Raw genomic sequence first — 55191 nt, forward strand, 5'->3', positions numbered from 1 at the left:
CTTTCAGACGTCGCGTCCGGGAGCTAGGGCAGGCAAAATGGCTCGCCCCGCCGTCGCGGCTGGAGCGAGCACCGATGAAGCGTTAGCTGTAGAAAAAGAACAGATCGGCCGTCACGTCGGCCAGGCGAAGGCCGGCCACGCCGACCTCCGCGCCGACGCCTAGGTCGATCCTGATCCCGTCCCCGCCGTCGTGGATGTGGGGCAGCAGGGTTGCGTAGTCCACGATGCCCGAGCCGTTCACGTTCGTCAGGATGCCGATCAGGTCATGGTCAGCGCCCGTGGTGAAATCCATGATCTGGGAGATGTTCCACCCACTGCTGAAGTAGAAGCTGTCGGCGCCGGCGCCGCCGTAGAGCGTGTCGCGGCCGCCGCCGCCTTTCAACACGTCGTCTCCGCCCTGGCCGTAGAGGATAGTGCCGCCAACGTCATCGTCGCCTATCAGGGTGTCGGCGAAGTTTGAACCGGCGACGGCTTCGACGGACGTATAGGTGTCACCCTGCGCGTCGCCTCCCGAGCCGAGGCCCAAGGCGAGGTCGACGACGACGCCGGCATGGGAGTTTTCGTAGCGCACCATGTCGAGCCCGAAGCCGCCGTCCATCAGGCTGTTCGTCAGGTCGCCGTAGAACACGTCGTTGCCGTCGTTGCCGTAAAGGTGGTCGGTGCCGCCGTTGCCGACCAGACTGTCGTCGCCGCCGTTGCCGTAGATGACGTTGTCGCCCGCATTGCCGAATAGGCGGTCGTTGAAGTTCGAGCCCACAAGGCCTTCGATCGATATGAAACCGCTTGAGGAGAGGCCGATGTCGACCCCTTCCGCCACGTGATCATAGCGCGCGAGATCATAGCCCGGCCCGCCATCGACGCCGCCCTGGATCGCCCGGCCGACAAACAGGTGATCGTTGCCCTCGCCGCCATAGAGCAGGTCGTTGCCATCGGCCCCGCCGTACAGAGTGTCGTCACCGCCCAGGCCATAGATGATATTGCCCCAGGTGTCGCTTCCGGTCAGGAAGTCCGCGAAGTTGGACCCAACCAGACCTTCGATAGAGTTGAAGGTGTCGCCTTGCGCGTCGCCGCCGATGCCGGTGTTCGTCGTCAGATTGACGTTTACGCCGGACAAGGAGCCATCATACCGCGCCAGATCGAACTCCGTTCCGCCGTCCAGGACATCAGCGCCGGCGCCTCCGTAAAGGTGATCCCCGCCGGCGCCTCCGAAGAGCTGGTCGTTTCCGTCCAGACCCTCCAGCGTGTCGGCTCCCCCGAGACCATTGATGAGGTCATCGCCAGAACCGCCGACCAGATGGTCGGGGCCTTCAGTGCCATCGATAATCATGGTTTCACCCCAATGTTATCTGAGGTTGTGTGACGTTTACGGATCAAGATCAATAAGTGATCGAAAAAGGGGCAGTGTCTCACGTGAAGATCGATCGAGTTCGTCGCCAGCCCGGAAACGCAAAACGCCCGGGACTTTCGCCCCGGGCGTTTCGCCGACCTCTCCTTCGAGCAGGAGAGAATGGAGAGCCTAACGGCCGCGGACGCCGGTGACGGTCAGGGCGGCCTGGTTGCTGTTCAGCTGGCTGACTGCGCCGGCGACGGCGTCGCGATGGCAGGACGAGGCGGCCACGACGCGCTTAAGTTCGGCGAAGCTGTGGGTGTCGGCGCCGCAGGCTTGCAAGGCGGCGGTGTTGATGCGGCGCATCAACACTTGGGCGTCGCGGGGATTGTTGAGGTCAAGCTTGGACTTGGACACCGGGATGCTGATGGTTTCGACGCCGACGGGGGCGGCGACCGCGAACGGCGCGGCGGCCAGGGCCAGGACGGCGACGGTGGAGGCGAGCAGGATCTTCATGGGTCGACTTCCCTAGACTTTGGCGGCGTCTTGGGGCGCCGCTCGGCCCGATCGCGGGTCGAATCCGCGGACGGACCGGCTCGAAATCGCGCTTCGTCATCCTGCATCTGCTCAAAGAGCGTCCACGAAAAGCGAAAAAGGTCGACAAAACGGTCAAAAATCAAGCGAACGAAGCTTTTCGATCGCGAAAAGTCGAATTCATTTGAGGGCTTAGCGACGCTTGAGCGGCCCAAATGTGAAATGTCAGATTCTTTTATAGATCGGGCTTCAGGCGCCGGCCGGGCGGCCATCGCCGCCCTGAAACGCGAGGAGGCCGCCCCGACCTACAGGTCCAGGTCGTCGGCCGCGAACTCGGCGTTTTCCTGGATGAAGCGGAAGCGCAGCTCGGGCTTGCGGCCCATCAGGGTCTCGACCAGGGCCTCGACCGCCTCCTCGGAGCGGGGCAGGGTGATCTTAGCCAGGGTCCGCACCGCCGGGTCCATGGTGGTCTCCTTCAACTGGGAGGCCATCATCTCGCCCAGGCCCTTGAACCGGCCGATCTCGGGCTTCTTGCCCTTGAACGTCGTGGCCAGCAGTTCGTCCTTGTGGGCGTCGTCCCGGGCGTAGGCGCTCTTGCCGCCATGGCTGATGCGGTACAGCGGCGGCAGGGCCAGGAACAGGTGACCCTGGCGGATCAGGTCCGGCATGGTCCGGTAGAAGAAGGTGATCAGCAGGCTGGCGATGTGGGCGCCGTCGACGTCGGCGTCGGTCATGATGATGATCCGCTCGTAGCGCAGATCCTCTTCCTTGTACCGATTGCCGCCTTGGGCCCCCAGCGCCAGCATCAGGTCGCTGAGCTCCTTGTTGGCCGTGAACTTCTCGCCGCTGGCCGAGGCCACGTTGAGGATCTTGCCGCGCAGGGGCAGGATCGCCTGGTTCTTGCGGTTGCGGGCCTGCTTGGCCGAGCCGCCCGCCGAGTCGCCCTCGACGATGAACAGCTCGGCGCCGTCGACGGCGCCGGCCGCGCAGTCGGCCAGCTTGCCCGGCAGACGCAGCTTGCGGGTCGCCGAGGCGCGCTGGACTTCCTTGTCCTTGCGGCGCTTGAGGCGCTCCTCGGCCCGCTCGATCACGAATTCCAGCAGGGCCTGGGCGGCCTTGGGGCTGCCGGTCAGCCAGTGGTCGAACGGGTCGCGAAGCGCATTCTCAACGAAGCGTTGCGCTTCGCTCGAAGAGAGCTTTTCCTTGGTCTGGCCCTGGAATTCCGGGTTCTTGATGAACACCGAGATCAGGGCGCCGGCCTGGGCGATCACGTCGTCGGCGGTGATGATCGTCGCCCGCTTTTCGCCCTTCAGCTCGGCGTAAGCCTTAAGACCCCGGGTCAGGGCGGCGCGCAGGCCGCTCTCGTGGGTGCCGCCCTCGGGCGTTGGCACGGTGTTGCAGTAGGACTGCATGAAGCCGTCGTGCTCGCCGAAGCCGCGCGGCGTCCAGGCGATGGCCCACTCGACCGCGCCCGCCTCACCCTGGCGCTCGATGCGGCCGGAGAAGCTGTCCGGCGTGACCAGTTCCAGCCCCTTGGTGCGCTCGGCCAGGAAGTCGGCCAGGCCGTTGGGGAAGTGGAACGTGGCCTCGGGCGGGGTCTGGTCGTGGATCCGCGAGGGATCGCAGGACCATTTGATCTGCACGCCGCGGAATAGATAGGCCTTGGAGCGAGCCATGCGGTACAGGCGCGCCGGCTTGAAGCCGCAGCCCTCGCCGAAGATCTGGTCGTCGGGCTTGAACCGCACCTGGGTGCCGCGCTTTTTGCTGGGCTGGATCTTCTCGACCGGGCCCAGCGGCTTGCCGCGCGCGAAGCTCTGGCGGTGCTCGAAGCCGTCGCGCCAGACGGTGACCTCGACCAGTTCCGACAGGGCGTTGACGACGCTGGCGCCCACCCCGTGCAGGCCGCCCGAGGTCTCGTAGGCCTTGCCGCTGAACTTACCGCCCGCGTGCAGGACGGTCATGATCACTTCCAGGGCCGACTTGCCCGGATGCTTGGGGTGCTCGTCCACGGGCATGCCGCGCCCGTCGTCGCGGACCGACAGGTAGCCGTCGGCGTCGAGCTTGACCTCGATGGTCTTGGCGAAGCCGGCCACGGCCTCGTCCATCGAGTTGTCCAGCACCTCGGCGAACAGGTGGTGCAGGGCCCGCTCGTCGGTGCCGCCGATATACATGCCCGGACGCATGCGGACAGGCTCGAGGCCTTCGAGCACCTCGATCGAACTGGCGTCATAGCTTCCGGACGAGGCGGGCGCGGCCGGCGCGTTCGGCTTGGCCGGCGGCGGTGGCGGCGCGGCCGCGCGCGGCGCCGGCTCGGGGTGTGGCTCGCGGGCCGGGAACGGCGAGGCGGGAACCGGGGCGAGGGCGTCGTCGCCGAACAGCGAGAAGTTGGGATCGTCTTTGGAGGACATTAGGTGAACATGCGTCGATTCGGCGGGAGCGCCTCGTATGGGCTCTGCGTCGTCCCCTGAAAAGGGGCTGCGTGGCCGCGCCACGAAAACTGGCCGACGAGCGGGGGTGGCCGTTTGCCCCCGGGGGCGAGAGCGTGGCAATCTAGGATTGTTGATCAACAAGGAGCCGCCCCATGACCCCTCGCAGCCTGTTTTCCGCGCTCGCCGCGCTGGTGCTGCTGGGCTGCTCCAGCCCGGGCGGTGGTCAGCCGGCGCCGAATCCGCCGGTGTCCCACGCCCGGACGCCGGTGGCCGAAGGCGGCATGTGCGGCGGCTTCGCCGGCTTCCAGTGCGCCTCGGGCCTGGTCTGCCAGATGCCGGCCGGCCAATGCCACGTCGCCGACGGCGCGGGAACTTGCCGCAAGCCGCCCCAGGCCTGCACGATGATCTACGCCCCGGTCTGCGGCTGCGACGGCAAGACCTATCCCAGCGCCTGCAACGCCGCGACCCAGGGCGCCAGCGTCGCCAGCCAGGGCGAGTGCAAGGCCTAGGGAATCCGGCTGAGCCCCGGCTTGTAGGACCAGGCCTCGACCTCGACGCTCTGGATCAGGGCGGCCGCCCGAGCCTGGTCCGGACCGTCGCCGTGGGCGGCCGCGATCAACCCGGCCAGGTCCGTCGGCCGGCCGGCGAGGTCGGCCCAGGACCGGCGCGGGACCAGGACCATGTAGGCGCCGAGGTCGCCGCCGCCGGCCAGGCGGTACCACGTCCACGCCAGGTCGCCCTTGCCGGTCCTGGCGGAGGCCAGCAGGGCGGCCTCGAAGGCCGCGACGTCACCGGGCGCGACCCGCAGGGTGTAGACGTCGACCACAGGACTGGGCTGGCGGGCCTCCAGGTTGCGGACCGTGCTGAGCTCCGGCCACAGGACATGGGCCGAATAGGCGCGGGCCTTGGCGTAGGGCAGAACGCGGGTCGCCATGTCGGCGCCGTCGCCGGGCAGATCCGGGCGGGCGTCCATAGCGGCGAACGGGACGCCGAAGGTCCCGTCGACGAACAGGCCGGTGCGCGGGCCGCTGGTCACATACCAGCCGAACCAGGGCAGGGCGTCGGCATGGGCGGCGTGCCATTGCAGATGGGCCGCGTAGCCGGTCTCGAAGGCGGCCTCCTTTCCGCGATCAATGTCGTAGGTGAACAGGAACGCCGCCTGTTCGGTCTGGGCGCGGGCGGAGCCGCTCGCGAGGCCGGCGGTCAGGGCGATCGCCAGCGTCGTGTGCTTCCAGGTCATCGGCGCCTCCTTTGATTGCGCGACCGGTCTAGCGTCGAACGGCGTTCGGCAATATTTCGAACGGAGGCGGCTTTCATTCTGGATCTCGAAACGATGCGACATGTCGATCTACGGCGGGCGGCGGTGTTCCATGCCGTGGCGGCGGCCGGTGGCATCGCCGCCGCCAGTCCGCGCCTGGGCAAGTCGCCGCCGGCCATTCACCACGACATCAAAGCCTTCGAGCGCGAGATCGGCCGGCCGCTGTTCGAGCGGGTCGGGCGCGGCCTGCGCCTGACGGCCGCCGGCCAAGCGCTGTTCGAAACCGTCGGCCGGGCGCTGGACGAGGTGGAGCGCACCCGCGAGCGGCTGAGCCGCGCCGACCCCGCCCTGCGCCCCCTGCGCCTGGCCGTGGTCTCGGCCTTCGGACGCTATCGGCTCGCGCCGCGGCTCTATGCCGGCCTGCCGGCGGATCGCCCGATCGAACTGGTGTTCGGCGCGCACGAGACGGTGCTGTCGGCGGTGGCCACGGGGACCGTCGAGCTGGGCGTCACCTATCGGCCGGTGGTCGCCGCGCCGGTGCAGTCCATGCCGGTCGCCCGGGAGGAACTGGTGCTGGCCGCGCCGATCCGCATGGAGATCCCGCAGGACCTCGCCGGCCTCTCGCGCACCGCCTTCGCCACCTATGACGAATACGAGTTCGTGTTCGGCCATTGGTTCGAGACGGTGTTCGGCGCCCAGCCGGACGCCCTGCGGCGGCTGGACCACGCGGGCGAGATCGAGGAGGCCATGGAGAGCTGCGCCGCCGGCCGCGGGGCGATCATCGCGCCGCTGGACCTGGTCTCGTCGGCCGGCTGGCGCGACCGCGTGCGAATCGTGCGACCCGCCGGGCGGCCCCTCTGCTTCAACGCCCTGCACCTGCTGGGGCTTGGCGCGGCGCTGGCGTCGCCCGATGCTGACACGATCCGGTTCGTGCTCGCCGAGACTGGCGAGGGGGAGGAACCATGACGCATTCGCAGGACATCGAACGGCGCACGCTGATCGCGGGCGGACTGGCCCTGGCGGCCGTCGCCAGCCCGGCGCTGGCCCGGGCCAAGGAGGAGAACACGATGTACGGACTGATCGGCCAGATGAAGGCCGCGCCCGGCAAGCGGGACGAACTGGTGGCCATCCTGTCGGGGAGCACCGGCGGCATGCCCGGCTGCCTCAGCTATATCGTCGCCAAGGACGCCGCCGACGCCGACGCCCTGTGGATCACCGAGGTCTGGACCGACAAGGCCAGCCACGCCGCCTCGTTGCAACTGCCGGCCGTCCAGGCCGCCATCGCCAAGGCCCGCCCGATCATCGCCGGGTTCGGCCATCGGTTCGAGACCGTTCCGATCGGCGGTGTCGGTCTCGCGAACGGCTAGGCTTAGTTCTTGTCGCCGCTGGGCTGGTAAGTGTTCTCGTAAGTATTCTGCTTGCTGTGCAGGACGTTCAGGAAGGCCTGGTCGATCTGGCCGAAGGCCGGAGTCGCCTTGCTGTCGAGCGGCACCATCAGAACCGACTCTCCTGACGCCGACTTGTAGGTGAGCGTCGTATAGGCGGCCTTGTCGGTGTCGCCGTCCTCCTTGATGACGAACATCACCCCCGAGCCATAGGGCACGGTGTAGGCCACCTTGGGCGCGACCGGCGCCTTGAAATTGACCGGCAGCATGAAGGGGGCGCCGTGCAGCATCGGGCCGGCGCTGGTGACGACCGCGCCGTTCTTCAGGGCGACCTTCGACAGGTCGAAGGTGAAGGGCTTGGCGTTCTCGCCGTCGTTGACCACTCCGCGCAGCATGTAGATGCGCCACATGCCGTTGGCGTCACCGCCGCTCTTGTTCTCCAGGTTCCAACTCTGGGCGTTGCCCAACTGTTGATAGGAGACTTTGACAAGGTTCTTGTCGCACGCGCCAAGGCTCAGGCACGCTATAGCGATCACGGCCATGGCCGCGCGGCGAAGTAGAAAGGTCATTCAGGAGGCCCTCGGTTGAGTTCGATCACGAGACGCAACTGACGGATTTGATAACCTTCGGTAGAAATGTTGACAACACTCTTATCGCGAGCACCGAGGCGACGGGCGTGAAAAAGGCCCGCGGATCGCTCCGCGGGCCTCGTCCCTGGTCCTAGGCCGTGAGGCTTAGCACTTGTAGTACATGTCGAATTCGACCGGGTGCGGGTGCAGGGTCAGGCGCATGACCTCTTCCATCTTCAGCTCGATGTAGCTGTCGATGAAGTCGTCGTCCATGACGCCGCCAGCCTTCAGGAAGGCGCGGTCCTTGTCCAGGTTTTCCAGGGCTTCGCGCAGCGAGCCGCAGACTTCCGGGATCTTCTTCTGCTCGCGGGGCGGCAGGTCGTACAGGTTCTTGTCGGCGGCCGCGCCCGGATCGATCTTGTTGTTGATGCCGTCGAGGCCGGCCATCAGCAGGGCCACGAAGGTCAGGTACGGGTTGCCCATCGGGTCAGGGAAGCGCGCCTCGATGCGCTTGGCCTTCGGCGAGTCGACGTGCGGGATGCGGATCGAGGCCGAGCGGTTGCGCGAGCTGTAGGCCAGCTTCACCGGGGCTTCGTAGCCCGGCACCAGGCGCTTGTACGAGTTCGTCGTCGAGTTCGAGAACGCGTTGATCGCCTTGGCGTGCTTGATGATGCCGCCGATGTACCACAGGCACATGTCCGACAGGCCGGCGTACTTGTCGCCGGCGAACAGCGGCTTGCCGTCCTGCCAGATCGACTGGTGCACGTGCATGCCCGAGCCGTTGTCGCCGAACATCGGCTTGGCCATGAAGGTGGCCGACTTGCCGTAGGCGTGGGCCACGTTGTGGATCACGTACTTGTAGAGCTGCATGCGGTCGGCCATCACGACCATGGTGTCGAACTTCAGGCCGAGTTCATGCTGGGCCGGCGCCACTTCGTGGTGGTGCTTTTCCGGCTTCATGCCCAGCTCGCCCATGACGGCCAGCATTTCGCCGCGCAGGTCCTGGGCCGAGTCGATCGGGTTGACCGGGAAGTAGCCGCCCTTCGGACCCGGGCGGTGGCCCATGTTGCCTTCCGGATATTCCTTGGCCGAGTTGCCCGGCAGTTCGACGGAGTCGAACGAGTAGCCGGTGTTGTTCGACGAGGTGTTCCAGCGCACGTCGTCGAAGATGAAGAACTCGGCTTCCGGGCCGAAGAACACGGTGTCGCCGATGCCCGACGACTTGACGTAGGCCAGGGCGTTCTTGGCGATCGAGCGCGGGTCGCGGTTGTAGGGGGTGCCCGTGTCGGGGTTCACCACGTCGCAGAACAGCGCCAGGGTGGTCTGCTGGTAGAACGGGTCGATGATGGCGCTCGACAGGTCCGGACGCAGCTTCATGTCCGACTCGTTGATGGCCTTCCAGCCGGCGATCGACGAGCCGTCGAACATGGTGCCGTCGTTGAGGAAGTCGTCGTCGACCAGGTCGATGTCGAAGGTCACGTGCTGCAGCTTGCCGCGAACGTCCGTGAAGCGGACGTCGACGTACTTGACGTCCTTTTCCTTGATCAGGTCCAGGATCTGCTTGGCGGTGCTCATAGTTATCCCCTTTGAGCGTTAAGCGGTTTTCGGCCGGGCCTTAGACGGCGGACGGGCCGGTTTCTCCGGTGCGGATGCGGACGACTTCCGTGATTTCGGACACGAAAATCTTGCCGTCGCCGATGCGGCCCGTGCGGGCGGCGTTGGTGATGGCTTCGAGCGCGGGCTCCAACTGGCTGTCTTCGACCACGACTTCGACTTTGATCTTGGGGAGGAAGTCGACGACGTACTCGGCGCCGCGATAGAGCTCGGTATGGCCCTTCTGGCGCCCATACCCCTTGGCTTCCAGCACGGTCATGCCCTGCACGCCCATCTCCTGAAGCGCCTCTTTGACCTCATCCAGCTTGAAGGGCTTGATGACGGCTTCGATCTTTTTCATCAGACTTCTTTCACGCCCAAACGGCGCGGGCGCCGCTGACTGAGCGGCACGGAGCACGCCGGCCCTTGGGCTCACAAGCGGGCTGACGCGCTTTATCGTGCGAGTCCTGTCGAGTTCCGCTCATTGATCAATATTTGTGCAGGCAAAGCCTGAGGAATGATCAGTGCGCGTTTGGGCGGCCAAACCGCCTTGCGGGTGGTGATTGGCGGCCTAGGATCGTCGAAAGGTTGGATCCGAAGGCGAAGAACCGGGCGAAAGGCGCGGGGTTCGTGGCTGGAGAGGCCCGGGATCACCTTGCGGAAATGGCTGAAAATGTGTCGGCGATCCGAAAACTGCTGAGTTTTGTGGCGAAGGCCGAGGCGATCGGCGCGAGCGAGGCGGGGGTGGTTCTTGCGCGTTCGCTCACTCGAGCGGTCGGCGGCGCCCGCAGCCCGCGGGAAGCGTCGCAGGAAGAACCGGTCTCTCGCGCCGGTCGGGAAGATATTTCGAAGGGCGAGGAAACCGATGAGCCGCGTTCACATGATCCGCCATGGCCGTCCCGCCTCGACCTGGGGCGAGGCCGATCCCGATCCAGGCCTGGACGCCGTCGGGGCGGAGCAGGCCAGGGCGGTGGCGCGGACCCTGCTGGCCCTGCCGGAGCCGGAGCGACCGTCGCGGGTGATCAGCTCGCCGCTGCGGCGCTGCCGCGAGACCGCCCAGCCGCTGGCCGACGCCCTGGGCGTGGCGGTGGAGATCGATTCGAGGGTCGGCGAGATCCCGACGCCGGCCGCTCTGAACGCCCAGGACCGTCCCGGCTGGCTACGCCAGGCCTTCCAGGGCCGGTGGAGCGATATCCGGGGCGATCTCGACTATGCGGCCTGGACCCGCGAAGTGGCGCAAGGCGTGGCCTCGCACCCCGGCGCGGCGGTGTTCAGCCACTTCGTGGCGCTGAACGCGGCGGTGTCGGCGGCGACCGGCGAAGAGGCGGTGGCGGCCTTCCGGCCCGACCACGTGTCGGTGACGACGTTCGATGTGGTCGACGGCGCGTTGATCCTGGTCGACAAGGGCGGGGAGGCCTCCACCCAGGTCCTGTAGGAAGAGGAACCGCCGTGCCGCGCCAGATCATGACCGTCGCCGAGATGACCGCCGCGGACCGGGCCGCCGCCGAAGCCGGGACTCCGACGATCGTGCTGATGGAGCGGGCCGGCCGGGCGGCGGCCGAGGTCATCCGCGAGCGCTACGCCCGCTGCCCGACGGTGGTCTGGTGCGGCCCCGGCGACAACGGCGGCGACGGCTATGTGATCGCCCGGCATCTGCGCCGGCGCGGCTGGCCGGTGCGGGTCGAGGCCCTGGCCCCGCCGGCCAGCCCGGCGGCGCAGTGGGCCGCCGGGCGCTGGAAAGGCGAGACCGGGCCGCTGGTCTCGGAGCCCGGCTCGGCGGCGCTCTATGTCGACTGCCTGTTCGGCGCGGGCCTGTCGCGTCCGCTGGACGGCGAGGCCGACCGCCTGGCGCGGATCATGCCCGGCGCCGCGCGGATCGTCGCCGTCGACGTGCCCAGCGGCCTGGTCGGCGACACCGGCCGTCCGCTCGGCGAGCGCAGCCTGAAGGCGCAACTCACCGTCACCTTCCATCGCCGCAAGCCCGCCCACGTGCTGGCGGCGGGGCGAGCCGCCTGCGGCGAGGTCGTGGCGGCCGACATCGGCCTGGAGGAGACGGGGCAGGGGCGCCTGTTCGAGAACGATCCTGGCCTTTGGGCCGAGCGCTTCCCCTGGCCGGCGGCCGACGCCCACAAGTACGCTCGTGGGCGGATGATGGCCGTCAGCGGCGAGGCCTGGAACACCGGGGCGGCGCGGCTGGCGGCGCGCGGGGCCTTGCGGATCGGCGCGGGGGTGGTGACCGTGCTGTCTCCGCCAGGCGCCCTGGCCGTCAACGCCTCCCACCTGGAGGCGATGATGCTGGCGCCGTTCGAAAGCGAGTTCGACCTGCAGACCCGGGCCGAAAAGGCCGACGCGGTGGTGATCGGGCCGGCGGCGGGGGTAGGGGAGGCGACCATGCGCCACGTCTTCGCCCTGGCCCGCAACGGCGCGGCCCTGGTGGTCGACGCCGACGCCCTGACCAGCTTCGCCGACGATCCGGCGGCGCTGTTTTCGGCGCTGGACCGCGACGACGTGCTGACCCCGCATCCGGGCGAGTTCGAGCGGGTCTTCCCCGGCCTGCTGGCCGCGTCGCCCGAACGGATCACGGCGGCGCGTGAGGCCGCGCGGCGGGCCGGGGCTGTGGTGCTGCTGAAGGGCTCCGACACCGTCGTCGCCGCGCCTGATGGCCGGGCGGCGGTGGGGCTGAACGGCGCGCCCTGGCTGGCGACGGCGGGGGCGGGCGACGTGCTGGCCGGCTTCATCGCAGGCCTGATCGCCCAAGGCATGGAGAGCTTCGAAGCCGCCTGCGCCGCCGCCTGGATCCACGCCGAGGCCGGCGCGGTTCATGGCCCGGGCCTGATCGCCGAGGACCTGCCGGGCCTGGCGCCATCGGTGCTGCGAAAGCTGTGGGAGGCGCGAGAGCGCTAGCTGTCCTGGCGGATCAGGACGACCTGGCGGCGCACGCCCTCGTCGAACAGGGAATCGCTGATCGCCTGCGCCGTTTGGAGGGTTCGTTCCTTCACGGTGTCGATGAAAAGGACCCTGGCGCCGTGCCTCACGGTCCAGCCCTTGTCGCTTTCGACAACCTCGATGGTTTCCATGGCGCGCGCTCGCTGGACGAAGTCAGACGCAAACCCGGCCAGGGCCAAAATCGTTCCGCGCCAAAATGTCTTGGAAGGTGAAACACCGGCCCGGGCGTCAGTCGGGGGGGCATGGCCCGGGCCGGTGTAGATCCAGGGCGTTCTGAACAGCCGCGGACATCATCATAACCGGCGGGCCGGGAAGTTGTTCCGGGCGTGGCGAGAAATATTCGAACTTTCGAGCATGTCCGCGACAGGCCGGACTCCGGCGCAAATCGCCTGGCGACTTGCCAAGCCGCCCGGGCATGTCTAACCCGCTCCGGCGCATCGTGCGGATGTGGCGAAACTGGTAGACGCACCAGATTTAGGTTCTGGCGCCGAGAGGCGTGGAGGTTCGAGTCCTCTCATCCGCACCACTTCGCCGGGCCCCTGGTCCGACGAAGCGCGCCGCCTGGCGGGACTTTCGTCTCGCGAGGACGCCAATGCCCTTGGATGGTCGCCAAACGCGTGACATAAGGGCGCTCTTTCGCCGCCCCGGTGACGTGGGCGGCTTTGATGTTTTGACCCCTGGGGCGGACGACGGGCGCGGGCGCCCAAGAGCCGAGAAGCTAAGAATGTCGATGCAGATCGTTGAAAAGTCGGGCGAAGGCCTCAGCCGCGTTTATGGCGTGACGGTGCCCGCGAGTGAACTCGCCACGCGTCTCGAAGCCCGGATCGCCGAGGTCGCGCCCCAGATGAACGTCAAGGGTTTCCGCCCTGGCAAGGTGCCGACCGCCCACGTCCGCCGCCTCTACGGCAAGGCCCTGATGGGCGAAGTCATCGAGGCGACGCTGAACGAAGGCGCCCAGAAGGTCCTGGACGACAACAAGCTGCGCCCCGCGGGCCAGCCGGACCTGAAGCCCTCGTCCGACATGGACAAGGTCCTGGCCGGCGGCGAGGACCTGGCCTTCGAACTGGCTGTTGAAGTGATGCCGGACTTCGAGCCGATCGACCCCGCGTCGATCGAGCTGACCAAGCCGGTGTACAAGGTCTCGGACGCCGAGGTCGACGAGGCCCTGGCCGACCTGGCCAAGCAGGCCCGCACCTATGAGCCGCGCAAGGGCAAGTCCCTGAAGGCCAAGGACGGCGACCAGCTGCTGATCGACTTCGTCGGCACCATCGACGGCGTGGCCTTCGACGGCGGCACGGCCACCGACGCCGAGCTGACCCTGGGCTCGGGCCAGTTCATCCCCGGCTTCGAAGACCAGCTGGTCGGCGCCAAGCCGGGCGACGAAGTCACCGTGAAGGTCGACTTCCCGGCCGACTACCAAGCCGCCAACCTGGCCGGCAAGGCCGCCGAATTCGCCACCACCGTCAAGGAAGTGCGCGCCCCGGTCGACGCCGAACCCGATGACGAACTGGCCAAGCGCCTGGGCCTGGCCGACCTGGCCGCCCTGAAGGACCTGCTGAAGTCGAACCTGGAAGGCCGCTACAGCAATTCGTCGCGCTTCAAGCTGAAGCGCGCCCTGCTGGACGTGCTGGACACCAAGCACGACTTCGCCCTGCCGCCGCGCATGGTCGACGCCGAGTTCGCCGGCATCTGGCAACAGGTCCAGGCCGACAAGACCCAGGGCGGCCTGCCGCCCGAGGACGAGGGCAAGACCGAGGACCAGCTGAAGGACGAGTACAAGAAGATCGCCGAGCGCCGCGTGCGCCTGGGCCTGGTGCTCGCCGAGATCGGCCGCAAGAACGACGTGGCCGTCACCGAGCAGGAACTGGCCGACGCCATGATGCGCGAAGCCCGCCAATACGGCGCGCAAGCCCAGCAGGTGTTCGACATGTACCGCCAGCGCGCCGACCTGCAGGCCGCCCTGCGCGCCCCGATCTACGAGGACAAGGTCGTCGACCTGATCTTCGGCAAGGCCAAGATCGAGGAAAAGGAAGTCTCCAAGGAAGAGCTCCTGGAAGAAGACGACCTGCCGGAAGGCTACGGCGGCTAAGCCTCCGTCCATCGACGAAAAACGGGGCGCGATCCGCGAGGGTCGCGCCCTTTTTCGTGCGTGATGCGGGGGGGCGGCTCCTTGCAACCTGTTAAGCGCCACGCGATATGCGTTGGCGACGGCGCGCGGGGGCTGATTCGCGTTCGCGCCGCCCAGACACAATGAAAAGGGCGATCCCTATGTATGATCCGATGGCGACGGCGATGAACCTCGTGCCGATGGTGGTCGAACAGACCAGCCGCGGCGAGCGGGCGTTCGACATCTTCTCCCGTCTGTTGAAAGAGCGGATCATCTTCCTGACCGGTCCCGTCGAAGACGGAATGGCCAGCCTGATCTGCGCCCAGCTGCTCTTCCTGGAGTCCGAGAACCCCAAGAAGGAAATCGCCATGTACATCAACTCGCCGGGCGGCGTGGTGACGGCCGGCCTGGCGATCTACGACACCATGCAGTACATCAAGAGCCCGGTCTCGACGGTGTGCATGGGCATGGCCGCCTCGATGGGCAGCCTGCTGCTGACCGCCGGCGCCGCCGGCCAGCGCATCGCCCTGCCGAACGCCCGCATCATGGTCCACCAGCCGTCGGGCGGCTTCCGCGGCCAGGCCTCGGACATCGAGCGCCACGCCGAGGACATCATCAAGACCAAGCGCCGCCTGAACGAGATCTACGTCAAGCACACCGGCCGCACCTATGAGGAAGTCGAAAAAACCCTCGACCGCGACCACTTCATGAGCGCCGAGGAAGCCAAGGCCTGGGGTCTGATCGACCACATCAACGAAAGCCGCGACGCCTCGGAAGACAAAGCCTAAGGCTTCGAGCCTTTTGCGAAAAGGGAAAGCCGCCGGCCGCAAGGTCGGCGGCTTTTTCATGGTCGGACCTCGCCGCCGAGGCTGGGGCGGCCTCAAACCTTTCGGGCCGCTGCTATCGCGGAAGGCGACCCTTGAAAGCTTGGCCTTTCTGCCGCATCTGTCGGACAGGGGGCGCTTATGGCTTTGAAAGTTTCGTTGCTGGTTTCGGCGTGCGTGCTCGTCGCGACCTCGGCCTTTGCGCAATCACAGGAGATCCGGCGTGGTCCCGCCCCGGCCTGGGCGGTCGCATCCTCGCCGATGCCCGTGCCGGAGACCGCCACCGGGGCGGTGTTCTTCCGTCGCCAGGATGCGGAAATCCATCTGAGCGACAAGGGCCAGGCGCAGTACCTCGGCTATCGCATCAGGATTCTCCAGCCCAGCGCGCTGCAGCTTGGCAATATCTCGATCGCCTGGGACCCGGCGGCGGGTGCTCCGATCGTCCATGGCATCAAGGTCTTTCGCGACGAGCAAGTCATCGACGTTCTGAAGGACGCCACCTTCGAAATCCTGCGCCGCGAGGATCAACTGGAGGCGGCCAAGCTGGACGGGATGCTGACGGCGGTTCTTCGCGTTCCCGACCTTCGCGTCGGCGACGAGCTGGAGGTCGAACTGACGACGTTCCAGCGCAATCCCGCCCTCGGGAGCAATCAGTCCGGCTTGCTCCTGCTCGGCCCCAGTCCGTCGCCAGGCCGCTATCGCCTAGGATTGAGCTGGGACGAGGGCCACAAGCCCGACTTGAAGATGACGGCCGACATGACGGCGGCTATGCAGAACTCCGAGCGGGCCGTCGAATTCCGCTTCGACAATCCGCCGCTCCAGTCCGCACCGACCGATGCGCCGATCCGCTACCAGTGGCAGCGCGTGGTCGAATACAGCGATTTTCACGACTGGTCGGCGCTTTCGCGGCATTTCGCGCCGCTGTACGCGACGGCGTCCGTCCTTGCTCCGGACTCTTCGCTCAAGCGCGAGGCCGCTCGCCTCCGCGCCGCGCAGGCGAGCCCCCTGGATCGCGCCGGCGCCGCGCTGAAATTGGTCCAGCAGAACGTGCGGTACATCTATGTGGGCCTCAATGGCGGCAATCTGGTCCCCGTCTCCGCGGACGAAACCTGGAAGCGCCGCTATGGGGATTGCAAGGGCAAGACCGTACTCCTGCTGGCCCTGTTGCGTGAGCTGGGCATCGACGCTGAGGCCGTGCTCGTCAATTCCAGCGGCGTCGACGACGGCTTCGATCAGCGCCTGCCCATTCCGCAGTTGTTCGATCATGTGCTCGTGCGCGCCCATATCGACGGCAAGGTCTACTGGCTGGACGGCACACTGCCGCCGGTCGCTTCGCCCAGCCCGCAGCCTGTCCTTCCGGTCAAATGGGTCCTGCCCCTGACCGCGCAGGGCGCTGACCTCGAGCGACTGGAATGGCGCCCGGCCGCGACGCCCGAGCAGATCAGCCTGTTCGAGATCGATGCGCGCGCGGGTTTCGACAAGCCGTCGCGGATCGTATCCACCGAAATTGTCCGCGGTCTCCCGGCCCTGGAACAGCAGGTGCAATTTTCTTCGGTCAGTGAAGGCCAGTTGCTCGAGCTCTTCCGCCAGAACGCGACCGGCGGTGTCTGGCAGACGATCGATGACGTCAAGTGGCGCTATGATCAGAAGGCGGGCGCGAGCATCCTGACGATCAGCGGTACGGGGACCATGGATTGGGACGACGACGGGCCCGGTGAAAGGTCCCTGGCGCTTCCTGGAGGCGGGTTCAACCCGCCTGAGCGGCGGGCGAGGGCGGATCACAAGGACGTGCCCTACTACACCAAGCCGGAATACACCTGCCACGTCACGACGGTGCGACTGCCGAGCTCGACCCAGCCCAACCAATGGTCTTCCGGTAAAAGTTACGATACACGCATTTTCGGGCGCAACTATCATCGGGCTTGGGAGCTTCGCGACGGCGCAATTCGCATGATCCGCGGATCACGGGTGGAGCAGCCGGAGATCGATTCGGCCACCGCCCAGCGCGACAACGGACGGATCGCAGCGTTCGATAACAGCATGGGCTGGATCTTCTATCGCCCTTCGACGCGCAAGAGCGCCGTGGGAGATGGAGAAACCGTCCCCGCAACCTATGACTTCGACTGGACGGCCAGCGACGTGCCCTGCGTGTCCGCTCCGAAGAACTGAGCTTGTTCCCATCGCTCCCGGCGTGGTTCTGCAACAAAAACAACGCCCCAAACGCACTTATCCTCCCTCTCTCACGCCGGCGCATAATCACTGCACCACAAGGCGATGGGGAGGGCGCTAAGGCCTGCGACCTTCGCGGCCTTGGGGTGCGGTCGAGCGGGAAGCGCTCGTCGGCGGCGGTTTGCTCCCAAGGCGGACCGCGACCTGTATCCCTCTGGAGCCGGCCGGGCCTGGAACACAAAAACGGCGTGGGGTGCAAGGGCTGGCGAGGGTCAAGGCGGGCGGTGACGCCCGCCGCAAGGGACGGGGCTTCGTGGGCCTCGCCCTCCCGTCGGGGGCCAAGACCGGCGAGGTCCGAACAGGGCCGATCGCCGGACGCTCCCGGATAACGACCGCGCGGAGCGTCGGTCCTGGTCGAAACGGTATTTTTCTACAAAGCTTCCGGGCCCGGCCCGGCGCTCCGCCTCCCTCCCCAACTTCAGCGGCCCGCCGCGTGAGGCGGCGAAACCGCGTCCACCGTTGGGGACAGGCGCATGCGCCTGTCCCCGTCCGCGCCAAGGAGAGGCCAATGCGAAGATCAGCCCGGCTTGCCCCTGAAAATGCGGTAGCCCCTCTCGTGGGCGATCGCCAGCATCTCGCGGTCGCCGGAGGTGTCGCCATAGGCGGCGGCCAGGGACAGATCGTCGCCGAACACCTCGCGCAGCCGCACGACTTTTTCCGCGCCCCGGCAGTTGGGGCCAAGCAGAGGCCCCAGCACCTTGTTGTCGGGATCCAGGGCCAGGCGCGAGCCGATCAGCAGGTCGGCGCCCAGGCCGCGGGCGAACGGCGCGACCACCACGTCGGGCGAGGCGGTGACGATCACCAGTCTGGCGCCCTTGGCCCGCCAGCGGCGCCAGACCGCGAGGGCGTCGGGACGGAACAGCCTGGGGGCTTCGGATTCGGCGAAGGCGCGGGCCTCGCGCTCCAGCTGCTCCAGGGGCAGGCCGCGCAGGAACTCGCGAATGGCGGCGGCCTTGATCTTGCCGCGGTTGCGATCGAACAGATATCCGACGGCGGCGGGGAAAAGGCGCACCATGCCCATCAGATGGCGGGCGGGGCTGACCCGCCACTTCAGGAAGGCGGTGAAGCTGTCGCGAACCGTGAGGGTGCCGTCGAAGTCGAAGGCGACCAGGGGCGGCCCCTCGTGCAGGTCCCCGGTCATCCCCGTGGAGGCCGACAAGCCCTTGGCCATCAATGAACGTTTCGCCATTCGTCTCCGCGCTCGCGCGCCCCGCAACCTTGCCGGCCTTGCAACACGATTCCGCCTTGGCCGCCTAAGGCCATCGCCAGGTGAAGCGAACGAGCGTCCGGGTTGTTCAAGGCGGGGCTTTTTGACGCGCCCCCCGACGGAGCAAACGACGGGCGGCTTGCGTTGACGCTCGTGGACGCCATTTTAGAGAGGAATTCCATGAAACCGTACGCACCATCCACGAACTTGGGGGCTGTAAATCGGCTCCAAGGCTTGTGCCGTGCGCCCGGATCGGGGAATGTCAAGGATTAGACAACTCCCGGCGGATATCCTGCTGCTTCGGTGGCGAGATAGGCGCTAAGGAGTCGGTGGTTTCGGCTTTCGGCCTGGACCGCCCTAGCGTGAGAAGCGACCATGACGAAAGCCGCGAGCGGCGACACCAAGAGCACTCTCTACTGTTCTTTCTGCGGAAAGAGCCAGCATGAGGTGCGTAAGCTCATCGCGGGGCCGACGGTGTTCATCTGCGATGAATGCGTCGAGCTTTGCATGGACATCATCCGCGAAGAGCACAAGATCGCCTTCGTGAAGTCCAAGGACGGCGTGCCCACGCCGCGCGAGATCTGCGAAGTCCTGGACGATTACGTGATCGGGCAAAATCACGCCAAGAAGGTGCTCGCGGTCGCGGTGCACAATCACTACAAGCGCCTGAATCACGCCTCGAAGAACAACGACGTCGAGCTGGCCAAGTCGAACATCCTGCTGGTCGGTCCGACCGGCACCGGCAAGACGCTGCTGGCCCAGACCCTGGCCCGAATCATCGACGTGCCGTTCACGATGGCCGACGCCACCACCCTGACCGAAGCCGGTTATGTGGGCGAGGACGTCGAGAATATCGTGCTCAAGCTGCTGCAAGCCGCCGACTACAACGTCGAGCGCGCCCAGCGCGGCATCGTCTATATCGACGAGATCGACAAGATCAGCCGCAAGTCCGACAACCCGTCGATCACCCGCGACGTGTCGGGCGAAGGCGTGCAGCAGGCCCTGCTGAAGATCATGGAAGGCACTGTCGCCTCCGTGCCGCCGCAAGGCGGGCGCAAGCATCCGCAGCAGGAGTTCCTGCAGGTCGACACGACCAACATCCTGTTCATCTGCGGCGGAGCCTTCGCGGGCCTGGAGCGCATCATCTCGGCGCGCGGCCAGGGCAAGTCGATCGGCTTCGGCGCCAAGGTGGCGGACCCGGAGGAGCGTCGCACGGGCGAGATCCTGCGCGGCGTCGAGCCCGACGACCTGCAGCGCTTCGGCCTGATCCCGGAATTCATCGGCCGCCTGCCGGTGATCGCCACCCTGGAGGACCTCGACGAGGCCGCCCTGGTGAAGATCCTGACCGAGCCGAAGAACGCCTTCGTCAAGCAATACCAGCGCCTGTTCGAGATGGAGAATATCGGCCTGACCTTCACCGACGACGCCCTGCACGGCGTCGCCAAGAAGGCCATCGCCCGCAAGACCGGCGCGCGCGGTCTGCGCTCGATCATGGAAGGCATCCTGCTGGAGACCATGTTCGAACTGCCCAACTACGAGGGCGTCGAGGAAGTGGTGGTCAACGCCGAGGTCGTCGAAGGCCGGGCCCAGCCGCTGCTGATCTACGCCGAGAAGAAGGGCGGGGCGGCTTCGGCCTGACCCTCGTCAAAACGGCTCTGAACGAGGCGCGTCCGGCTCCGCCGGGCGCGCCTTTTTCATCACACGGGACCGCCTTGCGTTGTGACGCTTCCCTTGGATCAACCGGCGCGAAAGGTCCGCGGCGGCAAAACCTGGGCGTCGCGAGCCCTGCGCCAGCATGGATCGTGCGTTGTGGAGCCGGGCAGGGGGCATGGCCGTTGCACCTTGACCGCTTCACCGCGACCCGTCGCCGCTATCAGGCGAGCACGCTTGAACCGTGTTGCAAAAGGTCCACATAAATAACGACCATCCGCTCAGTCCCGAGCGGACGGGTCGTACGACTCAGGCGCATCGTCTGGGTGACGGCGGCCCGCGTGGCCGAGCGCGAGTGCAACGCGCCGGCCAGGAGTAGAGAGCATCATGTCTGAGATTCGTACGCTTCCTGTGCTGCCCCTGCGGGACATCGTGGTGTTCCCGCATATGGTGGTCCCGTTGTTCGTCGGGCGTGACAAGTCCGTTCGCGCCCTCGAAGAGGTGATGCGCGGCGGCAAGGAGATCCTTCTGGTCACCCAGAAGAACTCGGCCGACGACGATCCGGCCCCGACCGACATCTACGATGTCGGCGTGCTGGCCACCGTCTTGCAACTGCTGAAACTGCCCGACGGCACCGTCAAGGTGCTGGTCGAGGGCAAGGGCCGCGCGGCCGTCGTGCGCTTCACCGACCAGGAGGCCTATTACGAGGCCCAGGTCGGCGAGGTGAACGAGGACCAGGGCGTGGGCCCCGAGGCCGAGGCGCTGTCGCGCGCCGTGGTCGAGCAGTTCGAGAACTACGTCAAACTGAACAAGAAGGTGCCGCCCGAGGCCCTGGCCTCGATCCCGCAGATCGCCGAACCCGGCAAGCTGGCCGACAGCATCTCGGCCCACCTGTCGGTCAAGATCGGCGACAAGCAGCACCTGCTGGAAATCTTCGACGTCGTGAAGCGCCTGGAAAAGGTCTTCGCCCTGATGGAGGGCGAGATCTCGGTGCTGCAGGTCGAGAAGAAAATCCGCTCGCGCGTGAAGCGCCAGATGGAGAAGACCCAGCGCGAATACTATCTGAACGAGCAGATGAAGGCGATCCAGCGCGAGCTGGGCGACCCCGACGATCAGCGCGACGAACTGATCGAGCTCGAGAAGCGCATCAAGAAGACCAAGCTTTCCAAGGAAGCCCGGGCCAAGGCCGAGGGTGAACTGAAGAAGCTGCGCAACATGAGCCCGATGTCGGCCGAAAGCACCGTGGTCCGCAACTATCTGGACTGGATGTTGTCGATCCCGTGGGGCAAGGCCAAGACCAAGAAGATCGACCTGGTCGAGGCCGAGGCGGTGCTCGAAGAGGACCACTACGGCCTGGAGAAGGTCAAGGAGCGCATCCTCGAGTACCTGGCCGTCCAGGCGCGCACCAACTCGCTGAAGGGCCCGATCCTGTGCCTGGTCGGCCCTCCCGGGGTGGGCAAGACCTCGCTGGGCCGTTCGCTGGCCAAGGCGACCGGTCGCGAGTTCGCCCGCATCTCGCTGGGCGGCGTGCGCGACGAGGCCGAGATCCGCGGTCACCGTCGGACCTATATCGGCTCGATGCCCGGCAAGATCATCCAGACCATGAAGAAGGCCAAGACCACCAACGCCTTCGTCCTGCTGGACGAGATCGACAAGATGGGCAGCGACTATCGCGGCGACCCGTCCTCGGCCCTGCTGGAGGTGCTGGACCCGGCGCAGAACTCGACGTTCGGCGACCACTATCTGGAAGTCGATTACGACCTGTCGCAGGTGATGTTCGTCACCACCGCCAACAGCCTCAACATGCCCCAGCCGCTGCTGGACCGCATGGAGATCATCCGCATCCCCGGCTACACCGAGGATGAGAAGGTCGAGATCGCCAAGCGCCACATCCTGCCCAAGCAGATGAAGGACCACGGCCTGAAGGCGGCCGAGTTCGTGGTGCCCGAAAAGGCCATCCGCGACCTGATCCGCTACTACACCCGGGAAGCCGGCGTGCGGTCGCTGGAGCGGGAGCTGGGGGCCCTGGCGCGCAAAACCGTTCGTGACCTGGCCCGTGAAAAGGTCGCCACGATCACGATCGACGATGAGCGCCTGGCCAAGTATGCGGGCGTCAAGAAGTACCGCTACGGCGAGACGGACGAGATCGACCAAGTCGGCATCGTCACCGGTCTGGCCTGGACGGAGTTCGGCGGCGACATCCTGACCATCGAAGCCGTGAAGATGCCGGGCAAGGGCCGCATGACGGTCACCGGCAACCTCAAGGACGTGATGAAGGAGTCGATCTCGGCGGCCAACAGCTACGTCCGCTCGCGGGCGGTGCAGTTCGGCATCAAGCCGCCGCTCTTCGAGAAGACCGACGTCCACGTGCACGTTCCGGACGGCGCCACGCCCAAGGACGGTCCGTCGGCCGGCAGCGCCATGGCCCTGGCCATCGTTTCGGTGCTGACGGGCGTCCCGATCCGCAAGGACATCGCCATGACCGGCGAGATCACCCTGCGCGGCCGGGTCACGGCGATCGGCGGCCTCAAGGAAAAGCTGCTGGCGGCTCTGCGCTCGGGCGTGAAGACGGTCCTGATCCCTCAGGAGAACGAGAAGGATCTGGCCGACGTCCCGCAAAGCGTGAAGGACGGCCTGGAGATCATCCCGGTGTCCACCTTCGACGAAGTGCTGAAACACGCCCTGGTCGGCCCGCTCACGCCGGTCGAATGGCGCGAGGAAGACGAGCCGATTGCTGCGACTGCGAAGGTCGAGGATGGCGACAGCGACGCTGTCCTGACCCACTAATAGCAACTTATCGTCGATAACTTGGGCGGCGCGGAGTATTTCCGCGCCGCCTTCGTTTGACGGGCCGTCTGAACCCCGCATACTCCCGGTCGAGCGAAGCGGCGTGAGCTGTAGCCAGCGCCGCCGCTTTCATGCTGGGAGAAGAACATGACCACAAAGGCCGAACTCGTCACGGCGATCGCCGAAAAGGCGGGCATCAACAAGAACCAGGCTAAGGACGCTCTCGAGGCTTTCATCGACGCCGTCACCACCTCGCTGAAATCGGGCGAGGACGTGCGCCTGGTCGGCTTCGGCACGTTCAAGGCGGTCGCCCGGGCCGCCGGCACCGCGCGCAACCCGCGCACCGGCGAGACCGTCAATCGTCCGGCCTCCAAGACCGCCCGGTTCCAGGTCGGCGAAGGTCTGAAGACCACGCTGAACGGCTGATCCAGTAAACAGATTTCGAGGGCGGGCCGCCACGCAGGCGTCCCGCCTTTTCTATGCAGGACATTTCCGAGCGGACGGGGTATCTCCCACATCCCCGTCCGTCTTGGCTTCGTCCGCCTCGCACAGACGGGCTTGAAGGTCCTGGGGGCGGTTAGCTCAGCGGTAGAGCGTCTCGTTTACACCGAGAGGGTCGGGGGTTCGATCCCCTCACCGCCCACCAACATCAGCGCGACAAACCAGGGTTCGACAGGCGAGGACTTTCGCCATCGCCGCCCGCACGGATCGGGTATGGCCGCCGAACCCGCCGACATCACCGTCACCCGCCTTGTCTGGACCGACCGCCTTCTCGACCAGGTGGAGACGCCCAAGGGGGCCCTGCGCATCACCCTGGGCTTGGGCTCGGGCCTGGCCCGGCGAGCCTGCGATCCGCCGGGCGTCGTCTGGGCGATCGGGGATCGTGGTCCCAACATCAAGGTCGGGGCGGCGGTCGAGGATCACGGCCTGGCGTCGCTGTCAGGCCTGGCCGAGCTCGAAGGAGCCAAGATCATGCCGCACCCGGCGATCGGGCCGACGCTGGCCCAGCTTCGGGTCGAGGCCGACAAGGTGGTTTGTCTCCAGGTGCTGCCGCTGCGCGACGCGACGGGCGCGGCCTTCGACGGTCTACCGGGACCCGGCGGCGATCTGGCGGCGATGGAGCCCGCCTTCGACCTGTCGGGCGCCCCGCTGGCGCCCAGCCTTTCCGGCGGCGACACCGAGGGGGTCGTGGCCCTGGCCGACGGCACCTTCCGGGTGGCCGACGAATACGGCCCCTCGATCCTGGTCGTGGGCGCCGACGGCGTGGTCGTGGCGCGCTGGGTCTCGAAAGGCGAGGGCGCGGCCCTGTTCGGCGCGGCCTATCGCGTGGAGGACGTGCTGCCGGCCCTGTCGGCCCGCCGGCGTCTGAACCGCGGCTTCGAAGCCATTGCCCTGTCGCCGGACGAGACGCGGCTGCACGTGATCCTGCAGAGCCCGCTGGCGCCCGAGGACGAGGTCGCGGCCGAAGGGCGTGGCCGCGCCCGCCTGTGGACCTTGGACGCCCAGACTGGCGTCTCGCTTGCCGAACATTTCTATCCGTTTGACGCGCCGGAGACGTTCCGCCGCGACGCCGCGGTCGGGCCGGTGGGGCCGGAGGACCTGAAGATCTCGGAGGCCGTGTCGCTGGGCGGCGACCAACTGCTGGTCCTGGAGCGGATCTCCCGCACCTCGAAGCTCTATCGCGTGACGCTGGACGCGCCGGTCCTGACCAAGACCCTGGTGCTGTCGACCGATGACTGGCCGCAGATCGACGCCGACCTGGAAGGCCTGGTCCTGCTGTCGGACAGCGACCTGCTGCTCAGCACCGACAACGACTTTGGGGTCGAGGGCCGGGAGACGGCGTTCTTCAGGGTCAGCTTCCCCGCCCCGCTCGCCGACGGCGAGCAGGTCACGGGCGGAGGGGGAGCCCCATGGTGAAGATCCTGGACCGCCGGGCGCTGAACCGGGCGCTGCTGGCGCGCCAGCACCTGTCGCGGCGCGCCGACCTGTCCGTGCCGGAGGCGCTGGAGCGGCTGATCGCCCTGCAGGCCCAGGCCGCCCAGGCGCCGTATTTCGCGCTCTGGACCCGGTTGCAGGCCTTCGCGCCGCAAGACCTGTCCGAACTGTTGGAAGGCTTCAGCTTGGCGCGCGGCACGCTGATGCGCGGCACACTGCACATCGCCGCCGCCGAGGACTTCGCGGCGATCCGGCCGCTGATCCAGCGTGGCCTGGACCGGTTCCTGACCGAAGGTGGCGTTTGCGGCCGCGCCTTGGCCGGGCTGGACCAGGCCGAGATCATCGCGGCGGCGCGCGAGTTGCTTCGGCGTGGGCCGCTGACCACCGCCGGGCTTCGCGACGCCTTGGCTGCGCGCTGGCCGGGGCGCGATCCGCAGGCCTTGGTCATGGCGGCCCGCATTCACCTGCCGATGCTGCAACTACCGCCGCGCGGGCTATGGGGGCGGAGCGGCCAGCCGACGCTGGCGGCGATGGAGGATCGGCTGGCCGCGCCCGAGCGCGGCTTGGCCTTGGCCGACCTGGTGCGGCGCTACCTGGCGGCGTTCGGGCCCGCCAGCGTCGCCGACGCCCAGACCTGGCTGGGCCTCAGTCGCCTGGCGCCCACGTTCGAGTCGCTCCGCCCGCTCCTGGCGGTTTTCCAAGGTGAGGACGGGGTGGATCTGTTCGACCTCCCCCACGCCGAGCGCCCGCCGGGCGACGCCGAGACGCCCCTGCGGTTCCTCGGCGAGTTCGACAACGTGCTGCTGGCCCACGAGGATCGGACGCGGATCATGTCGGCGGATCACAAGCGCCGGCTCTACACGCCCAACGGCATCCTGCGGGCGACGGTGCTGATCGACGGTTTCACGGCCGGGCGGTGGCGCATCGAGGACGGCAAGACGGCGTCGGTGCTCCACGTCGACCTGTTCGCCAAACCGACCAAGGCTGTCGCCACCGCCCTGGCGGACGAGGGCGAGCGCCTGCTGGTCTTCGCCGCCAAGCACGCCGGCGGCGAAGTCCGGATCGAGGTCGCCGAGACCTAGGCCGCCAGCGCCTCTAGCGCGGCGGCCGCGTCGCGGGCGGCCTCGTCGGCGCGGATCGCCGCGCCCAGGGTCTCGGCGGCGGCCTTGAACGCCGGCTCGTCGAGCAGGCGACGCACGGCGGCGGCGATCTGGTCGGGGCCGGCGTCGGCCGGCAGGGTCAGGCCGGCGCCGCGATGGGCGACGCGGGCGGCGTTGTCGTGCTGGTCGCGACCCATCGGCAGGCACAGCAGCGGAACCCCGGCCATCAGCGGCCTCAAGGTCGAACCATGGCCGGCATGGGTGACGAACAGGGCCGCGCCCTTCAGCAGATCGCCGTGCGAGGCGCTGCGAACGACGGCGACATTGTCCGGCGCCGCGAACTCGGCCGGATCGATGGTCGGGCCGGTGGTGACCACGCCGCGCACCGGCAATCGGCCCAGGGCGGCGAGGATCGCGCGCAGCACCGGCTCCTGCGCCTGGTAGAGGCTGGAGAACGACACCACCACCAGCGGCGCGTCGCCGGACGGCGTCGGGAACGGCTCGACCCAGGCCGGATCGGCCAGGTAGGGCCCCACATGGACGAAGGGGGCGGGCAGGGGCTCGGGGGCGAAGTCGAAGGCCTTGCTGGTCGCCAGGAGGACGGCCTTGGCGACGTCGAGTTGTCCGAACAGGTCGCTCAGGGGCGGCAGACCCAGAGCGGCCCGGGCGGCGTTCAGGTCGGGCAGGCCGGCCTGGAAGAAGCTTCGGCCCATCTGGCCAACCATGGCGTGCATGGCCCGTTCCTCGTCGCTGGTCGCCGGCAGCATGCCGGCCCCGAACGGCGGCGCGCCAGGCATCGTCGGCAGCGACCAGATGTTGGCGGCCAGCAGGGCCAGAGGCAGGCCGCGGGCCTCCGCCGCGGCCATCGAGCCCAGCAGCAGTTCCTGCGACACCACCACGTCCGGCCCGAAAGCGTCGATCGCCACCAGGGTGTCGTTGGCGTAGGCGAGGGCGGGGCCGGCCATCACCCGCTCAAGCAGGCGGTGGATCACGGCCAGCGGATTGTCGGCCTCGTAGTCCTTCAGCCGGTCGTCGTCGCGAGTCTTGCTGGTCTGGAAGGGCGCGGTGGTCCAGGCGCGGAACGGCACGCCCAGGGCGGCGGCGTCGGGCGCGTTGCACGGGTCGCTCAGCGTCAGCACGGCGTGGCCGCGGGCCGCCAGGTCGCGGGCGACCGACAGCATGGGCTGCACGTGGCCGCCGCCTTCCCAGGTGGTGAACAGATAACGCGCCATCAGGGACCCTCGACCGCCTTCGCATCGCCTGCCTACGCGGTCCGAACGAGCCTTGCCATAAGCGCTCAAAGTGATATCACTTTGAAATCAACCCTGGAGGACTCCATGTCCGACGCGCCGAACATCAATCGCTCGACCGAACGCGCCTATGGCGGAATCGGCGGCGGGCTGCCGCTGATCTTGCTTCCGGTAATGCTCGCCGCCGCCGTCTGGGCCTTCTCGACGGGCGGCGTCGCCGGTCCGGTCGGCGGCGCGGTCCTGATCGTGCTCTTCCTGCTGACCAGCTGCGGCTTCTATGCGCTGCAGCCCAACGAAGCCTATGTCGTCACCCTGTTCGGGACCTATGTCGGCACCGACCGGCGGACCGGCCTGCGCTGGGTGCTGCCCTGGTACGGCCGCAAGAAGATCAGCCTGCGGGTGCGCAACGTCACCAGCGAAACCCTCAAGGTCAACGACAAGCGCGGCAACCCGGTCGAGATCGCCGCCAACATCGTCTGGCGGGTGTCGGACACCGCCCAGGCCCTGTTCGACGTCGACGACTATGCTGCCTTCGTGCACATCCAGATTGAGACGGCGCTGCGCGAGACGGCCTCGCACTACGCCTACGACCACGACGACAGCGGCGAACCGACCCTGCGGTCGGACGCGGACCATGTAAGCGAGCGCCTGCGGACGGACCTGCGGGGGCGCACCGCCGTGGCCGGCGTGTCGATCGACGAGACGCACCTGATGCACCTGGCCTACGCGCCCGAGATCGCCGGTTCGATGCTCAAGCGCCAGCAGGCCGAGGCCGTGCTGGCCGCCCGCCGCACGATCGTCGCCGGCGCGGTCGGCATGGTCGAGAACGCGCTGCAGCAGCTCAGCGAGCGGGACGTCGTCGTCCTGGACGATGAGCGCAAGGCGGCGATGGTGTCCAACCTGCTGGTGGTGCTGTGCGCCGACCGCGAGGCCCAGCCCGTGGTCAACACCGGCACGCTGTACGGCTGATCCGTTGGCCGCGTCTCCATCCGATGCGTCGAAAGGCGGGCGCCGCGCGTTCCTGATGCGCGTACGCCCCGAGGTGCTGGCCGCCGTCGAAACCCTGGCGGCGGCCGAACTGCGCAGCGTCAACGCCCAGGTCGAAATGCTCCTGCGGGAAGCGCTCTCGCGGCGCGGTGCGTTGCGGGCGCTGGACACCGCTCCAGCTTCGGAGGAACCTCCGTCCCCGTGAGTGTCTTAAGGCTCTGCGACCGTGTCGGCGGGAGCGGCTGACAAGCGAGGTTCCGGCGTGATGGATTTGAGGTTTGATCGGCTCTCGGCGTTCAACGAGGCAGAAGAACCCCTGTTCAAGGCGGTCCGGCCCGGCGGAAAGCCGGTCAGGCTGGTCGACACCACGATGCTCTATGCGCCCCGTAGCGGCGGGGTTCGGCGCTATCTGAACTCCAAGCGGGCCTGGATCGCGGCGAATCGGCCCCAGGTTCGGCACACCCTCGTGGTGCCCGGCCCCCGGGATGCTCACGACGGGCACGGACGGGTTTCGATCTATGCGGCGCCTCTGCCGTTCGGCGACGGCTATCGCTGGCCGGTGGTCAAGAACGCCTGGATGGAGCGACTGATTCGTCAGCGGCCGGACATCATCGAGGCCGGCGATCCGTACACGCCCGGATTGGCGGCCCTGAAGGCGGGCGACGCCCTGGGCGTGCCTGTGGTGGGTTTCTGTCACACCGACCTGGGCGCGCTGGCGGCGCTGCACATCGGCGAATGGGCCGAAAAGCCGGTGCAGAAGCGCTGGGCGGCGATCTACCGCCAGTTCGATCAGGCCGTGGCCCCCAGTCAGTTCATCGCCGGCCGGCTGATCGAGGCGGGCGTCAAGAACGCCATCGGCCTGCCGCTGGGCGTCGACACCGACATCTTCAATCCTGGTCGCGGCGATCGCGAAGCCCTGCGCCGCCGTCTGGGCCTGACCAGCCGCCATCGGATCCTGGTGTTCGCCGGCCGTCCGGCCAAGGAGAAGAAGCTGGACGTGCTGGTCGAGGCGGTCGAGCGCCTGGGCGACCCCTATGTGCTGCTGTTCGTGGGGGCGGGCGCCGGCGCGCCGCCCAGCGACCGGGTGATCTGCATGGACTACCAGCGTGATCCCCAGAGCCTGGCGGCGGTGCTGGCCGGCTGCGACGCCTTCGTCCACGCCAACGACAACGAGCCGTTCGGCCTGATCGTGCTGGAGGCCATGGCCTGCGGCCTGCCGGTGATCGGCGTGGCGGCCGGCGGCGTGGCCGAATCCGTGGACGAGACGGTCGGGGCCCTGGCCACGGCGTCGGAGGCCCGCGCCTTCGCCGAGGCGGTCGAGTCGGTGTTCGCGCGCGACGTTCCGGCCCTGGGCCGCGCCGCCCGCCAGCGCGCCGAGCACCGGCACGGCTGGGACCCGGTCTTCCGCAAGCTGTCGGCGATCTATGGTCGACTCACCGGCTGCACCGCGTTCGAAGACGCGCCCGAACCCGCGGCCGAGCTGGTCGGATGGGCCTAGGCTGACCTAAGCGGCCGCTTTCGTCAGCGCGCCGCGCACCTGAGCCAGGATCTCGTAGGATCGTTTCCGCGCCGCATGGTCGTGGATTTGCGAAGCGGCCATCAGTTCGTCGGCGCCGGTGAGGTCCAGCACCTTCTGGATCTTGGCGCGGACCGTGTCGGGCGCGCCGATCGCCGAATAGCGGAAGGTGTGGTCCAGTCCCGCGATCTCGGCGTCCGAGGCCACATCGCGGATGTCGTCCACCGGCGGCGGCAACAGGCCCGGATTGCCGCGCCGCAGGGCCACGAACTGCTGTTGGCTTGAGGTGAACAGGCGGCGGGCCTCGTCGTCGCCGTCGGCCGCGCAGACCCCGATGCAGACCAGGACATAGGGCTGGGCCAGCGCTTCGGACGGCTTGAAGGTGCGCCGATAGACGGCGATCGCCTCCATCAGCTGGTCGGGCGCGAAATGGGCGGCGAAGGCGAATGGCAGGCCCAGGGCGGCGGCCAACTGGGCGCTGTAGGTGCTGGAGCCGAGCAGCCACAACGGCACGTCCTGGCCCTCGCCCGGCACGGCGCGCACCGACTGGCCGGGCTGGGCCGGCTGGAACCAGCCCTGCAGCTCGACGACGTCCTGAGCGAAGCTGTCCACCGCGCCCATGTAACGGCGCAGGGCCCGCATGGTGGCCTGGTCAGTGCCCGGCGCGCGACCCAGACCCAGGTCGATTCGGCCGGGATGGAGGGCCGCCAGGGTGCCGAACGCCTCGGCCACCATCAGCGGCGCGTGGTTGGGCAGCATGACCCCGCCCGAGCCGACGCGGATGGTCGAGGTGCCGGCCGCCACGTGGCCGATGACCACGGCGGTCGCGGCGCTGGCGATTCCCGGCATGTTGTGGTGCTCGGCCAGCCAATAGCGGTGATAGCCCAGCCGTTCGGCATGGCGGGCCAGGTCCAGGCTGTTTTGAAGCGCCTGGCCGACGGTGGTTCCTTGCGGGACGGGGGCCAGGTCGAGGACGGAAAAGGGCAGGGGATGGGCGTGCGACATGCACGCTAGATCGGAACGCGGAAGGCGAACCTCAAGACGATCGGTTCGTTCTAGCCGGGCCGCCGGGATCTGTGCAGGGATCGCCGTGGATCATTTCGCCTGAAGGGCGACCAGGAACGGAGACCGTCATGGCGTTGAAATGCACCCATCTCGACCAGATCCAGGATGTGACGCCCGGAACGGCCGGCTGCGAGGAGTGCCTGAAGACGGGCGATTCCTGGCTGCACCTGCGGCTGTGCCGGACCTGCGGGCATGTCGGCTGCTGCGACCAGTCAAAAAACAAGCATGCGACCAAACATTTCAAGGCCACCGCCCACCCGATCATCGAGGGCTACGACCCGCCCGAGGGCTGGGGCTGGTGCTATGTCGACGAGGAGTTCTTCGAATTCGACGCGCCGACTCCGCACCCGGGACCGATTCCGCGATTCTATTGAGGCGCGGCGAGTCCATGGCCTGACCGCGAGGACTGCAAGGAGAAGGGGAAGTGGCGCGAATGACGGGACTTGAACCCGCGACCTCCGGCGTGACAGGCCGGCGCTCTAACCAACTGAGCTACATCCGCGTCGGGCGCGAACCAATGTCCGGCGCGGTCGTTCCATAGACTGCCTGGCGGTGGGAAGCAGCCAACTTCAGGGAAGGTGGCGCGAATGACGGGACTTGAACCCGCGACCTCCGGCGTGACAGGCCGGCGCTCTAACCAACTGAGCTACATCCGCATCAGGCTCCGCCGAAGCGAAGTGCGACCCGCCGTGCGGCGAGGGGCGTCTGATATGTCGGGCCGATGGGCGTGTCAACGGCCATGTCGCGGAAGCTGTGAGTGAATGCCAGTTGCGACCGTTTCTCAATGTGTCCGAGGCGTTTGAAGCGCTGGCGACACTGAGCTACAACCCGCTCGATTCAAGCCAAGGGCTGTCATGAACGCCTTCCTTCTCCAGTATCTGCCGATCGTGATCTTCCTAGGGATCGCGGCGGTCATCGGCATCGCCTTCATCCTCGCCGCCGCCGTGCTCGCCCCCAAGGCGCCGGACCCGGAAAAGCTGTCCGCCTACGAATGCGGCTTCAACGCTTTCGACGACGCGCGCATGAAGTTCGACGTCCGGTTCTACCTGGTCTCGATCCTGTTCATCATCTTCGACCTGGAAGTGGCCTTCCTGTTCCCGTGGGCCGTTTCGCTGATGAAGCTGCCGCACGACGTGGCCGCCTTCGCCTTCTGGTCGATGCTGGTCTTCCTGGGCGTTCTGACTGTCGGCTTCATCTACGAATGGAAGAAGGGCGCCCTCGAATGGGAGTGATCGTTCCCCCCAACAGCGCGGCCCCCAGCTCCCCGCTCGTTCCCGCGGGCTCGGCCGCGCGGTCGACGGTGCAGGGCTATGACCCCAAGCTGCACGACCCCTATTTCGACGGCCTGTCGGGCCAGCTGGCCGACAAGGGCTTCGTCACGGCCGCCGCCGACGACCTGATCACCTGGGCCCGCACCGGCAGCCTGATGTGGATGACCTTCGGCCTGGCCTGCTGCGCCGTCGAGATGATGCACTCGGCCATGCCGCGCTACGACCTGGAGCGCTACGGCTTCGCGCCGCGCGCCAGCCCGCGCCAGTCGGACGTGATGATCGTCGCCGGCACCCTGACCAACAAGATGGCCCCGGCTCTGCGCAAGGTCTACGACCAGATGCCCGAGCCGCGCTACGTCATCTCGATGGGCAGCTGCGCCAACGGCGGCGGCTACTACTATTACAGCTACAGCGTCGTGCGCGGCTGCGACCGGATCGTGCCGATCGACATCTATGTTCCCGGCTGCCCGCCCACCGCCGAGGCCCTGGTCTACGGCGTGCTGCAGCTGCAGAAGAAGATCCGTCGCACGGGGACGATCGAGCGATGACCGACGTTGTCACCACCGAAGCGGTCCTGTCGCCGCTGGAAGCCCTGGGCCAGGCGATCGTCGCCAACTCGGCCGGCGCGATCACCGCGTTCCACGTGGCGTTCGGCGAACTGAACCTGCTGGGCCCGTCCAACCGCGTGGTCCAGGCCCTGACCTATCTGCGCGACCATCCCGACTACCGCTTCCACCAGCTGGTGGACCTGACGGGCGTCGACTATCCGGAGCGCGAGCGCCGGTTCGACGTGGTCTATCACCTGCTGTCGCTGGTGAAGAACCATCGCGTGCGGTTCAAGGTCCAGACCGACGAGGACACCGCCGTTCCCAGCGCCACGCCGGTGTTCCCGGTCGCCGACTGGTTCGAGCGCGAAGCCTTCGACATGTACGGCATCTTCTTCGACGGCCACCCCGACCTGCGGCGGATCCTGACCGACTACGGCTTCCACGGCCATCCGCTGCGGAAGGACTTCCCGATGACGGGCTATGTCGAGGTCCGCTACGACGACGAGCTGAAGCGCGTGGTCTACGAGCCCGTGAAGATCACCGAGTTCCGCGCCTTCGACTTCCTGTCCCCGTGGGAGGGCGCCAAGTACGCCCTGCCGGGCGACGAGAAGGCCGAGAAGCGGGCAGGGGACGCGTAAGAGTCATGACTGGTTCCAATTCCCCCGCCGCCGCGACCGACTTCTTCCACGAGACACCGCCGTCGCTGCCTGCCGTGCCGGAAACCCCGGTGCGCAAGTTCAACATCAACTTCGGCCCGCAGCACCCGGCCGCGCACGGCGTGCTGCGCCTGGTGCTGGAACTCGACGGCGAGATCGTCGAGCGCGTCGATCCGCACATCGGCCTGCTGCATCGCGGCACCGAGAAGCTGATGGAGGCGCGCACCTACCTCCAGAACATCCCGTACTTCGACCGCCTCGACTACGTGGCGCCGATGAACCAGGAACACGCGTTCTGCCTGGCCATCGAGAAGCTGCTGGGCGTGGACGTGCCCAGGCGCGGCAGCCTGATCCGCGTGCTGTTCTGCGAGATCGGCCGGGTGCTGAACCACCTGCTGAACGTGACGACCCAGGCCATGGACGTCGGCGCCTTGACGCCGCCGCTCTGGGGCTTCGAGGAGCGCGAGAAGCTGATGGTGTTCTACGAGCGCGCCAGCGGCGCTCGCCTGCACGCCAACTATTTCCGTCCGGGCGGCGTCCACCAGGACCTGACCCCCTCCCTGATCGACGACATCGAGACGTGGGCGAAAGCCTTCCCGAAGATCTGCGACGACATCGAGGGCCTGATCACCGACAACCGCATCTTCAAGCAGCGCAACGTCGACATCGGCGTGGTCAGCAAGGAAGACGCCCTGGCCTGGGGCTTCTCGGGCGTGATGGTGCGCGGTTCGGGCATCGCCTGGGACCTGCGCCGCAACCAGCCCTACGAGTGCTACAACGAGTTCGAGTTCGACATCCCGCTGGGCAAGAACGGCGACTGCTACGATCGCTACCTGTGCCGCATGCAGGAGATGCGCGAGTCGACCAAGATCATCCTTCAGGCCATCGAAAAGCTGCGCGCCACGCCCGGCCCGGTGCTGACCGAGGACAACAAGGTCAGCCCGCCGCGCCGGGCTGAGATGAAGCGGTCGATGGAAGCCCTGATCCATCACTTCAAGCTCTACACCGAAGGCTTCCGCACGCCGGAAGGCGAGGTCTATGCGGCCGTCGAGGCGCCCAAAGGTGAGTTCGGCGTCTACGTGGTCAGCAACGGCACCAACAAGCCCTACCGTTGCAAGATCAAGGCGCCCGGCTTCTCGCACCTGGCGGCCATGGACTGGATGAACCGCGGCCACCAGCTGGCCGACGTCTCGGCCATCCTGGGCTCGCTCGACATCGTGTTCGGCGAGGTGGATCGGTGAGTCTCGAAACCATCGCCCTCGAAAAAGTGGCCCAGGCCCAGCTCGACGCCTACAACGTCCAGGACCTGGACGCCCACTGCGCGCATTTCACCGACGACGTCGTAGTCGCCGGCCTGAACGGCGAGGTGGCGCGCACGGGCATCGAGGCCTATCGCGCCTGGTACGCGGCCGCGTTCGCGCAGTTCCCGAACAACAAGGCCAAGCTTCTCAACCGCATCGTGGTGGGCGCGAACGTGATCGATCACGAGCACGTCGACCGCGGCAACGGCGACGCGCCCTTCCAGGTCGCCGCCATCTACACCTTCAGGGGCGACAAGATCGCCCGCGTGGATTTCGCACGATGAGCGTTCGTCGCCTCGCCAAGGAACAGCCGGCCAGCTTTGCGTTCTCGACCGAGAGCCAGGCCAAGGCGGACTGGTGGAAAGCCAAGTACCCCGCCGAGCGCGAGCAGTCGGCGGTGATCCCGATGCTGTGGCTGGCCCAGAAACAGGAAGGTTGGGTTTCCGAGCCCGCGATCCAGGAGATCGCCCGCCAGCTTTCGATGCCGGTCATCCGCGTGCTGGAGGTCGCCACCTTCTACGTGATGTTCCAGCTGCAGCCGGTCGGCAAGGTCGCCTTCGTCCAGCTGTGCGGCACCACGCCGTGCCAGCTGCGCGGCGCGCTGGACCTGAAGGCCGTGCTGAAGGCCAAGATCGGTGAGGCCCACGCGGTCTCGGCCGACGGCAAGTTCAGCTGGGAAGAGGTTGAGTGCCTGGGCGCCTGCTGCAACGCGCCGATGGCCGCCATCAACGACTATTATTACGAGGACCTGACGCCGGAGAGCCTGGCCCAGATCCTCGACGACTTCGCCGCCGGCAAGTCGCCGCAGCCGGGCAGCTACGAAGGCCGCGGCGCGTCGGAACCGAAGGGCGCGATCCACACCCTGACCGATCCGAAGCTGTACGACGGCTCGCTGGCCAAGAAGATCAAGATCCCGAACCTGCCCGAAAAGCCGAAGAAGGCCCCGAAGACGGAGCCGGCGGCCTGATGAACCAGCTTTCGCCCCAGCCGAACCTTGTGAAGACGAGAGCCTTCCAGCTCGCGCTCGTCTTCAACTGGGCGTGCATGGGCGCTGGGGTGTGGACGTACCTGACGTTCAATCAGGAACTTCCCTTCGTGCTGATCATCCTGCTGGGCGGCATGCCCATCCTTTTCGTGATCCTGCGCTACACCGGACGGATCAAGGCCGAGAGAGCGGCCGCCGCCAGGTCCAACCCGAAGATCGTCGAATGAATCCCGCCGACGCCATCCAGAAGAAGCGCCTGACCACGATGTTCGCCATCGACGTGGTCTGCTTCGTGCTGGCCGGCGCGGCGGTCATCGGCTACGTCGCGGCCGGCATCGGCTGGCTGGCGCCGGTGTTCATCGGCGCCATCGCCGTCGGCCTGGGCGCGCAGATCTGGTTCATCCTGGGCTGGATGAAGGCCGCCAAGCGGGACGGGGAGGGCAAGGCGTCGTGACCGACGATCCCCAACTCCTGGCCAAGCGCGTGGCCTATGTGAAGGCCATCCGGGGTCTTTACCGCAACGAGCGCATCGCCGGCCTGGTCGGCTCCCTGGTCGGGGCGATGCTCCTGATCTGGGGCCGGATGGGCCAGGGCGCGCCCGCCTGGGCCGTTCCGGTCGCTTTCCTGGTGATCGGCGCCGCCTGGTCGCTTTTCGCCTATGTCATCATTCGTCGGACGCGCTATGTGCGCGCCCATCCATTCGATCCGCAAAGCTGAGTCATGGTCGGTATCCTCGAAGACAAGGACCGCATCTTCACGAACCTCTACGGTCTCCACGATTGGGGCCTCGAGGGCGCGAAGAAGCGCGGCTGCTGGAATGGCACCAAGGACATCCTGGACGCCGGGCGCGACTGGATCATCGACAACATGAAGAACTCCGGCCTGCGCGGCCGGGGCGGGGCGGGCTTCGGCACGGGCCTGAAATGGTCCTTCATGCCCAAGGAAGTGAAGGACGGACGTCCGCACTACCTGGTCGTCAACGCCGACGAGTCCGAGCCGGGCACCTGCAAGGACCGGGAGATCATGCGGCATGATCCGCATCTCCTGATCGAAGGCTGCCTGATCGCCTCGCGCGCCATGCTGGCCCACGCCTGCTACATCTACATCCGCGGCGAATACGTCCGCGAGCGCGAAGTGCTGGAAGCCGCCATCAAGCAGGCCTACGAGGCCAAGCTGATCGGCAAGGACAACGTCCACGGCTGGGACTTCGACCTCTACGTCCACCATGGCGCCGGCGCTTATATCTGCGGCGAAGAGACCGCCCTGCTGGAAAGCCTGGAAGGCAAGAAGGGCCAGCCGCGCCTGAAGCCGCCGTTCCCGGCCGGGGCGGGCCTCTACGGCATGCCGACCACCGTCAACAACGTCGAGAGCATCGCCGTCGCCGGCACGATCCTGCGTCGCGGCGCGTCTTGGTTCGCCGGCTTTGGCCGCCCCAACAACGCCGGCACCAAGCTGTTCTGCGTCTCGGGCCACGTGAACCTGCCCTGCAACGTCGAAGAGGCCATGAGCATCCCCTTCCGTCAGCTGATGGAAGACCACTGCGGCGGCATCCGCGGCGGTTGGGGCAACCTGAAGGCCGTGATCCCGGGCGGCTCGTCCGTGCCGATGATCCCGGCCGAGCAGTGCGAAGACCTGCCGATGGACTTCGACGCCCTGCGCAACCTGCGCTCGGGCCTGGGCACCGCCGCCGTGATCGTCATGGACAAGTCCACCGACCTGGTCCGCGCCATCGCCCGGCTGAGCTACTTCTACAAGCACGAGAGCTGCGGCCAGTGCACGCCGTGCCGCGAAGGCACCGGCTGGATGTGGCGCGTCATGGAGCGCATGGCCACCGGCGAGGCCGATCCGAAAGAGATCGACACTCTGCTGGACGTCACGACCCAGGTCGAGGGTCACACCATCTGCGCCCTGGGCGACGCGGCCGCCTGGCCGATCCAGGGCCTGTTCCGCCACTTCCGCCACGAGGTGGAGGAGCGGATCGCATCCTATCGTAGCGGTCGCCTGCACGTGCAGGGCGCCAAGCTGATCGCGGCGGAGTAAACGATTATGGCAATCGCCAAGGTCAACGGCGTCGAGGTCGAGTTCGAGCCCGGCATGACGGTTCTGCAGGTGGCGGAACTGGCAGGGGAGGAGATCCCGCGCTTCTGCTATCACGAGCGCCTGAGCATCGCCGGCAACTGCCGCATGTGCCTGGTCGAGGTGAAGCCCGGCCCGCCCAAGCCGCAGGCGTCATGCGCCCTGCCGGCCGCCGAGGGCCAGGAGATCTTCACCAAGACCCCAATGGTCAAGAAGGCCCGCGAAGGGGTGATGGAGTTCCTGCTCATCAACCACCCGCTGGATTGCCCGATCTGCGACCAGGGCGGCGAGTGCGACCTGCAGGACCAGGCCATGGGCTATGGCCGCGACGACAGCCGCTACGAAGAGAACAAGCGCGCGGTCGAAGAAAAGGCCATGGGCCCGCTGATCAAGACCGTGATGACGCGCTGCATCCAGTGCACGCGCTGCGTCCGCTTCATCACCGAAGTCGCCGGCTCGCCGGAGATTGGCCTGATCTCGCGCGGCGAAGACGTTGAAATCACCACCTATCTGGGTGCGGCGGTTACGTCGGAACTCAGCGCCAACGTCATCGACCTGTGCCCGGTCGGCGCCCTGACTTCCAAGCCCTACGCCTTCGAGGCGCGGCCCTGGGAGTTGAAGAAGACCGAGAGCGTCGACGTCATGGACGCCCTGGGCTCGGCCATCCGCGTCGACGCCCGCGGCAATGCGGTGCTGCGCGTGCTGCCGCGCGTCAACGAGGACGTCAACGAGGAGTGGATCTCCGACAAGACGCGCTACGCCGTCGACGGCCTGCAGCGCCAGCGTCTGGACCGTCCGTACGTCCGCGTCGGCGGCAAGCTGCAGCCGGCGTCGTGGGCCCAGGCCTTCGCCGCGGTCGCCGCCAAGATCAAGGCCGCTGCGCCGGAGCGCATCGGCGTGATCGCCGGCGATCTGCAGGACGCCGAAAGCCTGAAGGCGACCAAGGATCTGTTCACCGCCCTGGGCGTGAAGAACCTCGACGCGCGCCAGGACGGTTCGGCCCTGGGCTACGGCCCGCGCGAAAGCTGGCTGTTCAACTCGACGATCGCCGGCATTGAAAACGCCGACGTAGTGCTGTTCGTCGGTGCCAATCCGCGCCTAGAGGCCCCGGTTCTCAATGCCCGCTTCCGCAAGCAGTGGATCGCCGGCAAGACCCGCTTCGGCGTTATCGGCCAGCAGGCCGATCTGACCTTCGACTACGACTATCTCGGCGCGGGGACCAAGACCCTGTCGGGCCTGGCCAAGGCCAAGAACGATTTCGTCACCGCCCTGAAGAACGCCCAGCGTCCGGCGATCATCATCGGCCAGGGGGCGCTCAGACGCGCCGACGGCGGCGCCGTGCTGAAGGCCGCCGCGGCCGTCGCCAAGACCTTCGGCGTGGTGCGTGACGGCTGGAACGGCTGGAACGTGCTGCACACCGCCGCCGCCCGCGTGGCCGGCCTGGACCTGGGCTTCGTCCCGGGCGAAGGCGGCCTGTCGACGGCCGAAATGCTGAAGCCCGGCGCGCTGGACGTGCTGTTCCTGCTGGGCGCCGACGAGTGCGAGACCGCCGCCTCGGACGCCTTCAAGGTCTATCTGGGCACCCACGGCGACGCTGGCGCCCACAAGGCCGACGTCATCCTGCCGGGCGCCGCCTACACCGAGAAGAACGGCCTCTATGTGAACACCGAAGGCCGCGTCCAGATGGGCGAGCGCGCGGTGTTCCCGAAGGGCGAGGCCAAGGAAGACTGGTCGATCCTGCGGGCCCTGTCCGAGCACCTGGGCGCCAAGCTGCCCTATGACAGCCTGGACCAGCTGCGCGCCAAACTGTTCGCCGAGCACCCGACCTTCGGCCAGATCGACTACGCTCCCGGTTCGGTGGCCACGTCGTTCGACCTGTCGGGCCTGGGCGGCGCGGGCGAGCTCTCGGACGCGCCGTTCGAGAGCCCGGTCAAGGCCTTCCACCTGACCAATCCCATCGCGCGCGCCAGCGTGACCATGGCCGAATGCGCGGCCACGGCTTCCGGCGCCGCCAAGATCGCGGCGGAGTAGGCCGGTGAGCGAATTCTTCTCCAACCCCGCCGTCACCTGGACCCTGCTGACCACCGGCGGGATCCTGCTGGTCGTGATCTGGGTGCTGCTGAGCCTGGCCTTCCTGCTGCTGGCCGACCGCAAGATCTGGGCCGGCGTGCAGATGCGCAAGGGTCCCAACGTGGTGGGTCCGTTCGGCCTGCTGCAGTCCTTCGCCGACTTCTTCAAGTTCGTGCTGAAGGAGATCATCATCCCGGCCGGCGCCGACAAGGTGATCTTCCTGCTGGCCCCGCTGCTGAGCCTGGTCCTGGCCTTCGTCGGCTGGGCCGTGGTGCCGTTCGCGCCGGGCTGGGTGGTCTCCAACCTCAACGTCGGCATCCTGTACCTGCTGGCGATGAGCTCGCTGGGCGTCTACGGCATCATCATGGGCGGCTGGGCTTCGAACTCGAAGTACCCGTTCCTGGGCGCGCTGCGTTCGGCCGCGCAGATGGTGTCGTACGAAGTATCGATCGGCCTGATCATCATCACGGTGATCCTGCTGGCCGGCACGATGAACCTGACCTCGATCGTCTCGCAGCAAGCCGGCTGGATCTGGAACTGGAACGTGTTCGGGGGCGCTGGCCTGAAGAACATCATCCTGATGCCGGTGATGGTGATCGCCATGGGCATGTTCTTCATCTCGGCGCTGGCCGAGACCAACCGCCCGCCGTTCGACCTGCCCGAAGCCGAATCCGAACTCGTGGCCGGCTACCAGGTCGAGTACAGCTCGACCCCGTACCTGCTGTTCATGGTCGCCGAATATTCGAACATCGTCCTGATGTGCGCGATGATCAGCGTCCTGTTCTTCGGCGGCTGGAACCCGGGCTTCCCGACGGGCTTCCTGAGCGCCTGGCCGACCTTCTGGGCCAATCTGTTCCTGGCGGTCGTGTTCTTCGCCAAGATCGTCTTCTGGTTCTTCATGATCGCCATGGCCAAGGCCATCGTGCCCCGCTACCGCTACGACCAGCTGATGCGCCTGGGCTGGAAGGTCTTCCTGCCGATGTCGCTGGTGCTGGTGATGCTGGTTTCGGCCTGGCGCGTTTTCGGGCTGCAGGTGTGATCGCCGGGAGGACATACCTGGCGCTCGCCGGTCTCGCCCTGGCCCTGACCGGCTGCGCGACCGACGGCGCGGCGCCGGCCAAGGCGTCCTATTCGCTGGGGCGCGGCACGGCCAGCTACGATCAGCTGCGCCGGGACAGCGAGAAATGCGTCGCCGACGGCGGCAAGATCGAAGCCAAGCAGGATGGGGGCGACCCCACCCAGCTTTCGAACTACACCTGCGTCATTCCAAGGGGCGGAAAATGACACGGACGGCGCGCTGGACCGGATTGATCGCGACGATCGCCCTGTCCGGCTGCGCCGCATGGGAACATCCGGGCGGCCTCCCGCCGCCGCGGACGGGATCCCTGGACGAACAGGTCGACGCGCGCCAACAGGCGGACGCCAAGACCAAGGAATGCGTGATCCGGCAGTCCATCCGCCGGCAACAGATCGAAGCGGGCAGGGACGTGCGTCCCTTCCCAAAAGAGAAGTGTTAGGAGAGCTCTGGTGTTCCAGCGCATCACACAGGCGATCAAGGGCGTGGCCCTGCTCGACTTCGCGGGCGCCTTCGGCCTGGGCATGAAGTACATGCTCGCGCCCAAGAAGACCGTGATCTATCCGAACGAGCGCGGCCCCCAGTCGCCCCGTTTCCGCGGCGAGCACGCCCTGCGGCGCTATCCGTCGGGCGAGGAGCGCTGCATCGCCTGCAAGCTGTGCGAGGCCATCTGCCCGGCCCAGGCTATCACCATCGAGGCCGAGCCGCGCGACGACGGCAGCCGCCGCACGACCCGCTACGACATCGACATGGTCAAGTGCATCTACTGCGGCCTGTGCCAGGAGGCCTGCCCGGTGGACGCCATCGTCGAGGGCCCGAACCTGGAGTTCGCCGTCGAGACGCGCGAAGAGCTTTACTACGACAAGGAAAAGCTGCTCGACAACGGCGACCGTTGGGAGCGGCTGATCGCGAAGAATCTGGAGTTGGACGCGCCCTACCGCTAAAGGACGGGGCGCGATTCCGAGGGTTAGGCGACCGGTCCTCCGACCCGTCGTTGTTTTGTGGTTTTTGAGGGAGCACCTGGGCCGATGGCCTTGCCGGCGATAGCTTTCTATTTGCTCGCGGTAGCGACCGTGGTGGCGGGTCTTCTCGTCGTCTCGGCCAAGAACCCCGTGCACTCGGTGCTCTTCCTGATCACCGCCTTCTTCTCGGCCGCCGGCCTCTTCGTCCTGATGGGCGCGGAGTTCCTGGCGATGCTGCTGATCGTCGTCTATGTGGGCGCGGTCGCGGTGCTGTTCCTGTTCGTCGTGATGATGCTCGACGTCGACTTCGCCGAGCTGCGGCAGGGTTTTGCTCAATACCTGCCGATCGGCGGGCTGGTCGGCGGGATCCTGACGCTGGAGATGATCTTCGTCGCCGCGACGGTGGCCACGAACGGCGCGGCCGGCAAGAACGCCGCCCCGATGGCCTCGCCCGCCGGCGTGCCGAACACCGAGGCGATCGGGCGGGTGCTCTACACCGACTACATCTTCTTCTTCCAACTGGCGGGCCTGGTGCTGCTGGTCGCCATGATCGGCGCCATCGTCCTGACCCTGCGCCATAAGCCGGGCGTCAAGCGCCAGGACATCGGCAAGCAGATCGCCCGCACGCCAAAGACCGGAATGGAAATCGTGCAGATCAAGCCGGGCGAGGGGATCAGCGAATGATCGGCCTGTCTCACTATCTCGTCGTCGCCGCCATCCTGTTCACGATCGGCGTCTTCGGCATCTTCGTGAACCGCAAGAACATCATCGTCATCCTGATGTCGATCGAGCTGATCCTGCTGGCGGTGAACATCAACCTGGTGGCCTTCTCAGTCTATCTGCACGACGTGACGGGGCAGATCTTCGCCATGTTCGTGCTGACGGTCGCCGCGGCCGAAGCGGCCGTGGGCCTGGCGATCCTGGTGACGTTCTTCCGTAACCGCGGCGACATCGCCGTCGACGACGCCAGCGTGATGAAGGGCTGATCGCAGTGCAGACTCTCGTCACCATCCTCGTCCTTGCGCCGCTGCTCGCCGCGATCATCGCCGGCCTGTTCGGCCGCCGCATCGGCAACGTCGCCTCGCAGGCCGTCACCACAGGCGCGCTGATCCTCAGCTGCGCCCTGGGCTGGTACACCTTCAGCCAGTGGACGTGGGGCCACATGGAGGCCTTCACGGTCAACCTGCTGCCCTTCATCCACGTCGGGAACTTCGTCTCCAACTGGTCGGTCCGCATCGACGCCCTGTCGAGCGTGATGCTGATCGTGGTGACGACGGTCTCGGCCCTCGTGCACATCTATTCCTGGGGCTACATGGCCGAGGACGACAGCAAGCCGCGGTTCTTCGCGTACCTGTCGCTGTTCACGTTCGCCATGCTGGCCCTGGTCACCGCCGCCGACTTCATGCAGCTGTTCTTCGGCTGGGAAGGGGTGGGCCTGGCCTCGTACCTGCTGATCGGCTTCTGGTTCAAGAAGTCGACCGCCAGCGCCGCGGCGATCAAGGCCTTCGTCGTCAACCGGGTCGGGGACTTCGGTTTCGCGCTCGGCATCATGACGGTGTTCTGGGCCTACGGCACGATCAACTTCCACGACCTGTTCCAGATGATCGCCGCCAGCGCGCCGCGCACCTGGCAGTTCGCCGGCCACACCTTCCCGCTGGTCGACATCGCCTGCTTCCTGCTGTTCATCGGCGCCATGGGCAAGTCGGCGCAGTTCTTCCTGCACACCTGGCTGCCGGACGCCATGGAGGGGCCGACCCCGGTCTCGGCCCTGATCCACGCGGCGACCATGGTCACCGCCGGCGTCTACATGCTGTGCCTGCTGTCGCCGATGTTCGAATACGCGCCCGTCGCCAAGAACATCGTCACGGTGATCGGCGCGATCACGGCCCTGTTCGCGGCCACGGTCGGCCTGACCCAGAACGACATCAAGCGGGTCATCGCCTATTCGACCTGTTCGCAGCTGGGCTACATGTTCTTCGCGGCCGGCGTCGGCGCCTACCAGGCAGCGATGTTCCACCTGTTCACCCACGCCTTCTTCAAGGCGCTGCTGTTCCTGGGCGCCGGTTCGGTGATCCACGGCATGCACCATGAGCAGGACATGCGGAAATACGGCGCCCTGGCCAAGCTGCTGCCCGTGACCTTCATCGCCATGACCATCGGTACGATCGCCATCACGGGCCTGGGCTTCCCGCCGCTGCACCTGGGCTTCGCCGGCTTCTACTCGAAGGACACCATCATCGAGGCCGCCTACGCCGCGGGCACGCACAACGGCGTGGCCATGTTCGCGTGGGTGATCGGCGTGCTGGTGGCCGGCCTGACCTCGTTCTACTCTTGGCGCCTGGCGTTCTTCACCTTCAACGGCACGGCTCGCTGGGGTCATGACGAGACCCACGCCCATGCGCCGCACGCGGCGGACGACCACGCCACCACGGCTCAGAACGAGAGCCACGACGAGCCCCTGGCAGACGCGCCGCACCAGCATGATGACCATGCCCACGGCCACGACGACCATGGCCACGACCACAAGCCGCACGAGAGCCCGTGGGTGATGCTGTTCCCGCTGATCGTGCTGTCGATCGGCGCGGTCTTCGCCGGCTTCGTGTTCACCGACTTCTTCGTCGGCCATCACCAGCAGGAATTCTGGCGCGGCGCGATCTACAACGCCCCGACCAACCACGTGCTGCACGAGGCCCACGAGGTCCCCGAGCTGGTGAAGTGGAGCCCGCTGGTCGCCTCGATCCTGGGCCTGGCGATCGCCGTCTGGGTCTATCTGATCAAGGGCAATGAGCGCCTGGGCGCCGCCCTGGCGGCCCGCAACGGCCCGCTCTACGTGTTCTTCTACAACAAGTGGTTCTTCGACGAGCTGTACCAGGCGACCTTCGTGCGCGCGGCCAAGTTCCTCGGCGACCTGTTCTGGAAGGGCGGCGACCAGAAGCTGATCGACGGCCTCGGCCCCGACGGCGTCAGCGCCGTCAGCTACGAAGTCGGCCGCCGGACCGGCAAGCTGCAGTCCGGCTATCTTTACCACTACGCCTTCGTCATGCTGCTCGGCGTCGCCGGCCTGCTGACGTTCGCCCTTTACGCATTCCGTTGAGGACGGATCGATGACCGGCCTGCTTAGCCTCACCACCTTCGCCCCACTCGTCGGCGTGGTCCTGCTGCTGGGCGCACGCGCCTTGCACGGCGACAACGCCAAGACGGACACCCTGGCCAAGTGGATCGCCCTGGCGACCACCCTGGTCACCTTCGCCCTGTCGGTCGTGCTGGTCGCCCAGTTCGACGCCAAGAACCCGGGCTTCCAGTTCGTGGAAGACCTGAACTGGTTCGCGGGCCTGCACTACCGGATGGGCGTGGACGGGATCTCGATCCTGTTCGTCCTGCTGACCACCTTCCTGCTGCCGATCTGCATCATTGCCGGCTGGAAGTCGGTCGACAAACGCGTCGTCGAATACCTGATCTGCTTCCTGGTCCTCGAGACCCTGGTGGTCGGCGTGTTCTGCGCCTTGGACCTGATCCTGTTCTACCTCTTCTTCGAGGGCGGCCTGGTTCCGATGTTCCTGATCATCGGCATCTGGGGCGGCAAGCGCCGGGTCTATGCGGCCTACAAGTTCTTCCTCTACACCCTGCTCGGCTCGGTGCTGATGCTGGCGGCCATCCTGTCGATGATCGCCATCGCCCACACCTCGTCGATCCCGGCGCTGATGGTCTTCAAGTTCGCCCCGTGGCTGCAGACCTGGCTGTGGCTGGCCTTCTTCGCCAGCTTCGCGGTCAAGATGCCGATGTGGCCGGTCCACACCTGGCTGCCCGACGCCCACGTCGAGGCGCCGACGGCCGGTTCGGTGATCCTGGCGGGCATCCTGCTGAAGATGGGCGGCTACGGCTTCCTGCGCTTCAGCCTGCCGATGTTCCCCAACGCTTCGGAGCTGTTCCAGCCGCTGGTGTTCGCGATGTCGGCCATCGCCATCGTCTACACCTCGCTGGTCGCCTTCCGTCAGACCGACATCAAGAAGCTGATCGCCTATTCGTCGGTGGCCCACATGGGCTTCGTGACCATGGGCATCTTCTCCGGCAACGCCCAGGGCGAGCAGGGCGCGATCTTCCAGATGCTGAGCCACGGCCTGATCTCGGGCGCGCTCTTCCTCTGCGTCGGCGTGGTCTATGACCGCATGCACACCCGCGAGATCGCTTTCTACGGCGGCCTCACCAACCGCATGCCCTGGTATGCGGCGGTGTTCATGCTGTTCACCATGGGCAATGTCGGCCTGCCGGGCACTTCGGGCTTCGTCGGCGAGATCCTGACCATGACCGGGACCTACAAGGCCTCGACCTGGACGGCGCTGGTGGCCACCACGGGCGTGATCCTGTCGGCGGTCTATGCGCTGAACCTGTACCGCCGCGTGATGTTCGGCGAGATCGTCAATCCCGAACTCAAGACCATCACCGACCTGGACGCCCGCGAAATCCTGATCTTCGCCCCGCTGATCATCGGCACCCTGGTGCTCGGCGTTTATCCCAATCTCATCTTCAACCTGACCGCGTCGTCCGTCGACGGGCTCGTCGGCGCCTGGCGCGCCGCCGTGGGCGGGTGAGGGACCCCATGACGTTCGCCGCCAACTTCTCCCTCGTTCTTCCCGAAGTGATCCTCGGGGCCTCGGCCCTGGTGCTGCTGGTCTGGGGCGCGTTCCACGGCAAGGTCACCCCGCTGTTCACGGGCGCGGCCGTCCTGGCCCTGCTGGGCGCGGCCGTGGCCGCCGTGGTCGGGCCGCACGGCCACGCCTTCAACGGCGTCTACGCCGCCGACGCCGCCGCCACCTACGCCAAGGTCGCGATCTATGGCTTCAGCGCCCTGGCCATCGTGCTGGGCGACCGCTGGCTGGCCGTCCGCGGCGACCAGAAGTTCGAATACGCCGTGCTGGTGATCCTGTCGGCGCTGGGCATGGGCGTCACCGCCTCGGCCGGCGACCTGATCAGCCTCTATGTCGGCGTCGAGCTGCAGTCCCTGGCGCTGTACGTGCTGGCCGCCTTCCGCCGCGACGACGCCAAGTCGTCGGAAGCGGGCTTGAAGTACTTCGTGCTGGGCGCGCTGTCGTCGGGCCTGCTGCTGTACGGCGCCTCGCTGATCTACGGCTTCGCCGGCTCGACCCGCTTCGAGGACATCGCCGCCGTGGCCCACGGGACGCACGGCATGGGCCTGCTGTTCGGCCTGGTGTTCCTGCTGTGCGGCCTGGCGTTCAAGGTCTCGGCCGCGCCGTTCCACATGTGGACGCCCGACGTCTACGAAGGTGCCCCGACCCCGGTCGTCGGCTTCTTCGCCGCCGCGCCCAAGCTGGCCGCGATGATGATGTTCGCCCGCGTGCTGGGCGACGCCTTCCCGGACTCGGTGGCCCAGTGGCGCCAGATCCTGGTGATCACCGCCCTGGCCTCGGTCTTCGTCGGCGCCTTCGCCGGCCTGGCCCAGAACAACCTCAAGCGCCTGTGGGCCTACAGCTCGATCGCCAATGTCGGCTACGCCCTGCTGGGCGTGGCGACCGGCGGCGAGACCGGCCTGCATTCGATGCTGCTGTTCATGACCCTGTACATGGTCGACGTCACCGGCTTCTTTGCTTGTCTTCAAGCCTTGTCGCGCGACGGCAAGCCCATGGAGTCCATCGAGGACATGGCGGGCTTGGTGAAGCACCGTCCGGGCGTCGCCGTGGCCATGACCGCGTTCTCGCTGTCGGCCCTGGGCATGCCGCCGTTCTCGGGCTTCTGGGCCAAGTTCTACGTCTTCGGCGCGGCCATGGGCTCGGGCGACGTGCTGCTGCAATGGGCGGCGGTGCTGGGCCTGGTCGGCAGCGTGGTCGCGGCGTTCTACTATCTGCGCCTGATCAAGACGATGTGGTTCGACGCCGCCGAAGGCGCGGTCGACAAGCCTCAACCGATCGCCCGCGCGGTCGGCTTCGTGGCCGCGGCCTTCTCGTTCCCGGTCGTGCTAGTCGCCCTGATCTGGCTCGATCCCGCAGCCAGGGCCGCCGCGGCGGCCTTTGGCCACGCGTGACGTGACGGGCCCGACCTCGACCTTCGAAGTCCCGCCCGTCGTCGTCCTGGACGAGATCGACTCGACCAACGCCGAGGCCCGTCGTCGCGCGGAAGCGGGCGAGGCGGGCCCGGTCTGGATCGTCGGCCTGCGCCAGACCGCCGGGCGGGGCCGGCGTGGTCGCGCCTGGGAGACCGGGGCCGGCAACCTGGCCGCCACCCTGCTGTTCACGACCGAAAAGCCGCCGGGCGAGGCCGCCCAGGTGACGTTCGTCGCCGCCCTCGCCGTGGCGGACCTGCTGGGCGCCTATGTGTCGCCCGGTCTCGTCAGTCTGAAATGGCCGAACGATCCGCTGCTGGGCGGACTGAAGGTCAGCGGCGTGCTGGTGGAGTCCGGGACCCGGCCGGCCGGCGGCCTGTGGATCGCCGTCGGCGTCGGGGTGAACCTGGCCCGCAAGCCGATCGACAGCGAACGCCCGGCCACGGCCCTGACCACCTATCTGGTCACGCCGCCGACGCCCGTGGAGGCGATCGAGGTGCTGGCGGGCGCCTTCGCCCGCTGGGAAGACGTCTGGCTGCGGCTGGGCTTCCCCGCGATCGCCGACGCCTGGACGGCCCGCGCCCACGGCCTGGGTCAAACCTGCGTCGCTCGCCTCGGCGCCGAGACCCTCGAGGGGATCGCCGAAGGCCTGGACGGCGACGGCGCGCTGCGTCTTCGTCTGGCCGACGGCCATTTGCGGCGGGTGACCGCCGGCGACGTCTTCTTCGGAGAGGCCTCCTGATGCTGCTGGCCATCGAACAGGGCAACACCAACACCATGTTCGCCATCCACGATGGCGAAACGTGGATCGCCCAGTGGCGCGCGGCCACCGAGAGCACGCGCACGGCCGACGAATACGTGGTCTGGCTGTCGCAGCTGCTGTCGATGCAGGGCCTGGGCTTCCGGGCCATCGACTCGGTGATCATCTCCAGCGTCGTGCCGCAGTCGATCTTCAACCTGCGCAACCTGTCGCGCCGCTATTTCGGCGTCGAGCCGCTGGTGATCGGCGAGAACGCCAAGCTGGGCGTCGAGGTGCGGATCGACAAGCCGTCCGAGGCCGGGGCCGACCGCCTGGTCAACGCCGTGGGCGCGCACATGGTCTATCCGGGTCCGCTGATCGTCATCGACAGCGGCACGGCCACCACCTTCGACATCGTCGGCGCGGACGGGGCGTTCGAGGGCGGCATCATCGCGCCCGGCATCAACCTGTCCATGCAGGCCCTGCACGAGGCCGCCGCCAAGCTGCCGCGCATCGCCATCCAGCGTCCGGCCGGCAACCGCGTCGTCGGGACCGACACCGTCAGCGCCATGCAGTCGGGCGTGTTCTGGGGCTATATCTCGCTGATCGAGGGCCTGGTGGCCCGCATCAAGGCCGAACGGGCCGAACCCATGACCGTGGTCGCCACCGGCGGCGTCGCCTCGCTGTTCGAAGGCGCCACCGACAGCATCGACCACTTCGATTCAGATCTGACCATCCGTGGTCTCCTCGAAATTCATCGCCGTAACACCATCTAGAGACGTAATGACCAAATATACCGACAAGCCTTCCCCCAAGGACGAACTCGTCTTCCTGCCGCTGGGCGGGTCGAACGAGATCGGCATGAACTTCAATCTGTACGGCTACGGCCCGGCGGACGACCGCAAGTGGATCGTCGTCGACCTGGGCGTGACCTTCGGCGACCAGACGACGCCCGGCGTCGAGATCATCCTGCCCGACCCCGAATTCATCGAGGCCTATGCCGACGACATCATCGGCATCGTCCTGACCCACGCCCACGAAGACCACCTGGGCGCCGTGCACTGGCTGTGGCCGCGCCTGAAGGCGCCGGTCTACGCCACGCCCTTCACCGCCTTCCTGCTGCGCGAGAAGCTGCGCGACGCGCGTCTGTTGGACGAGGTGCCGATCACCGAGATCCCGCTGAGCGGCAGCTTCGATCTGGGTCCGTTCCACCTTGAGATGGTCACGCTGACCCACTCGATCCCGGAGCCGAACGGCCTGGCGATCAAGACGCCGCTGGGCACGATCCTGCACACCGGCGACTGGAAGATCGACCCCGATCCCCAGCTGGGCGGCCCCACGGACATCGAGGCCATCAAGCGCCTCGGCGACGAGGGCGTGCTGGCCATGGTCTGCGACAGCACCAACGTCTTCGTCGATGGTGAGGCCGGTTCCGAAGCCGACGTCCGCGTGGCGATGAACCGGCTGATCAAGGGCCTGACCGGCAAGATCGCCGTGGCCTGCTTCGCCTCGAACGTGGCCCGGATGGACACGGTGATCCGCGCCGCCCAGGCCGCCGGCCGCAAGGTATGCCTGGCCGGACGCTCGATGCACCGGATGGCCGCCGCCGCCCGTCACGTGGGCCTGCTGGAGGGCCTGGAGCCCTTCATCACCGACGACCAGGCCAAGTACCTGCCCGAGAATGAGGTTCTGTTCCTGTGCACCGGCAGCCAGGGCGAGGCCCGCGCGGCCCTGGCCCGGATCGCCGAAGGCACCCACCCGCACGTCAAGCTCTCGCAGGGCGACCACGTGATCTTTTCCTCGCGGGTCATTCCGGGCAACGAGATTCCGATCCGCAACCTGCAGAACAAGCTGGCCGACCGCGGCGTGCGCCTGCACACCGAGCGCGACACCCCCGGCATCCATGTCAGCGGCCACCCGTGCCGCGACGAGCTCAAGCAGATGTACCAGTGGGCCCGGCCGACCATCGCCGTGCCGACCCATGGCGAGCGCCGCCACCTGATCGAGCACGCCGCCTTCGCCAAGGACCTGCAGGTGCCGCACGCGGTCAGCCCGCGCAACGGCGACATGGTGCTGCTGGCCCCCGGCCATCCGCAGATCATCGACGAGGTCCCGTCGGGCCGCCTCTATGTCGACGGCGGGGTGGTGACGCCCGAGAACGGCGAGGCCCTGCGCGAGCGGCGCCACGCGGCGTTCAACGGCATGCTGGCCGTTTCGGTTGTGCTGGACGGCCGCAACAAGATCGTCTCGGGTCCGCAGGTCCGCGGCCTGGGTCTGGCGGGCGACGCCGAATATCCGCTGGACGACGCCCTGGACGACCTGGCGGAGGAGGCCGAGACCGCCTTCAAGCGCCTGAGCGGCGACCAGTGCGAGATCGACGAGGCGATCGAGAGCGCCCTGTCCAAGGCCGTGAAGAAGGCCGCCTTCCGCATCTGGGAACGCAAGCCCGTGGTCGAGACCACGGTCCTGCGGATCTGACCGCACGATGGACGAGACCAGCCCGCCCGCCGAGGCGACGCGGCCGATCGCTCCCGAGCCCGAGCCCGAGCCCCGCTGGCGCCAGACCCTGCGTCTGATGACCGGTGAGGCCTGGGCGCTGGGCGCGCTCACCGCGGTCCTCTGGATCGTGTCCGGTGTCCAGCTGCTGGGCAAGACGCAGGGCTGGGACGAGACCATGCTCGCCCTGGGCAGCCTCTACCCGCCGTACTTCCGGCAAGGGTTCTGGTGGACACCGCTGACGCACATCTTCCTGCATGGCGGGCTGCTGCACATCGTGATGAACACCAGCGCCCTGGTCAGCCTGGGGCCGGCGATCGCCGTGCGCCTGGGGCGGGACCTGAAGGGCGCTCTGCTGTTCTGGACCTTCTTCCTGATCTGCGGCCTGGCGGGCGGGCTGCTGTTTCTTGTCCTGCACTGGAACGGCGAGATCTCGGCTGTCGGGGCCTCGGGCGCGATCTGCGGCCTGTGGGGCGCGGTGGCCCGGTTGACGCCGGACGGGGGCCTGACACCGATCCTCTCCAGCCAGGTTGGCAAGCAGACCTGGTCGTTCATCGTCATGAACCTGGTGCTGGTCGCCATCGGTTTCGGCCTTGGCATGGCGTCGGGGGAGGGGGGGCTGATGATCGCCTGGGAATGCCATGTCGGCGGCTTCATCGCCGGGCTGTTCCTGGTCGAGATGTTTCCCGCACGATATTGGTGGCTCCGCCAGCCGGCCCGAACGGATTGATCGCGAGGGCGAAGCGTCCCGCCGCCGAAACGCCTCGCCGCGGATCCATGAAGTCGTCTATATCCTCGGAAAACACCGAGAGGCGCGCGCTCGCGCCTCCATTCCCGCAGGACACGGAACGGATGATCGGCAAGCTCAACCACGTCGGCGTCGCGACCCCCTCCATCGACGAGTCGCTGAAGATGTACCGCGACCTGCTGGGCGCGACCTCGCACACCGACAAGTGGGCCATGCCCGAGCAGGGCGTCTGGGTCTGTTTCGTCAACCTGCCCAACAGCCAGATCGAGCTGATCGAACCCTATGGCGAGGCCTCGCCGATCCATGGCTTCCTGGCCAAGAACCCCAAGGGCGGCCAGCACCACATCTGCTTCGAGGTCGAGAACATCTATCAAGCTCGCGACAGCCTGGTCGCCAAGGGCGCCACCGTGCTGGGCGAGCCTCGGATCGGCGCCCATGGTACGCTGATCATCTTCGTTCACCCGAAAGACATGGGCGGCATGCTGGTCGAGCTCATGGAAACCCCCAAGGACGCTCACTGATGGGTCCCGTCACCTGCATCGCCGTCTATCTGACCATCTGGTGGACCACGCTGTTCGCCGTGCTGCCGCTGGGCAACCGCACCTTCAAGGAGATGGGGATCGAGCCGCCGCCCGGCGCGGATCCGGGGGCGCCGGTCAATCCGAACCTGAAGCGCAAGTTCTTCACCACCACCTGGGTCTCGGCCCTGGTGATGGCCGGACTGCTGCTGACCATCCATTTCCATCTGATCGACCTGCCGGCGCTGCCGGCCACCTATTAATCCCAGGAATGGCGCCCAAGCCTTGGGCGCAGAGCGATGGATTTGCCGACGTTCGCCCATTTCGTGGGCGAAGTTCTCGAAGTGGTCAGGCCAAACGCAATCGGGCGCCCCGAACAACTGTTCGGGGGTTAGTCTCAGACTCACGAGGCCGGCTTTTCCGACCTTGCTCTGTGGCGTCTTCCCCGACGATGACTTGAAGGGCCGCGCGAACACCGCGCGGCCCTCTTTTCGTTTCTGGACGCCCGGGAGCCATCTTTTCGCCGCGCGCGTTGCCAAGCTGAGGCCCAAGCGGCTATCTCAACGCCTTGAATCCCCCGGAGACGTCTCGTCCATGCGCCTGTCGCGCTATTTCCTGCCCGTTCTGAAAGAAGCTCCCTCGGACGCCCAGATCGTCTCGCACCAGCTGATGCTGCGTGCGGGCATGATCCGCCAGGAGGCGGCGGGCATCTACGCTTGGCTGCCGCTGGGCCTGAAGGTGCTCAACAAGGTCGAGCAGATCGTCCGCGAGGAGATGGACCGGGCCGGGGCCATCGAGCTGTTGATGCCCACCCTGCAACTGGCCGACCTGTGGCGCGAGTCGGGTCGCTACGACGCCTATGGCCCGGAGATGCTGCGCATCGTCGACCGCCACGAGCGCGAGCTGCTGTACGGACCTACCAACGAGGAAATGATCACCGAGATCTTCCGGGCCTATGTGAAGAGCTACAAGGACGTTCCCAAGAACCTCTATCACGTGCAGTGGAAGTTCCGCGACGAGCGCCGCCCGCGCTTTGGCGTGATGCGCGGCCGCGAGTTCCTGATGAAGGACGCCTACAGCTTCGACCTCGACGCCGAGGGCGCGCGCAAGGCCTATAACCGCATGTTCGTGGCCTATCTGAACCTGTTCTCGCGCATGGGTCTGAAGGCCGTGCCGATGCGCGCCGACACCGGCCCGATCGGCGGCGACCTTTCCCACGAATTCATCGTCCTGGCCGACACCGGCGAAAGCGCCGTCTTCTGCCATAAGGACTTGGTCGAGATGGCCGCGCCCGGCCCGGACGTCGACTGGTACGGCGACCTGCAGCCGCTGGTGAACCAGCGCACGGCGCTGTACGCCGCCACCGAGGAAATGCACGACGAGGCGGCCTTCGACGCCATCCCCGAGGGCGACCGCCTGTCGGCGCGCGGCATCGAGGTGGGCCATATCTTCTCGTTCGGCGCCAAGTATTCCGAGCCGATGAAGGCCCTGGTCACCGGGCCGGACGGCAAGGACGTGCCGGTGCAGATGGGCAGCTACGGCGTCGGCGTCTCGCGCCTGCTGGGCGCAATCATCGAGGCCAGCCACGACGAGGGCGGCATCATCTGGCCGGAGTCGGTCGCCCCGTTCGGCGTGGGGATCATCAACATGCGCCAGGGCGACGCCGGCTGCGACGAAGCCTGCGAGACCGCCTACCAGGCGCTGAAGGCCGCCGGCCGCGACCCGCTCTATGACGACACCGACGCCCGCGGCGGCGCCAAGTTCGCGACCATGGACCTGATCGGCGTGCCCTGGCAGCTGATCGTCGGTCCCAAGGGGATCGCCGAGGGCGTGGTCGAACTGAAGAACCGCAAGACCGGCGAGCGCCACAGCGCCTCGCTCGACGCGATCCTGGCCCAACTCAGCGCCAAGGCCGCCTGATGGCCCTCGGCGCGGGTCCGTTCGGAACCTGGGAGCGCACCGTCGCCTGGCGGTACCTGCGCAACAAGCGCAAGAACGGCGGCGCGGCGGTGATTACCATCATCTCGTTCTCGGCGGTGATGCTGGCGGTCTTCGTGTTGATCACGGTGATGAGCGTGATGAACGGCTTCCGCGCCGAGCTGCTGGGCCGGCTGCTGGGCTTCAACGGCCACGTCTACGCCCAGGGCCCGCTGCTGAACGGACCCGACCGCGACGGCGTCATCACCCGCATCAAGGCTGTGCGTGGCGTGACCCAGGCCGCGCCGATGGTCGAGGCCCAGGCGATGGTCATCGGCCCCAGCCAGGTGTCCGGCGCCATCGTGCGCGGGGTCACGCCGGCCGACCTGCGCGGCATGAAGATGATTGCGTCCAACATCAAGCGCGGATCCCTGGCCGGCTTCGGCGAGGGGGAGGACGGCGGCGACATCGTGCTGATCGGCGACCGCATGGCCCGCAACCTCGGCCTGTCGGTCGGCGACGCCATCACCCTGATCTCGCCCTCGGGCCCCGCCACGGCCTTCGGGACCTCGACCAGCGAGAAGGACTACACGGTCGGCGGGATCTTCAGCGTCGGCATGAGCCAGTTCGACGAGAGCTTCGTCTATATGGCGCTGCCCCAGGCCCAGCTGTTCTTCAACCGCGACACCTCGATCGACTATGTCGAGATCAAGATCGCCGATCCGGACAAGGCCAAGGCGGTCAAGCCGATCATCCAGCAGGCCAGTGGCCCGGGGGCCTTCGTCCAGGACTGGATGGACAAGAACGCCAGCTACTTCAACGCCCTGCAGGTCGAGCGCAAGGTGATGCGGCTGATCCTGTTCTCGGTCGTCGCTCTCGCCACGCTCAACATCATTTCGGCCCTGGTCATGCTGGTGAAGAACAAGAGCCGTGACATCGCCATTCTGCGGACCATGGGCGCCAGCCAGGGGGCGATCCTACGGATTTTCGTCATGGCCGGCGCCGTGATCGGCTTGGCCGGCACTTTGCTGGGCCTGCTGCTGGGCGTGCTGTTCTGCGCCAACATCACCGCCATC

The 55191-nt window shown here is 67.2% G+C and carries 56 protein-coding genes and 4 tRNA genes (1 of these 60 running past the window's edge); 47 read left to right on the forward strand and 13 right to left on the reverse strand.

Annotated elements, in window-relative coordinates:
- Nucleotides 1–82 precede the first annotated feature (82 nt).
- From ASD47_RS00230 to parE, 3 genes are all read right to left on the reverse strand, one after another.
- Nucleotides 83–1327: a calcium-binding protein gene (locus ASD47_RS00230; RefSeq protein WP_056749975.1), complete on the reverse strand. Its 1245-nt coding sequence runs from the start codon at nt 1325–1327 to the stop codon at nt 83–85.
- Between the two features lie 189 nt (nt 1328–1516).
- Nucleotides 1517–1843, reverse strand: coding sequence for a UrcA family protein (locus ASD47_RS00235; protein WP_056749977.1), 327 nt, complete (start codon nt 1841–1843; stop codon nt 1517–1519).
- Nucleotides 1844–2166: 323 nt separating this feature from the next.
- Nucleotides 2167–4269, reverse strand: a complete 2103-nt coding sequence (gene parE, locus ASD47_RS00240) for a DNA topoisomerase IV subunit B (RefSeq protein WP_056749978.1) — start codon at nt 4267–4269, stop codon at nt 2167–2169.
- A 173-nt stretch (nt 4270–4442) separates the two neighbouring features.
- Here parE and ASD47_RS00245 point away from each other — a divergent pair, with 173 nt between their 5' ends.
- Nucleotides 4443–4799 carry a Kazal-type serine protease inhibitor family protein gene (locus tag ASD47_RS00245; protein ID WP_056749979.1) on the forward strand — a complete coding sequence of 119 codons (357 nt, stop codon included), beginning with the start codon at nt 4443–4445 and terminating at the stop codon, nt 4797–4799.
- Here ASD47_RS00245 and ASD47_RS00250 read toward each other — a convergent pair.
- Nucleotides 4796–5530, reverse strand: a complete 735-nt coding sequence (locus ASD47_RS00250; RefSeq protein ID WP_056749980.1) for a hypothetical protein — start codon at nt 5528–5530, stop codon at nt 4796–4798. The genes ASD47_RS00245 and ASD47_RS00250 overlap by 4 nt on opposite strands.
- Before the next feature lie 93 nt (nt 5531–5623).
- Between ASD47_RS00250 and ASD47_RS00255 the strand changes: the two genes are divergently transcribed.
- Nucleotides 5624–6514: a LysR family transcriptional regulator gene (locus tag ASD47_RS00255; protein WP_082564389.1), complete on the forward strand. Its 891-nt coding sequence runs from the start codon at nt 5624–5626 to the stop codon at nt 6512–6514.
- Nucleotides 6511–6915, forward strand: coding sequence for a putative quinol monooxygenase (locus ASD47_RS00260; RefSeq protein ID WP_056749985.1), 405 nt, complete (start codon nt 6511–6513; stop codon nt 6913–6915). The genes ASD47_RS00255 and ASD47_RS00260 overlap by 4 nt, the downstream gene beginning before the upstream one ends.
- Before the next feature lie 2 nt (nt 6916–6917).
- Here ASD47_RS00260 and ASD47_RS00265 read toward each other — a convergent pair whose 3' ends face one another.
- The 3 genes from ASD47_RS00265 to ASD47_RS00275 all read right to left on the reverse strand — a co-directional run bounded on the left by ASD47_RS00265 (nt 6918) and on the right by ASD47_RS00275 (nt 9456).
- Complete coding sequence (locus ASD47_RS00265) at nt 6918–7502, reverse strand: hypothetical protein (protein WP_056749988.1); 585 nt, start codon at nt 7500–7502, stop codon at nt 6918–6920.
- Nucleotides 7503–7667: 165 nt separating this feature from the next.
- The gene (gene glnA, locus ASD47_RS00270; RefSeq protein ID WP_056749990.1) at nt 7668–9077 is read right to left on the reverse strand and encodes a type I glutamate--ammonia ligase; all 1410 of its coding nucleotides are present in this window, start codon (nt 9075–9077) and stop codon (nt 7668–7670) included.
- A 40-nt stretch (nt 9078–9117) separates the two neighbouring features.
- Complete coding sequence (locus tag ASD47_RS00275) at nt 9118–9456, reverse strand: P-II family nitrogen regulator (protein WP_028037660.1); 339 nt, start codon at nt 9454–9456, stop codon at nt 9118–9120.
- Between the two features lie 504 nt (nt 9457–9960).
- Between ASD47_RS00275 and ASD47_RS00280 the strand changes: the two genes are divergently transcribed.
- Nucleotides 9961–10530 carry a histidine phosphatase family protein gene (locus ASD47_RS00280; RefSeq protein WP_056749993.1) on the forward strand — a complete coding sequence of 190 codons (570 nt, stop codon included), beginning with the start codon at nt 9961–9963 and terminating at the stop codon, nt 10528–10530.
- A gap of 14 nt (nt 10531–10544) precedes the next feature.
- Nucleotides 10545–11999: a bifunctional ADP-dependent NAD(P)H-hydrate dehydratase/NAD(P)H-hydrate epimerase gene (locus ASD47_RS00285; RefSeq protein ID WP_056749996.1), complete on the forward strand. Its 1455-nt coding sequence runs from the start codon at nt 10545–10547 to the stop codon at nt 11997–11999.
- Here ASD47_RS00285 and ASD47_RS26435 read toward each other — a convergent pair.
- Entirely contained in the window at nt 11996–12172 is a 177-nt protein-coding gene (locus tag ASD47_RS26435; RefSeq protein WP_156402048.1) for a hypothetical protein, read from the reverse strand. The genes ASD47_RS00285 and ASD47_RS26435 overlap by 4 nt on opposite strands.
- A gap of 310 nt (nt 12173–12482) precedes the next feature.
- Here ASD47_RS26435 and ASD47_RS00290 point away from each other — a divergent pair.
- From ASD47_RS00290 to ASD47_RS00305, 4 genes are all read left to right on the forward strand, one after another.
- Nucleotides 12483–12567: transfer RNA gene (locus ASD47_RS00290), tRNA-Leu, on the forward strand.
- A 204-nt stretch (nt 12568–12771) separates the two neighbouring features.
- Nucleotides 12772–14130 carry a trigger factor gene (gene tig, locus ASD47_RS00295; RefSeq protein WP_269141724.1) on the forward strand — a complete coding sequence of 453 codons (1359 nt, stop codon included), beginning with the start codon at nt 12772–12774 and terminating at the stop codon, nt 14128–14130.
- A 179-nt stretch (nt 14131–14309) separates the two neighbouring features.
- Nucleotides 14310–14936, forward strand: a complete 627-nt coding sequence (locus tag ASD47_RS00300; protein ID WP_056749999.1) for an ATP-dependent Clp protease proteolytic subunit — start codon at nt 14310–14312, stop codon at nt 14934–14936.
- A 177-nt stretch (nt 14937–15113) separates the two neighbouring features.
- Complete coding sequence (locus tag ASD47_RS00305; RefSeq protein ID WP_200945211.1) at nt 15114–17141, forward strand: DUF3857 domain-containing transglutaminase family protein; 2028 nt, start codon at nt 15114–15116, stop codon at nt 17139–17141.
- A gap of 577 nt (nt 17142–17718) precedes the next feature.
- Here the strand turns inward: ASD47_RS00305 and ASD47_RS00310 are convergent.
- The gene (locus ASD47_RS00310) at nt 17719–18390 is read right to left on the reverse strand and encodes an HAD-IB family hydrolase (RefSeq protein ID WP_056750001.1); all 672 of its coding nucleotides are present in this window, start codon (nt 18388–18390) and stop codon (nt 17719–17721) included.
- Between the two features lie 393 nt (nt 18391–18783).
- Here ASD47_RS00310 and clpX point away from each other — a divergent pair, with 393 nt between their 5' ends.
- The 6 genes from clpX (at nt 18784) to ASD47_RS00340 (ending at nt 25862) form a co-directional block, all read left to right on the forward strand.
- A complete protein-coding gene (clpX, locus tag ASD47_RS00315; RefSeq protein WP_056750002.1) occupies nt 18784–20046 on the forward strand; it encodes an ATP-dependent protease ATP-binding subunit ClpX in 1263 nt (420 codons plus the stop codon).
- A 399-nt stretch (nt 20047–20445) separates the two neighbouring features.
- Nucleotides 20446–22845 carry an endopeptidase La gene (gene lon / locus ASD47_RS00320; RefSeq protein WP_056750003.1) on the forward strand — a complete coding sequence of 800 codons (2400 nt, stop codon included), beginning with the start codon at nt 20446–20448 and terminating at the stop codon, nt 22843–22845.
- A 147-nt stretch (nt 22846–22992) separates the two neighbouring features.
- A complete protein-coding gene (locus tag ASD47_RS00325) occupies nt 22993–23271 on the forward strand; it encodes an HU family DNA-binding protein (protein WP_007676465.1) in 279 nt (92 codons plus the stop codon).
- A gap of 145 nt (nt 23272–23416) precedes the next feature.
- Nucleotides 23417–23491, forward strand: a tRNA-Val gene (locus ASD47_RS00330).
- 68 nt (nt 23492–23559) lie between these two features.
- A complete protein-coding gene (locus ASD47_RS00335) occupies nt 23560–24762 on the forward strand; it encodes an esterase-like activity of phytase family protein (protein WP_056750004.1) in 1203 nt (400 codons plus the stop codon).
- Complete coding sequence (locus ASD47_RS00340; RefSeq protein WP_056750005.1) at nt 24756–25862, forward strand: winged helix DNA-binding domain-containing protein; 1107 nt, start codon at nt 24756–24758, stop codon at nt 25860–25862. The genes ASD47_RS00335 and ASD47_RS00340 overlap by 7 nt, the downstream gene beginning before the upstream one ends.
- On the opposite strand, the gene ASD47_RS00345 is transcribed toward ASD47_RS00340, so the two are convergent.
- The gene (locus ASD47_RS00345; RefSeq protein ID WP_056750014.1) at nt 25859–27112 is read right to left on the reverse strand and encodes a glycosyltransferase; all 1254 of its coding nucleotides are present in this window, start codon (nt 27110–27112) and stop codon (nt 25859–25861) included. The two genes, ASD47_RS00340 and ASD47_RS00345, sit on opposite strands and share 4 nt — an antisense overlap.
- A gap of 105 nt (nt 27113–27217) precedes the next feature.
- Here ASD47_RS00345 and ASD47_RS00350 point away from each other — a divergent pair, with 105 nt between their 5' ends.
- Genes ASD47_RS00350 through ASD47_RS00355 form a run of 3 tightly spaced genes read left to right on the forward strand, consistent with a single transcriptional unit; the run spans nt 27218 to nt 29615 of the window.
- The gene (locus ASD47_RS00350) at nt 27218–28099 is read left to right on the forward strand and encodes an SPFH domain-containing protein (protein ID WP_056750017.1); all 882 of its coding nucleotides are present in this window, start codon (nt 27218–27220) and stop codon (nt 28097–28099) included.
- 55 nt (nt 28100–28154) lie between these two features.
- Complete coding sequence (locus tag ASD47_RS25930; RefSeq protein WP_230983803.1) at nt 28155–28322, forward strand: hypothetical protein; 168 nt, start codon at nt 28155–28157, stop codon at nt 28320–28322.
- Nucleotides 28323–28382: 60 nt separating this feature from the next.
- Complete coding sequence (locus ASD47_RS00355) at nt 28383–29615, forward strand: glycosyltransferase family 1 protein (protein WP_156402049.1); 1233 nt, start codon at nt 28383–28385, stop codon at nt 29613–29615.
- Nucleotides 29616–29621: 6 nt separating this feature from the next.
- On the opposite strand, the gene ASD47_RS00360 is transcribed toward ASD47_RS00355, so the two are convergent.
- The gene (locus tag ASD47_RS00360; protein ID WP_056750021.1) at nt 29622–30638 is read right to left on the reverse strand and encodes an LLM class flavin-dependent oxidoreductase; all 1017 of its coding nucleotides are present in this window, start codon (nt 30636–30638) and stop codon (nt 29622–29624) included.
- Between the two features lie 128 nt (nt 30639–30766).
- On the opposite strand from ASD47_RS00360, the gene ASD47_RS00365 reads away from it, so the two are divergent.
- Nucleotides 30767–31072, forward strand: a complete 306-nt coding sequence (locus ASD47_RS00365) for a UBP-type zinc finger domain-containing protein (protein WP_028037645.1) — start codon at nt 30767–30769, stop codon at nt 31070–31072.
- 51 nt (nt 31073–31123) lie between these two features.
- On the opposite strand, the gene ASD47_RS00370 is transcribed toward ASD47_RS00365, so the two are convergent.
- Nucleotides 31124–31200, reverse strand: a tRNA-Asp gene (locus tag ASD47_RS00370).
- A gap of 77 nt (nt 31201–31277) precedes the next feature.
- Nucleotides 31278–31354 (reverse strand) — tRNA-Asp (locus ASD47_RS00375).
- Nucleotides 31355–31552: 198 nt separating this feature from the next.
- On the opposite strand from ASD47_RS00375, the gene ASD47_RS00380 reads away from it, so the two are divergent.
- The 28 genes from ASD47_RS00380 to ASD47_RS00515 all read left to right on the forward strand — a co-directional run.
- Nucleotides 31553–31930: an NADH-quinone oxidoreductase subunit A gene (locus ASD47_RS00380; RefSeq protein ID WP_028037644.1), complete on the forward strand. Its 378-nt coding sequence runs from the start codon at nt 31553–31555 to the stop codon at nt 31928–31930.
- A complete protein-coding gene (locus tag ASD47_RS00385) occupies nt 31900–32517 on the forward strand; it encodes an NADH-quinone oxidoreductase subunit B family protein (RefSeq protein ID WP_156402050.1) in 618 nt (205 codons plus the stop codon). Before ASD47_RS00380 ends, ASD47_RS00385 begins: the two co-directional genes overlap by 31 nt.
- Entirely contained in the window at nt 32514–33155 is a 642-nt protein-coding gene (locus ASD47_RS00390; protein WP_056750027.1) for an NADH-quinone oxidoreductase subunit C, read from the forward strand. The genes ASD47_RS00385 and ASD47_RS00390 overlap by 4 nt, the downstream gene beginning before the upstream one ends.
- 5 nt (nt 33156–33160) lie before the next feature.
- Nucleotides 33161–34414: an NADH-quinone oxidoreductase subunit D gene (locus tag ASD47_RS00395; protein WP_056750030.1), complete on the forward strand. Its 1254-nt coding sequence runs from the start codon at nt 33161–33163 to the stop codon at nt 34412–34414.
- 11 nt (nt 34415–34425) lie between these two features.
- Nucleotides 34426–34758, forward strand: a complete 333-nt coding sequence (locus ASD47_RS00400; protein ID WP_056751473.1) for a nuclear transport factor 2 family protein — start codon at nt 34426–34428, stop codon at nt 34756–34758.
- Entirely contained in the window at nt 34755–35441 is a 687-nt protein-coding gene (nuoE, locus tag ASD47_RS00405) for an NADH-quinone oxidoreductase subunit NuoE (protein WP_056750032.1), read from the forward strand. Before ASD47_RS00400 ends, nuoE begins: the two co-directional genes overlap by 4 nt.
- Nucleotides 35441–35686, forward strand: a complete 246-nt coding sequence (locus ASD47_RS00410) for a hypothetical protein (protein WP_056750035.1) — start codon at nt 35441–35443, stop codon at nt 35684–35686. The genes nuoE and ASD47_RS00410 overlap by 1 nt, the downstream gene beginning before the upstream one ends.
- Nucleotides 35683–35913: a hypothetical protein gene (locus ASD47_RS00415; RefSeq protein ID WP_028037637.1), complete on the forward strand. Its 231-nt coding sequence runs from the start codon at nt 35683–35685 to the stop codon at nt 35911–35913. Before ASD47_RS00410 ends, ASD47_RS00415 begins: the two co-directional genes overlap by 4 nt.
- Complete coding sequence (locus ASD47_RS00420; protein WP_056750037.1) at nt 35910–36176, forward strand: hypothetical protein; 267 nt, start codon at nt 35910–35912, stop codon at nt 36174–36176. Before ASD47_RS00415 ends, ASD47_RS00420 begins: the two co-directional genes overlap by 4 nt.
- A 3-nt stretch (nt 36177–36179) precedes the next feature.
- Nucleotides 36180–37499: an NADH-quinone oxidoreductase subunit NuoF gene (gene nuoF / locus ASD47_RS00425; protein WP_056750039.1), complete on the forward strand. Its 1320-nt coding sequence runs from the start codon at nt 36180–36182 to the stop codon at nt 37497–37499.
- A 6-nt stretch (nt 37500–37505) separates the two neighbouring features.
- Nucleotides 37506–39566, forward strand: a complete 2061-nt coding sequence (gene nuoG / locus ASD47_RS00430; RefSeq protein WP_056750042.1) for an NADH-quinone oxidoreductase subunit NuoG — start codon at nt 37506–37508, stop codon at nt 39564–39566.
- Between the two features lie 4 nt (nt 39567–39570).
- Nucleotides 39571–40644, forward strand: coding sequence for an NADH-quinone oxidoreductase subunit NuoH (nuoH, locus tag ASD47_RS00435; protein ID WP_056750044.1), 1074 nt, complete (start codon nt 39571–39573; stop codon nt 40642–40644).
- Nucleotides 40641–40889, forward strand: coding sequence for a hypothetical protein (locus ASD47_RS00440; RefSeq protein ID WP_056750046.1), 249 nt, complete (start codon nt 40641–40643; stop codon nt 40887–40889). The genes nuoH and ASD47_RS00440 overlap by 4 nt, the downstream gene beginning before the upstream one ends.
- A complete protein-coding gene (locus ASD47_RS00445) occupies nt 40886–41122 on the forward strand; it encodes a hypothetical protein (protein WP_056750047.1) in 237 nt (78 codons plus the stop codon). The genes ASD47_RS00440 and ASD47_RS00445 overlap by 4 nt, the downstream gene beginning before the upstream one ends.
- A 10-nt stretch (nt 41123–41132) precedes the next feature.
- A complete protein-coding gene (gene nuoI, locus ASD47_RS00450) occupies nt 41133–41624 on the forward strand; it encodes an NADH-quinone oxidoreductase subunit NuoI (RefSeq protein WP_028037630.1) in 492 nt (163 codons plus the stop codon).
- A gap of 84 nt (nt 41625–41708) precedes the next feature.
- Nucleotides 41709–42326: an NADH-quinone oxidoreductase subunit J gene (locus tag ASD47_RS00455; protein WP_056750048.1), complete on the forward strand. Its 618-nt coding sequence runs from the start codon at nt 41709–41711 to the stop codon at nt 42324–42326.
- Nucleotides 42323–42628, forward strand: coding sequence for an NADH-quinone oxidoreductase subunit NuoK (gene nuoK, locus ASD47_RS00460; protein WP_028037628.1), 306 nt, complete (start codon nt 42323–42325; stop codon nt 42626–42628). Before ASD47_RS00455 ends, nuoK begins: the two co-directional genes overlap by 4 nt.
- A 5-nt stretch (nt 42629–42633) precedes the next feature.
- Entirely contained in the window at nt 42634–44736 is a 2103-nt protein-coding gene (nuoL, locus tag ASD47_RS00465) for an NADH-quinone oxidoreductase subunit L (RefSeq protein WP_056750049.1), read from the forward strand.
- A 10-nt stretch (nt 44737–44746) separates the two neighbouring features.
- Nucleotides 44747–46231 (forward strand): NADH-quinone oxidoreductase subunit M, encoded by a 1485-nt coding sequence (locus tag ASD47_RS00470; RefSeq protein ID WP_056750050.1) that lies wholly within the window; start codon nt 44747–44749, stop codon nt 46229–46231.
- 8 nt (nt 46232–46239) lie between these two features.
- Nucleotides 46240–47679 carry an NADH-quinone oxidoreductase subunit NuoN gene (nuoN, locus tag ASD47_RS00475; protein ID WP_056750051.1) on the forward strand — a complete coding sequence of 480 codons (1440 nt, stop codon included), beginning with the start codon at nt 46240–46242 and terminating at the stop codon, nt 47677–47679.
- Nucleotide 47680: 1 nt separating this feature from the next.
- Complete coding sequence (locus ASD47_RS00480) at nt 47681–48439, forward strand: biotin--[acetyl-CoA-carboxylase] ligase (protein ID WP_056751475.1); 759 nt, start codon at nt 47681–47683, stop codon at nt 48437–48439.
- Entirely contained in the window at nt 48436–49212 is a 777-nt protein-coding gene (locus ASD47_RS00485) for a type III pantothenate kinase (protein WP_056751478.1), read from the forward strand. The genes ASD47_RS00480 and ASD47_RS00485 overlap by 4 nt, the downstream gene beginning before the upstream one ends.
- A gap of 7 nt (nt 49213–49219) precedes the next feature.
- Entirely contained in the window at nt 49220–50914 is a 1695-nt protein-coding gene (locus ASD47_RS00490; RefSeq protein WP_056750052.1) for a ribonuclease J, read from the forward strand.
- A 7-nt stretch (nt 50915–50921) separates the two neighbouring features.
- Entirely contained in the window at nt 50922–51662 is a 741-nt protein-coding gene (locus tag ASD47_RS00495) for a rhomboid family intramembrane serine protease (protein ID WP_056750055.1), read from the forward strand.
- Nucleotides 51663–51784: 122 nt separating this feature from the next.
- Nucleotides 51785–52201: a methylmalonyl-CoA epimerase gene (gene mce, locus ASD47_RS00500; protein ID WP_056750058.1), complete on the forward strand. Its 417-nt coding sequence runs from the start codon at nt 51785–51787 to the stop codon at nt 52199–52201.
- Nucleotides 52201–52461 (forward strand): DUF1467 family protein, encoded by a 261-nt coding sequence (locus ASD47_RS00505; RefSeq protein WP_028037620.1) that lies wholly within the window; start codon nt 52201–52203, stop codon nt 52459–52461. The genes mce and ASD47_RS00505 overlap by 1 nt, the downstream gene beginning before the upstream one ends.
- A gap of 331 nt (nt 52462–52792) precedes the next feature.
- Complete coding sequence (proS, locus tag ASD47_RS00510) at nt 52793–54118, forward strand: proline--tRNA ligase (protein WP_056750060.1); 1326 nt, start codon at nt 52793–52795, stop codon at nt 54116–54118.
- Nucleotides 54118–55191: the 5' portion of a lipoprotein-releasing ABC transporter permease subunit gene (locus tag ASD47_RS00515; protein WP_056750064.1), read on the forward strand. It continues 201 nt past the right edge of the window; 1074 of the gene's 1275 nt are visible here — the first part of the coding sequence; the start codon lies at nt 54118–54120; its stop codon lies beyond the right edge, outside the window. Before proS ends, ASD47_RS00515 begins: the two co-directional genes overlap by 1 nt.

Source organism: Caulobacter sp. Root1472, assembly GCF_001426985.1.
Classification (GTDB): Bacteria; Pseudomonadota; Alphaproteobacteria; order Caulobacterales; family Caulobacteraceae; genus Caulobacter; species Caulobacter rhizosphaerae.

Coding starts and splice junctions, on each gene's coding strand:
- ASD47_RS00235 (WP_056749977.1), bottom strand. CDS start 1,843: ATGAAGATCCTGCTCGCCTCCACCGTCGCCGTCCTGGCCCTGGCCGCC.
- ASD47_RS00350 (WP_056750017.1), top strand. CDS start 27,218: ATGTCCGACGCGCCGAACATCAATCGCTCGACCGAACGCGCCTATGGC.
- ASD47_RS00300 (WP_056749999.1), top strand. CDS start 14,310: ATGTATGATCCGATGGCGACGGCGATGAACCTCGTGCCGATGGTGGTC.
- ASD47_RS00490 (WP_056750052.1), top strand. CDS start 49,220: ATGACCAAATATACCGACAAGCCTTCCCCCAAGGACGAACTCGTCTTC.
- ASD47_RS00250 (WP_056749980.1), bottom strand. CDS start 5,530: ATGACCTGGAAGCACACGACGCTGGCGATCGCCCTGACCGCCGGCCTC.
- ASD47_RS00260 (WP_056749985.1), top strand. CDS start 6,511: ATGACGCATTCGCAGGACATCGAACGGCGCACGCTGATCGCGGGCGGA.
- mce (WP_056750058.1), top strand. CDS start 51,785: ATGATCGGCAAGCTCAACCACGTCGGCGTCGCGACCCCCTCCATCGAC.
- nuoF (WP_056750039.1), top strand. CDS start 36,180: ATGGTCGGTATCCTCGAAGACAAGGACCGCATCTTCACGAACCTCTAC.
- tig (WP_269141724.1), top strand. CDS start 12,772: ATGCAGATCGTTGAAAAGTCGGGCGAAGGCCTCAGCCGCGTTTATGGC.
- ASD47_RS00355 (WP_156402049.1), top strand. CDS start 28,383: ATGGATTTGAGGTTTGATCGGCTCTCGGCGTTCAACGAGGCAGAAGAA.
- ASD47_RS00415 (WP_028037637.1), top strand. CDS start 35,683: ATGAATCCCGCCGACGCCATCCAGAAGAAGCGCCTGACCACGATGTTC.
- ASD47_RS00345 (WP_056750014.1), bottom strand. CDS start 27,112: ATGGCGCGTTATCTGTTCACCACCTGGGAAGGCGGCGGCCACGTGCAG.
- lon (WP_056750003.1), top strand. CDS start 20,446: ATGTCTGAGATTCGTACGCTTCCTGTGCTGCCCCTGCGGGACATCGTG.
- ASD47_RS00230 (WP_056749975.1), bottom strand. CDS start 1,327: ATGATTATCGATGGCACTGAAGGCCCCGACCATCTGGTCGGCGGTTCT.
- ASD47_RS00245 (WP_056749979.1), top strand. CDS start 4,443: ATGACCCCTCGCAGCCTGTTTTCCGCGCTCGCCGCGCTGGTGCTGCTG.
- ASD47_RS00410 (WP_056750035.1), top strand. CDS start 35,441: ATGAACCAGCTTTCGCCCCAGCCGAACCTTGTGAAGACGAGAGCCTTC.
- ASD47_RS00325 (WP_007676465.1), top strand. CDS start 22,993: ATGACCACAAAGGCCGAACTCGTCACGGCGATCGCCGAAAAGGCGGGC.
- ASD47_RS00365 (WP_028037645.1), top strand. CDS start 30,767: ATGGCGTTGAAATGCACCCATCTCGACCAGATCCAGGATGTGACGCCC.
- proS (WP_056750060.1), top strand. CDS start 52,793: ATGCGCCTGTCGCGCTATTTCCTGCCCGTTCTGAAAGAAGCTCCCTCG.
- ASD47_RS00275 (WP_028037660.1), bottom strand. CDS start 9,456: ATGAAAAAGATCGAAGCCGTCATCAAGCCCTTCAAGCTGGATGAGGTC.
- ASD47_RS00380 (WP_028037644.1), top strand. CDS start 31,553: ATGAACGCCTTCCTTCTCCAGTATCTGCCGATCGTGATCTTCCTAGGG.
- ASD47_RS00335 (WP_056750004.1), top strand. CDS start 23,560: ATGGCCGCCGAACCCGCCGACATCACCGTCACCCGCCTTGTCTGGACC.
- nuoE (WP_056750032.1), top strand. CDS start 34,755: ATGAGCGTTCGTCGCCTCGCCAAGGAACAGCCGGCCAGCTTTGCGTTC.
- ASD47_RS00265 (WP_056749988.1), bottom strand. CDS start 7,502: ATGACCTTTCTACTTCGCCGCGCGGCCATGGCCGTGATCGCTATAGCG.
- ASD47_RS00390 (WP_056750027.1), top strand. CDS start 32,514: ATGACCGACGTTGTCACCACCGAAGCGGTCCTGTCGCCGCTGGAAGCC.
- ASD47_RS00470 (WP_056750050.1), top strand. CDS start 44,747: ATGACCGGCCTGCTTAGCCTCACCACCTTCGCCCCACTCGTCGGCGTG.
- ASD47_RS00310 (WP_056750001.1), bottom strand. CDS start 18,390: ATGGCGAAACGTTCATTGATGGCCAAGGGCTTGTCGGCCTCCACGGGG.
- nuoN (WP_056750051.1), top strand. CDS start 46,240: ATGACGTTCGCCGCCAACTTCTCCCTCGTTCTTCCCGAAGTGATCCTC.
- ASD47_RS25930 (WP_230983803.1), top strand. CDS start 28,155: ATGCGCGTACGCCCCGAGGTGCTGGCCGCCGTCGAAACCCTGGCGGCG.
- nuoG (WP_056750042.1), top strand. CDS start 37,506: ATGGCAATCGCCAAGGTCAACGGCGTCGAGGTCGAGTTCGAGCCCGGC.
- ASD47_RS00360 (WP_056750021.1), bottom strand. CDS start 30,638: ATGTCGCACGCCCATCCCCTGCCCTTTTCCGTCCTCGACCTGGCCCCC.
- ASD47_RS00395 (WP_056750030.1), top strand. CDS start 33,161: ATGACTGGTTCCAATTCCCCCGCCGCCGCGACCGACTTCTTCCACGAG.
- glnA (WP_056749990.1), bottom strand. CDS start 9,077: ATGAGCACCGCCAAGCAGATCCTGGACCTGATCAAGGAAAAGGACGTC.
- ASD47_RS00495 (WP_056750055.1), top strand. CDS start 50,922: ATGGACGAGACCAGCCCGCCCGCCGAGGCGACGCGGCCGATCGCTCCC.
- nuoK (WP_028037628.1), top strand. CDS start 42,323: ATGATCGGCCTGTCTCACTATCTCGTCGTCGCCGCCATCCTGTTCACG.
- ASD47_RS00385 (WP_156402050.1), top strand. CDS start 31,900: ATGGAAGAAGGGCGCCCTCGAATGGGAGTGATCGTTCCCCCCAACAGC.
- ASD47_RS00340 (WP_056750005.1), top strand. CDS start 24,756: ATGGTGAAGATCCTGGACCGCCGGGCGCTGAACCGGGCGCTGCTGGCG.
- ASD47_RS26435 (WP_156402048.1), bottom strand. CDS start 12,172: ATGGAAACCATCGAGGTTGTCGAAAGCGACAAGGGCTGGACCGTGAGG.
- ASD47_RS00455 (WP_056750048.1), top strand. CDS start 41,709: ATGGCCTTGCCGGCGATAGCTTTCTATTTGCTCGCGGTAGCGACCGTG.
- ASD47_RS00280 (WP_056749993.1), top strand. CDS start 9,961: ATGAGCCGCGTTCACATGATCCGCCATGGCCGTCCCGCCTCGACCTGG.
- clpX (WP_056750002.1), top strand. CDS start 18,784: ATGACGAAAGCCGCGAGCGGCGACACCAAGAGCACTCTCTACTGTTCT.
- parE (WP_056749978.1), bottom strand. CDS start 4,269: ATGTCCTCCAAAGACGATCCCAACTTCTCGCTGTTCGGCGACGACGCC.
- ASD47_RS00255 (WP_082564389.1), top strand. CDS start 5,624: ATGCGACATGTCGATCTACGGCGGGCGGCGGTGTTCCATGCCGTGGCG.
- ASD47_RS00445 (WP_056750047.1), top strand. CDS start 40,886: ATGACACGGACGGCGCGCTGGACCGGATTGATCGCGACGATCGCCCTG.
- ASD47_RS00505 (WP_028037620.1), top strand. CDS start 52,201: ATGGGTCCCGTCACCTGCATCGCCGTCTATCTGACCATCTGGTGGACC.
- ASD47_RS00305 (WP_200945211.1), top strand. CDS start 15,114: ATGGCTTTGAAAGTTTCGTTGCTGGTTTCGGCGTGCGTGCTCGTCGCG.